Source organism: Streptomyces sp. NPDC048254 (genome assembly GCF_043201895.1).
Classification (GTDB): domain Bacteria; phylum Actinomycetota; class Actinomycetes; order Streptomycetales; family Streptomycetaceae; genus Streptomyces.
In genome coordinates this window covers 1-56596 of sequence record NZ_JBICZJ010000034.1, presented here as the reverse complement: position 1 = coordinate 56596, position 56596 = coordinate 1, and the positions used below count along the sequence as shown (strand labels likewise).

Annotated in this window: 53 protein-coding genes and 5 pseudogenes (1 of these 58 cut by a window edge); 25 read left to right on the top strand and 33 right to left on the bottom strand. The window is 68.3% G+C overall.

The annotated features are described in order from the left end of the window. On the bottom strand, positions 1-472 hold the 5' portion of the coding sequence (locus ACGFZQ_RS49945; protein WP_393846154.1) for an RraA family protein. 164 nt of this gene lie to the left of the window's left edge; the window shows 472 of its 636 coding nt (coding positions 1-472); it begins with the start codon at positions 470-472; the stop codon falls past the left edge of the window. A gap of 460 nt (positions 473-932) precedes the next feature. On the opposite strand from ACGFZQ_RS49945, the gene ACGFZQ_RS49940 reads away from it, so the two are divergent. The 8 genes and pseudogenes from ACGFZQ_RS49940 to ACGFZQ_RS49905 form a co-directional block, all read left to right on the top strand. Next, positions 933-2288: an MFS transporter gene (locus tag ACGFZQ_RS49940; protein ID WP_393846153.1), complete on the top strand. Its 1356-nt coding sequence runs from the start codon at positions 933-935 to the stop codon at positions 2286-2288. A gap of 30 nt (positions 2289-2318) precedes the next feature. Further along, a complete protein-coding gene (locus tag ACGFZQ_RS49935) occupies positions 2319-3131 on the top strand; it encodes a 5-oxoprolinase subunit PxpA (RefSeq protein ID WP_393846152.1) in 813 nt (270 codons plus the stop codon). 23 nt (positions 3132-3154) lie between these two features. Beyond that, complete coding sequence (locus tag ACGFZQ_RS49930; RefSeq protein WP_393846151.1) at positions 3155-3895, top strand: allophanate hydrolase subunit 1; 741 nt, start codon at positions 3155-3157, stop codon at positions 3893-3895. Then, positions 3892-4920 (top strand): biotin-dependent carboxyltransferase family protein, encoded by a 1029-nt coding sequence (locus tag ACGFZQ_RS49925; RefSeq protein WP_393846150.1) that lies wholly within the window; start codon positions 3892-3894, stop codon positions 4918-4920. The genes ACGFZQ_RS49930 and ACGFZQ_RS49925 overlap by 4 nt, the downstream gene beginning before the upstream one ends. A 64-nt stretch (positions 4921-4984) precedes the next feature. Beyond that, a complete protein-coding gene (locus ACGFZQ_RS49920) occupies positions 4985-5782 on the top strand; it encodes an SDR family oxidoreductase (RefSeq protein WP_393846149.1) in 798 nt (265 codons plus the stop codon). 38 nt (positions 5783-5820) lie between these two features. Then, positions 5821-6990: a pyridoxal phosphate-dependent aminotransferase gene (locus ACGFZQ_RS49915; RefSeq protein WP_393846148.1), complete on the top strand. Its 1170-nt coding sequence runs from the start codon at positions 5821-5823 to the stop codon at positions 6988-6990. 32 nt (positions 6991-7022) lie between these two features. Next, complete coding sequence (locus tag ACGFZQ_RS49910) at positions 7023-7610, top strand: TetR/AcrR family transcriptional regulator (RefSeq protein ID WP_393846147.1); 588 nt, start codon at positions 7023-7025, stop codon at positions 7608-7610. A 101-nt stretch (positions 7611-7711) separates the two neighbouring features. Continuing rightward, positions 7712-7863, top strand: a pseudogene (locus ACGFZQ_RS49905) (site-specific integrase); the annotation flags it as partial. A gap of 570 nt (positions 7864-8433) precedes the next feature. Here the strand turns inward: ACGFZQ_RS49905 and ACGFZQ_RS49900 are convergent. From ACGFZQ_RS49900 to ACGFZQ_RS49890, 3 genes are all read right to left on the bottom strand, one after another. After that, entirely contained in the window at positions 8434-8952 is a 519-nt protein-coding gene (locus ACGFZQ_RS49900) for an NUDIX domain-containing protein (protein ID WP_393846146.1), read from the bottom strand. A gap of 21 nt (positions 8953-8973) precedes the next feature. Continuing rightward, positions 8974-10239: an IS256 family transposase gene (locus tag ACGFZQ_RS49895; RefSeq protein WP_393846145.1), complete on the bottom strand. Its 1266-nt coding sequence runs from the start codon at positions 10237-10239 to the stop codon at positions 8974-8976. A 1060-nt stretch (positions 10240-11299) separates the two neighbouring features. After that, a complete protein-coding gene (locus tag ACGFZQ_RS49890; RefSeq protein ID WP_393846144.1) occupies positions 11300-11641 on the bottom strand; it encodes a transposase in 342 nt (113 codons plus the stop codon). 1094 nt (positions 11642-12735) lie between these two features. On the opposite strand from ACGFZQ_RS49890, the gene ACGFZQ_RS49885 reads away from it, so the two are divergent. The 4 genes from ACGFZQ_RS49885 to ACGFZQ_RS49870 all read left to right on the top strand — a co-directional run bounded on the left by ACGFZQ_RS49885 (position 12736) and on the right by ACGFZQ_RS49870 (position 17464). Next, positions 12736-12972: a hypothetical protein gene (locus ACGFZQ_RS49885; RefSeq protein ID WP_393846143.1), complete on the top strand. Its 237-nt coding sequence runs from the start codon at positions 12736-12738 to the stop codon at positions 12970-12972. 105 nt (positions 12973-13077) lie between these two features. Then, positions 13078-14256, top strand: a complete 1179-nt coding sequence (locus ACGFZQ_RS49880; RefSeq protein ID WP_393846142.1) for a tyrosine-type recombinase/integrase — start codon at positions 13078-13080, stop codon at positions 14254-14256. After that, positions 14253-16880: a tyrosine-type recombinase/integrase gene (locus ACGFZQ_RS49875; protein ID WP_393846141.1), complete on the top strand. Its 2628-nt coding sequence runs from the start codon at positions 14253-14255 to the stop codon at positions 16878-16880. Before ACGFZQ_RS49880 ends, ACGFZQ_RS49875 begins: the two co-directional genes overlap by 4 nt. Then, positions 16877-17464, top strand: coding sequence for a DUF6262 family protein (locus tag ACGFZQ_RS49870; protein WP_393846140.1), 588 nt, complete (start codon positions 16877-16879; stop codon positions 17462-17464). Before ACGFZQ_RS49875 ends, ACGFZQ_RS49870 begins: the two co-directional genes overlap by 4 nt. Positions 17465-17543: 79 nt before the next feature. Here the strand turns inward: ACGFZQ_RS49870 and ACGFZQ_RS49865 are convergent, their stop codons facing one another. Then, positions 17544-18434 (bottom strand): LysR family transcriptional regulator, encoded by an 891-nt coding sequence (locus ACGFZQ_RS49865; protein WP_393846139.1) that lies wholly within the window; start codon positions 18432-18434, stop codon positions 17544-17546. A gap of 98 nt (positions 18435-18532) precedes the next feature. Here ACGFZQ_RS49865 and ACGFZQ_RS49860 point away from each other — a divergent pair, with 98 nt between their 5' ends. Both ACGFZQ_RS49860 and ACGFZQ_RS49855 read left to right on the top strand, forming a co-directional pair. After that, the gene (locus ACGFZQ_RS49860; protein ID WP_393846138.1) at positions 18533-18898 is read left to right on the top strand and encodes a YybH family protein; all 366 of its coding nucleotides are present in this window, start codon (positions 18533-18535) and stop codon (positions 18896-18898) included. Positions 18899-19043: 145 nt separating this feature from the next. Beyond that, positions 19044-19718, top strand: a pseudogene (locus ACGFZQ_RS49855) (DUF5655 domain-containing protein); the annotation flags it as partial. An 805-nt stretch (positions 19719-20523) separates the two neighbouring features. Here the strand turns inward: ACGFZQ_RS49855 and ACGFZQ_RS49850 are convergent. From ACGFZQ_RS49850 to ACGFZQ_RS49790, 13 genes are all read right to left on the bottom strand, one after another. Then, positions 20524-21066: a hypothetical protein gene (locus ACGFZQ_RS49850; RefSeq protein ID WP_393846137.1), complete on the bottom strand. Its 543-nt coding sequence runs from the start codon at positions 21064-21066 to the stop codon at positions 20524-20526. A gap of 703 nt (positions 21067-21769) precedes the next feature. Next, positions 21770-22483, bottom strand: coding sequence for a hypothetical protein (locus tag ACGFZQ_RS49845; RefSeq protein WP_393846136.1), 714 nt, complete (start codon positions 22481-22483; stop codon positions 21770-21772). A 20-nt stretch (positions 22484-22503) separates the two neighbouring features. After that, a complete protein-coding gene (locus ACGFZQ_RS49840; protein ID WP_393846135.1) occupies positions 22504-23124 on the bottom strand; it encodes a hypothetical protein in 621 nt (206 codons plus the stop codon). Between the two features lie 64 nt (positions 23125-23188). After that, positions 23189-23359, bottom strand: coding sequence for a hypothetical protein (locus ACGFZQ_RS49835; protein WP_393846134.1), 171 nt, complete (start codon positions 23357-23359; stop codon positions 23189-23191). A 108-nt stretch (positions 23360-23467) separates the two neighbouring features. Continuing rightward, positions 23468-24031: a hypothetical protein gene (locus ACGFZQ_RS49830; RefSeq protein ID WP_393846133.1), complete on the bottom strand. Its 564-nt coding sequence runs from the start codon at positions 24029-24031 to the stop codon at positions 23468-23470. Beyond that, positions 24021-25553 carry a VirB4 family type IV secretion system protein gene (locus ACGFZQ_RS49825; protein WP_393846132.1) on the bottom strand — a complete coding sequence of 511 codons (1533 nt, stop codon included), beginning with the start codon at positions 25551-25553 and terminating at the stop codon, positions 24021-24023. The genes ACGFZQ_RS49830 and ACGFZQ_RS49825 overlap by 11 nt, the downstream gene beginning before the upstream one ends. A 28-nt stretch (positions 25554-25581) precedes the next feature. Next, a complete protein-coding gene (locus tag ACGFZQ_RS49820; protein WP_393846131.1) occupies positions 25582-26046 on the bottom strand; it encodes a DUF6238 family protein in 465 nt (154 codons plus the stop codon). A 100-nt stretch (positions 26047-26146) separates the two neighbouring features. Next, positions 26147-27616, bottom strand: a complete 1470-nt coding sequence (locus ACGFZQ_RS49815) for an SCO6880 family protein (RefSeq protein WP_393846130.1) — start codon at positions 27614-27616, stop codon at positions 26147-26149. An 81-nt stretch (positions 27617-27697) separates the two neighbouring features. Then, positions 27698-29074, bottom strand: coding sequence for an ATP-binding protein (locus ACGFZQ_RS49810; RefSeq protein ID WP_393846129.1), 1377 nt, complete (start codon positions 29072-29074; stop codon positions 27698-27700). Between the two features lie 35 nt (positions 29075-29109). Continuing rightward, positions 29110-29808 (bottom strand): hypothetical protein, encoded by a 699-nt coding sequence (locus ACGFZQ_RS49805; RefSeq protein ID WP_393846128.1) that lies wholly within the window; start codon positions 29806-29808, stop codon positions 29110-29112. After that, the gene (locus ACGFZQ_RS49800; protein WP_393846127.1) at positions 29808-30122 is read right to left on the bottom strand and encodes a DUF6112 family protein; all 315 of its coding nucleotides are present in this window, start codon (positions 30120-30122) and stop codon (positions 29808-29810) included. The genes ACGFZQ_RS49805 and ACGFZQ_RS49800 overlap by 1 nt, the downstream gene beginning before the upstream one ends. Before the next feature lie 168 nt (positions 30123-30290). After that, positions 30291-30647, bottom strand: a complete 357-nt coding sequence (locus ACGFZQ_RS49795; RefSeq protein WP_393846126.1) for a hypothetical protein — start codon at positions 30645-30647, stop codon at positions 30291-30293. 69 nt (positions 30648-30716) lie between these two features. After that, positions 30717-31850, bottom strand: a complete 1134-nt coding sequence (locus ACGFZQ_RS49790) for a C40 family peptidase (protein WP_393846125.1) — start codon at positions 31848-31850, stop codon at positions 30717-30719. A gap of 517 nt (positions 31851-32367) precedes the next feature. Here ACGFZQ_RS49790 and ACGFZQ_RS49785 point away from each other — a divergent pair. From ACGFZQ_RS49785 to ACGFZQ_RS49755, 7 genes and pseudogenes are all read left to right on the top strand, one after another. After that, a complete protein-coding gene (locus ACGFZQ_RS49785; RefSeq protein WP_393846124.1) occupies positions 32368-33123 on the top strand; it encodes a DNA-methyltransferase in 756 nt (251 codons plus the stop codon). A 249-nt stretch (positions 33124-33372) separates the two neighbouring features. After that, on the top strand, positions 33373-33924 hold the full coding sequence (locus ACGFZQ_RS49780; RefSeq protein WP_365350723.1) for a DUF4913 domain-containing protein: 552 nt from the start codon (positions 33373-33375) through the stop codon (positions 33922-33924). Further along, on the top strand, positions 33921-34406 hold the full coding sequence (locus ACGFZQ_RS49775; protein ID WP_393846123.1) for a type II toxin-antitoxin system RelE/ParE family toxin: 486 nt from the start codon (positions 33921-33923) through the stop codon (positions 34404-34406). Before ACGFZQ_RS49780 ends, ACGFZQ_RS49775 begins: the two co-directional genes overlap by 4 nt. Positions 34407-34425: 19 nt before the next feature. After that, complete coding sequence (locus ACGFZQ_RS49770; RefSeq protein WP_393846122.1) at positions 34426-35334, top strand: hypothetical protein; 909 nt, start codon at positions 34426-34428, stop codon at positions 35332-35334. 563 nt (positions 35335-35897) lie between these two features. Beyond that, positions 35898-36557: a tyrosine-type recombinase/integrase gene (locus tag ACGFZQ_RS49765; RefSeq protein ID WP_393846121.1), complete on the top strand. Its 660-nt coding sequence runs from the start codon at positions 35898-35900 to the stop codon at positions 36555-36557. Further along, entirely contained in the window at positions 36550-38031 is a 1482-nt protein-coding gene (locus ACGFZQ_RS49760) for a hypothetical protein (protein WP_393846120.1), read from the top strand. The genes ACGFZQ_RS49765 and ACGFZQ_RS49760 overlap by 8 nt, the downstream gene beginning before the upstream one ends. A 2-nt stretch (positions 38032-38033) precedes the next feature. Continuing rightward, a pseudogene (locus ACGFZQ_RS49755) lies at positions 38034-38573 on the top strand (tyrosine-type recombinase/integrase); the annotation flags it as partial. A 344-nt stretch (positions 38574-38917) separates the two neighbouring features. On the opposite strand, the pseudogene ACGFZQ_RS49750 reads toward ACGFZQ_RS49755, so the two are convergent. The 4 genes and pseudogenes from ACGFZQ_RS49750 to ACGFZQ_RS49735 form a co-directional block, all read right to left on the bottom strand. Beyond that, positions 38918-40076, bottom strand: a pseudogene (locus tag ACGFZQ_RS49750) (epoxide hydrolase family protein). Continuing rightward, positions 40073-40495, bottom strand: coding sequence for a hypothetical protein (locus ACGFZQ_RS49745; RefSeq protein ID WP_393846119.1), 423 nt, complete (start codon positions 40493-40495; stop codon positions 40073-40075). Before ACGFZQ_RS49745 ends, ACGFZQ_RS49750 begins: the two are co-directional and overlap by 4 nt. A gap of 66 nt (positions 40496-40561) precedes the next feature. After that, positions 40562-42961 (bottom strand): tyrosine-type recombinase/integrase, encoded by a 2400-nt coding sequence (locus tag ACGFZQ_RS49740; RefSeq protein ID WP_393846118.1) that lies wholly within the window; start codon positions 42959-42961, stop codon positions 40562-40564. Then, on the bottom strand, positions 42958-44214 hold the full coding sequence (locus ACGFZQ_RS49735; protein WP_393846117.1) for a tyrosine-type recombinase/integrase: 1257 nt from the start codon (positions 44212-44214) through the stop codon (positions 42958-42960). The genes ACGFZQ_RS49740 and ACGFZQ_RS49735 overlap by 4 nt, the downstream gene beginning before the upstream one ends. Before the next feature lie 163 nt (positions 44215-44377). On the opposite strand from ACGFZQ_RS49735, the gene ACGFZQ_RS49730 reads away from it, so the two are divergent. Next, a complete protein-coding gene (locus tag ACGFZQ_RS49730) occupies positions 44378-44599 on the top strand; it encodes a recombinase (protein WP_393846116.1) in 222 nt (73 codons plus the stop codon). A 199-nt stretch (positions 44600-44798) separates the two neighbouring features. Here ACGFZQ_RS49730 and ACGFZQ_RS49725 read toward each other — a convergent pair. From ACGFZQ_RS49725 to ACGFZQ_RS49715, 3 genes and pseudogenes are all read right to left on the bottom strand, one after another. Continuing rightward, a pseudogene (locus tag ACGFZQ_RS49725) lies at positions 44799-44990 on the bottom strand (transposase family protein); the annotation flags it as partial. Between the two features lie 133 nt (positions 44991-45123). Beyond that, positions 45124-45471, bottom strand: a complete 348-nt coding sequence (locus ACGFZQ_RS49720) for a transposase family protein (protein WP_393846115.1) — start codon at positions 45469-45471, stop codon at positions 45124-45126. 325 nt (positions 45472-45796) lie between these two features. After that, complete coding sequence (locus ACGFZQ_RS49715) at positions 45797-46975, bottom strand: MFS transporter (RefSeq protein ID WP_393846114.1); 1179 nt, start codon at positions 46973-46975, stop codon at positions 45797-45799. 71 nt (positions 46976-47046) lie between these two features. Here ACGFZQ_RS49715 and ACGFZQ_RS49710 point away from each other — a divergent pair, with 71 nt between their 5' ends. After that, the gene (locus ACGFZQ_RS49710) at positions 47047-48594 is read left to right on the top strand and encodes a PucR family transcriptional regulator (protein ID WP_393846113.1); all 1548 of its coding nucleotides are present in this window, start codon (positions 47047-47049) and stop codon (positions 48592-48594) included. Between the two features lie 13 nt (positions 48595-48607). Here the strand turns inward: ACGFZQ_RS49710 and ACGFZQ_RS49705 are convergent, their stop codons facing one another. The 8 genes from ACGFZQ_RS49705 to ACGFZQ_RS49670 all read right to left on the bottom strand — a co-directional run bounded on the left by ACGFZQ_RS49705 (position 48608) and on the right by ACGFZQ_RS49670 (position 55173). Further along, positions 48608-49201 (bottom strand): flavin reductase family protein, encoded by a 594-nt coding sequence (locus ACGFZQ_RS49705; RefSeq protein WP_393846112.1) that lies wholly within the window; start codon positions 49199-49201, stop codon positions 48608-48610. Positions 49202-49342: 141 nt separating this feature from the next. Beyond that, positions 49343-50128, bottom strand: a complete 786-nt coding sequence (locus ACGFZQ_RS49700) for a maleate cis-trans isomerase (RefSeq protein ID WP_393846111.1) — start codon at positions 50126-50128, stop codon at positions 49343-49345. A 5-nt stretch (positions 50129-50133) separates the two neighbouring features. Beyond that, on the bottom strand, positions 50134-50835 hold the full coding sequence (locus ACGFZQ_RS49695) for a transglutaminase family protein (protein ID WP_393846110.1): 702 nt from the start codon (positions 50833-50835) through the stop codon (positions 50134-50136). A gap of 13 nt (positions 50836-50848) precedes the next feature. Then, the gene (locus ACGFZQ_RS49690; protein ID WP_393846109.1) at positions 50849-51988 is read right to left on the bottom strand and encodes an acyl-CoA dehydrogenase family protein; all 1140 of its coding nucleotides are present in this window, start codon (positions 51986-51988) and stop codon (positions 50849-50851) included. 102 nt (positions 51989-52090) lie between these two features. Next, positions 52091-52468, bottom strand: coding sequence for an ectoine synthase (locus ACGFZQ_RS49685; protein ID WP_393846108.1), 378 nt, complete (start codon positions 52466-52468; stop codon positions 52091-52093). Next, a complete protein-coding gene (locus ACGFZQ_RS49680) occupies positions 52465-52725 on the bottom strand; it encodes an acyl carrier protein (protein WP_393846107.1) in 261 nt (86 codons plus the stop codon). The genes ACGFZQ_RS49685 and ACGFZQ_RS49680 overlap by 4 nt, the downstream gene beginning before the upstream one ends. Next, a complete protein-coding gene (locus tag ACGFZQ_RS49675; protein ID WP_393846106.1) occupies positions 52712-54238 on the bottom strand; it encodes an AMP-binding protein in 1527 nt (508 codons plus the stop codon). The genes ACGFZQ_RS49680 and ACGFZQ_RS49675 overlap by 14 nt, the downstream gene beginning before the upstream one ends. A 62-nt stretch (positions 54239-54300) precedes the next feature. Beyond that, positions 54301-55173: a polysaccharide deacetylase gene (locus ACGFZQ_RS49670; RefSeq protein WP_393846105.1), complete on the bottom strand. Its 873-nt coding sequence runs from the start codon at positions 55171-55173 to the stop codon at positions 54301-54303. A 563-nt stretch (positions 55174-55736) separates the two neighbouring features. Between ACGFZQ_RS49670 and ACGFZQ_RS49665 the strand changes: the two genes are divergently transcribed. Both ACGFZQ_RS49665 and ACGFZQ_RS49660 read left to right on the top strand, forming a co-directional pair. Further along, positions 55737-56090 (top strand): hypothetical protein, encoded by a 354-nt coding sequence (locus tag ACGFZQ_RS49665; RefSeq protein WP_393846104.1) that lies wholly within the window; start codon positions 55737-55739, stop codon positions 56088-56090. Between the two features lie 51 nt (positions 56091-56141). Next, on the top strand, positions 56142-56516 hold the full coding sequence (locus tag ACGFZQ_RS49660; RefSeq protein ID WP_393846165.1) for an MFS transporter: 375 nt from the start codon (positions 56142-56144) through the stop codon (positions 56514-56516). The last annotated feature ends 80 nt before the right edge of the window (positions 56517-56596 follow it).

The window sequence follows — 56596 nt, the reverse complement described above, 5'->3', positions numbered from 1 at the left end:
CGCCGATGGCGACCGCTTCACCGATCGTCCCCGGCCCGTTCTTGAAGGGACCGGCGGGCGTGAGTCCGCGGGCGAAGACGGGTATGCCGAGCTTCTCGATGATCGCGCGGTCACGCACGTAGCCGTCGACGACCGCACCCGCGGCGCCGAAGACCGCGAACCGCTGGGCGAGGTTGTCACCGATGATGGCGCGGCCGTCGTAGCCGAGGGCGTTGATGACGAGGATGTCGCCGGGGCGGATGTGGTCGAGCGCGGCGATCACGGCCTTGTTGTCGCCCGCGACGGTGAAGACGGGGAGCGCGGTGCCGACGGCCCTGGCCCCGTTCCAGATCGGTGCGATGCCCCCGTCGACGATGTTCAGACGGTCGAGGGCGTCGCCGAGGTTGGCGACCGAGTGCTCGCGGAACTGTTCGAGCAGTTGCGCGTCGACGCGCTCCCAGGTGTCGTGCACGCGCACGTTGTCGTGGGCCATCAAGCTCTCCTTCTGGTGGTTCGGGGGAGAAGCGGGGGTGGGCTGCCCATCGGGTGGGAAAATGCGAAAACTTTCGCGCTTTGCGAAGGTTAGCCTGCATCCATCCGCGCCGTGAGACAAGAGTCGGCGGGTGCCGTGGCGCCCTCTGTCCGCACCAGACCCTGGTGATCGCACGGGAAGCGCGCTGGAAGCACATGTTTAACGTGGGGGCAACTTCAAGCCTTGACCGACCTGGAGTGCGAATCTATTCTCATTCGAGATTCAAGTCTCAACTTGTCCCCGGCGTTGTTCAGCGGCTCCCACGGCAGACCACCACCGGGCGGGTTCGCGGGCCGGCCGCCGCAGGTGTCCGGCTCGGCCGGACCCATCGGCACATGGGGCGACCACCCGCAGCGACCACCTTCAGCGCACGACTGTTAGGACACCGTTCCCCGGAGTCCGCGACACCGAAAGTGAACGCATGACAATGTCAGATGGGCTCGACACCACGACAGACCCGCTCGACATGACTCCGGTCGATGTCGTCACCGCGAACGGCAAGGTCGTCCGCAAAGCCACCGTCGCCGGCGCGATCGGCTCCTTCGTCGAGTGGTACGACTACGGCATCTACGGCCTGCTCGCCACCTATCTCGCGATCAACATCATGGGCGAAGGGGGAGCCGGAGGCGTCTTCCTCACCAACGTCGGCTTCCTGGTCAGCTTCGCCGCCCGGCCGTTCGGCAGCTTCATCTGCGGCTACCTCGGTGACCGGCTCGGGCGCAAGAAGCTCCTGGCCGCCCTTCTGGTGCTCATCTCCGGCGCCACGGCGGCGATCGGCCTCATCCCCTCCCACGCCGCCATCGGCGTCGCCGCACCCGTCCTCCTGGTCGCGCTGCGCGTGCTCCAGGGCTTCTCGGCCGGCGGTGAGGTCGCGGGCGCCATGTCCTTCGTCGGCGAGTACGCCCCGGACGCCCGCCGCAACTTCACGATGAGCTTCATAGCGGTCGGCTCGTTCGTCGCCCTCATGTTCGGCAGCGCGTTCTCCGCCGTCCTCATCACGGCCCTCGGTGACGACGCGATGACCTCCTGGGCCTGGCGGGTCCCGTTCCTGCTCGCCGTCCCGCTCGGCTACGTCGGCTTCTACATCCGCAGCCAACTGGAGGAGACCCCGCACTTCACGGCGCTCCGCGAGCAGAACACCGTCGCGCGCAACCCGCTGAAGGAGAGCCTGACCTCGCCGCGGCATCTGAAGGCGATCGCCCTCACGATCTTCCTTCCCGCGCTCAACGGACCGGGCTACTACCTGCTGTTCGTCTACATGCCGACCTACCTGAAGACCTCACTGGGGACGCACAACTTCTCGATGCTGCGGGCGCTGACCGTCACGGCGTTCAGTCTGGTCGCCATCGTGATCTGTATCCCCCTCATGGCGAGGCTGTCGGACCGGATCGGCCGCAAACCCGTGCTCGCCCTCTCCGCCGTCGCGATGGCCGTGGTCTCCTATCCGATGTTCCTGCTCATCACCACCGGCCGGTTCGGGCTCGCGTGTATCGGTACGGTGGTTCTGGCGATCGCGTTCTCCGGTCACGCCGCGGTGATCCACACCGCGCTCGCCGAGATGTTCCCGACCAGCGTGCGCTACTCCGCCTACAGCGTCGGGTTCAGCATCTCGACGATCATCTTCGGCGGCAGTGCCCCCCTGCTGATGACCGAGCTGATCGACTCGACCGGATCCAACCTGATCCCGGCCTTCTTCTCGATCATCACGGCCGTGATCACCCTGGTCTCCATCGCGTTCCTGCGCGAGACCAAGGGCCGCCCCCTCGCAGCCAGCTGAACCGCACCAACCCCACCCCCGGGAGACACCATGGGAATCAACTCGGTAGCCGTCGTCGCCGACCTCGGAGAGAGCTTCGGCAACTACACGATCGGCGACGACGGGGCGCTCCTCGGCCTCGTCACCGCGTCGAACATCGCCTGCGGCTTCCACGCCGGTGACCCGCGCATCATGGACCGGACCGTCGCTGACTGCGTCGCTCGCGGCATCGAACTCGGCGCGCACCCCGGATACCCCGACCTCGTGGGGTTCGGCCGCCGGCTCATCGAGGCGTCGGAGGAGGAGATCCGCACCGACGTCCTCTATCAGCTCGGGGCGCTCGACGCCTTCGCGCGCGTGCACGGCGGCACGATCAGCCATGTGGCGCCCCACGGCCGCATGGGCTCGATCGCCCAGACCGACGCCAAGCACGCCCGCGCCATAACGGACGCGATCGCCGCGTACAACACCGACTACGTCGTCATCTGTCAGCGCGGCCTGCTCGCCGAGGAATCGCGCAAGCGCGGACTCGAGGTCGGTTACGTGTTCCTGGCCGACCGTGGATACGGCGACGACGGCATGCCCGTCGCGCGCTCGCACGAAGGCGGCCTCATCTACGACCCCGAGCTCATCGGCCGGCGCTCCGTCCAGGTCGTACAGGAGGGCACGGTGCGCTCCGTCAACGGCAACGTGGTGCCTCTCGGCCATGACGCCGACGTGCTCCTCCTGCACGGTGACCACCCCACCGTCCTGGCGAACGGCACCGCTCTGCGTTCCGCACTCGACGCGGCGGACGTCCGTGTCACGGGCCTGCGGGAGGTCCTGGCGGCGAAGGCGAAGGCGGAGCCGGCGCTCGCCCGTTGAGGCGACGAGCGGCGATCCAGACGATGAACACAGCGCAGTTCGTCACCATCACCGTCGAGCCCTTCGGGGACTCGGCGGTGATGGTGACCATTCCCCATCCCGACCAGGCGGTCCGCAGAACCGGGATCGTCGCCTTCCGCGACCGGTTCCTCGCGCACCGCCCCCACGGCGTGCTCGATGTCGTCTCGGGTCTGGAGTCCCTGCTCATCGAGTTCGACCCGCTCCGGACCGCGCTCCAGCATGTGGAGTACGCGGCGCGACTGCTGGCGCGGGAGGCGGCATCAGCACCGGCCCACGATCCGGGCCGGCCACGCGCGGCGCGCGAGTTCGCCGTCCCGGTCGTCTTCGACGACGAGAGCGGCCCCGATCTGGCGTCCGTCGCCGAGGAAGTGGGCCTGGCCCCTGCCGAAGTGGTCGCGGCGATCGCGGAGTCCACCTTCACGATCGCTCTGCTGGGCGCGGCGATGGCCCCGATGATGGACGGCCTCAGGGTGCCCAGACCGGTGCGCCGGCGCGCGGAGCCGCGTACGGACGTCGCCCCCGGGGCGGTCATGATCGCCGGCACCAACGCGATCATCCAGCCGTTCCCCGGCCCGACCGGCTGGCGGGTGGTGGGGTGCACGCCGCACACCATCGTCGACATCTCCCGCCCGGACCCCGTCTCGTTCGCCACCGGCGACCTCGTGCGGTTCGTCCCCGTCACGCGGGACGAGGCGGCGGCGCTGGATGCCAGCTTTCTGCTGCCGGTGGGGGTGCCCGCATGAAGACGGTGATGAAGACAGCGATGAAGAAGGTGACGCTCGACATCACCTCGACCGGGTGGATCACGACGTTCCAGGACCTCGGCCGCAGCGACACGGAACGGCGTGGTGTCCCCACCGGCGGTGCGGCGGACCAGCACTCCGCCGCCGTCGCGAACATCCTCGTGGGCAACCCCCGCGGCGCGACGCTGATCGAGAACCTCGGCGGCGAACTCGCGCTCGTCCCCGACGCCGACGTCCTGCTCGCCGTGACCGGCGCGCCCGCCGACGTCACCGTCGGCGGCTCACCGGCCGCCACCTGGTCGCCGCTCCTGGTGTCGGCGGGCCATGAGGTCCGGGTCCGGGCCGACATGGACCGGGGAACCCGCACCTATCTGGCTGTGAACGGCGCGTTCGCCGCCGAGACCCTCCTCGGCAGCGCGGCCCCGGACGCCCGGATGGGGTTCGGGCAGGTGATCGCCCCCGGGGCGAGGGTGTTGCTGGAGACGGAGTTCCGGGGCTTCCGGCGCGGGTTCTTCGACCCGCCGTTGTTCAGGCTTCCCGTCCCCGTCGCGGACTTCGGGGAGGGCCCCTGGGTCGTCGACGTCGTCGAGAGTCATGGGATCCACTCGATCCCCGGCATTCGGGAGCTGATCGAGGAGGCGACGTACGTCGTCACCGCCCGCTCCAACCACGTCGGGCTGCGGCTCGACGGGCCGGTGCTCCACCCGGAGACCGACACCGAGATCGTCTCGCACGGGGTTCCCGTCGGTGCGCTGCAGATTCCGCACGCGGACGAGCTCATCGTGCTCGGCAGGTACCGCAGCCTGACGGCGGGGTATCCGATCGTCGGGGTCGCCTCGCGGGCGTCCCTCCCGCTGCTCGGGCAGGCCGGACCGGGGCGGCAGCTGCGGTTCCGGTGGATCGACCGGGAGAGCTCGCTCCGCCTGATCGCTCGCCGCGAGGCGGAGATGCGCGGACTCGAACACGCGGTCGCGGGGGCGTTCGGCACACTCGGCTTCGTGGCGCCCTTGTCCCACGCTAGTTGAGAATATATTCTCATTTGGTGTTCGGGTATCAGATCAATCGCTCAGGGGGACAGGTGGAGGAACGGTGACGACGTTGGCCGGCAGGACCGCGCTCATCACAGGAGCCGGCAGCGGGATGGGACGCGAGACCGCACGGCTGCTCGCCCGGGACGGCGCCGCCGTCGTGCTCCTCGGCCGCAGGCAGAAGGCACTCGACGACGTCGAGGCGGCGGTCCGCGCCGACGGCGGAACCGCCCTCGCCCTCGCGGCGGACATCACCCGCCCGGACGATGTGACGCGGGTCCTCGACCGGGTGCACGCCGAACTCGGCCCGGTCGACATCCTGATCAACAACGCGGGAAGCGCGTCGTCGGTGCTCAACCCGCAGTGGCTGCCGCACGACGAGTGGCGCCAGGTCCTCGACGTGAACCTCACGGCGGTCTTCCAGCTCACCCAGGCCGTCCTGCCCGACATGCTCGACCGGGGCACCGGGACGATCGTCACCGTCTCGTCGCTCGCCGCCGTCAACCCCAACCTGCTCGGCGGCGCCGCCTACGGCGCGGCCAAGGCCGGGGTGCGCAACTTCATGACCTTCCTGCACAACACATTCCGCAACCAGGGCCTGCGGGCGATCACCGTCCTGCCCGGCGAGGCGGACACCCCCATCCTCGACAACCGGGCGCGGCCCCCGGCGCCCGAGGAACGCGCCGGAATGGTGCAACCCGAGGACGTGGCCGAGGCCATCCGCCTCGCCGTCACCCTTCCCCAGCGGGTCGTCCTCCAGGAGATCGTCGTCGCCCCGACCCGGCAGCGCGACACCTCCGCCGACCTCGAGATCAGCCGCTGGGCGGGCGCACCCGCCGACGCCGTACCGCAGGCCTGACCACCCCGCTTCCAGCACCTCGCTTCCAGGAGGAGCGCATGCCGCCCACCGTCACCACGCACCAGCCCCGGTTCGCCACCGCCGAAGCCGTCGCCCGGATCGCCGCGGCCTCCCGCCGGACACAGCAACCGCAGTCCCGAGGCGACCTCGTCTCCCTCGCGATGGGCGAGCCCGACTTCGACACGCCCCAGCAGGTCACCGAGGCGGCCGACGCGTCGCTGCGCGCCGGACGTACCCACTACTCACCGCTGCTCGGCGAACCGGCGCTGCGCGAGGCACTCGCCGAGAAGCTCACCGGCGTCGCAGGGACACCCGTTTCCGCCGCCGACGTCCTGATCACCCAGGGCGGAACCGCAGGCCTCGCCGCCTCGATCCTCGCCATCGTCGACCCCGGCGACAAGGTGGTCATCCCGGACCCCACCTACTCCCTCTACGCCGACCTGGTCAGCATGGCCGGAGGCATCGTCGTCCCCGTCCCGGTCGCCGCCGACCTGCACTGGGACCTCGACCGGCTGGCCGACGCCCTCGTCGGCGCGAAGCTCTTCGTCTTCTGCAACCCGAGCAACCCGACCGGGATCGTGCACAGCCGCGCCGAACTCGACGCGCTCGCGGACCTGCTCGACGGCACGTCCACGATTCTCATCTCCGACGAGGCGTACGCCGACCTCGACTACACCGGCCGCCCCTTCACCTCGGCGATCTCGCTCGACGGACTGCGCGACCGTACGGTCTACTGCCAGACCTTCTCCAAGAGTTACGCGATGACCGGCTGGCGCGTGGGCTACCTCTGGGGCCCAACACCCCTCATCCAGGCGTCCGCACGCATCCACAACACGTTCAACGGCTCCGTCAACACGGTCGTCCAGGACGCCGCGCTCGTAGCCGTCCAGACCTGCGACGACGACATAGCCCGGATGCGTGCAGCGTACGAGCGGCGTGGCGAGATCATGCGTACGGAACTCGCCGCGATCCCCGGCCTCACCCTCAGCGCGCCGGAAGGAGCCTTCTACCAGTTCCCGCGCTACGACCTGGACCTGCCCGCCGTGGACGTCGTCGCGGCACTGCGCGCACAGGGCGTCGCCGTCCGGCCGGGAAGCGAGTTCGGCGCCCAGGGCGAGGGGCATCTCAGGCTGTCGTACGCTGCCGGCGCGGAAGCCATCACCGAGGGCGTCCGCCGAATGGCTCTCGGCCTCGCGGCCCTTCGATGAGCAACGTCCGCACACAACGGGGGAGTCGACCCATGCGCAGTGACACGGAGCGCAACCGCAGGCACCTCATCAAGGCCGCCGCGCTCTTGTTCGAGAACTCGCCCACGCCCGTGAGCCTGGCCGAGATCGCCAGGCACGCCGAGGTGTCCACCGCGACGGCATACCGGCACTTCTCCTCCGTCGAGGAGATCCTGCACGCCTTCCGGGCCCAAGTCGGCTCCGAACTACGCGACTTCAGCGCACGGCAGACCACCCGGGGCATGGCGAGGCTCGACGCGGTCTCCCGCTACTGGGTGTCGCTCGTCCTCGAACACGGCGGCGCGATGGCACAGATGCGCTCGCACCGCGGATACATCGAGCGCCTGCGCGAGAACACCGGCTACCTCGCCCCGCAGGCCGAGGCACTCAGCGAGCCACTGCGGCAGACCACCGAGGATCTCGGCCTCGGCGACCTCGGCGACGAAGCCCTGTTTCTGTGGAACCTCCTGTTCGACCCTCGCGACATCCTCGATCTCATCAAGAGCGGACGCACCGAGGACGAGGCCGCCACCCGCCTGGTGGCCGCGCTGCGCGGCGCCCTCGTCGGGTGGTCCGCAGCGGAGCTGCAAAGGCGTGAGTGAGCAACTGTTGCCCATCCGACCTTGAGAGATGCGCATCGGACGGGAGCCCGAACGGGTTCGTGGCGGGCTGCTCCGGGTATCCGGACGGGGCCTCCTGAGCAGTCTTCGTCGGCGAGAAGGGCACTCGCTTCCGCAGCACCTCCTTCGGCCGGAAGTGGCGTCAGGCCCGCGCGGTCTCGGCCTCCCGGACGGCTTCCGCTTCCACGGCCTTCGTCACACCGGACACACCCTCTCGCCCCGTTCGGGCGCCACCCGGATGGCCGCCGGGACGACGGCGGCCATCGCGTCGGTCGAGCAGGTCCGCCTCAGGCGGGGACGCTCACTCGTTGCCGCTCCGCCTCCAGTAGCCCGTCTCGGTCGCGATCAGGGAGGATCAGACCAGCGGGCTCGCGCTGCGGCACTGGGTGAGCGCGAACGCGAGAGGAGCGTGACCGCACCCCGTGCCGCCGGTGCCGAGTACCGCTCCACGGCCTCCAGCCGTCCGGTGTGGCGCTCCGCGTCCACGGCGTGCACCGGCCTGAGAGCCTGCCCGGCGCAGGATGGCGACGATCCGGTCGACTTGCGCCTGTGACAGAGGAGGCGCGCCCTGGGCCTTGGCGGCTCCCGCCTTCCGGAGGTCCTCGAGTACGACCGGAGAGGCCGGGTGGCGCGGCCATCGTGTTCGCGAGGCGCTCTGATTGTCGGCGTGCTCTACGCTCACGGTCGTGCGTGCCGAGTGTCGAACTGACCGTGGTACATCGCTGCTGTTCTCGGCTGTCGAGGAATAGTCAAGACCTGTGGATCACGATCTTTTAGTGCGTTTGTCGCATGGGTGATCTGGTGGTCAGAGGTCGTGGATGTTGGGGCGGGAGATGGCGGCTTCGGCGAACAGTCGGCGGTAGAAGGGGCCAAGGCCGTTGGGGATGGTCAGGAACTGGAACGCCTCCTCCGCCGGCAGGAGACGGCGGTGGGCCATCTCGAAGCGTGGGACCCACGGAGCCAGACGCACCTCGGCTCGCCACATCGACCGGATCAGCACCAGCCCTTCCTGCGGACCTCGCACGCAGACGCCACGGCTGAACCCGAGGAGCCGGCAATCGAGCACCTCGGCGCAGGCTTCCTCACGGACCTCGCGGCGCATCGTGTCGACCCACTGCTCCTGTCGCTCGGGGCGACCGGCGGGCAGGCCCCACCGCTGTCTGTCTTCGCTGACCACGACAATCCGATCGCCGGCGACGCACACCGCCTCCGCGCCGTGTGGCGTACCCGACGGCGGGTCAGGAGGGGGATACCACGCAACGTGCCATTCCTGGCTGTTGATGGATGCGGTGAAGCCGACGCCATTCCCGGCGATGTCGTTCATGGTTTCGCTCCAGCAAGAGGATCAAGCGGCTGTGGGGACGGGACCTTCGCCGGGGCGTTCGACGAGGTGGCCGCGTTCGAAGCGGGCTCCGGCGCGGACGAGGGCGACGAGGTGGGGTGCGTTCACTGCTCGCCAGCGGGCCTGGGCGGACTCGACGAGCTTGAAGACCATCGCCAGTGCGGCGGCCGCGCTGCCGGCGCCCTTGGTGACCTTCGTGCGCAGGCGGACCGTGGCGAAGGTCGACTCGATGGGGTTCGTGGTCCGCAGGTGGATCCAGTGCTCGGCGGGGAAGTCGAAGAACGCCAGCAGCTCTGCTTCGTCGTCCGTGATCCGCTTCACGACCTTGGGGTACTTCGCCCCGTACTGCTTGGCGAACGTGGCGACGGCCTTGACCGCGTGGTCCTTGTCCTCGGCGTTGTAGATCTCCTGGATCGCGCGCTTGGCGGCGGGCTGGGCCGACTTCGGCAGGGCGTCCAGGGCATTCGCGGTTTTGTGAACCCAGCACCGCTGATGACGGGTTTCGGGGAAGACCTCTGCCAGGGCCTTCCAGAAGCCCAGGGCTCCGTCGCCGACCGCCAGGACGGGGGCGCGCATCCCGCGCCGGGCGGCGTCCCGCAGTAGGTTCGCCCACGACTCGGTGGACTCGCGGTAGCCGTCGGCCATTGCGATCAGTTCCTTGGTGCCGTCCGCGCGCACGCCCATCAGCACCAACACGCACGACTTCGCCTCGGCCAGACGGATGCGCAGGTGGATGCCGTCGGCCCATACGTAGGCGTAGTCCGTGGCCGACAGATCCCGTTCGCCGAACGCCTGGTGGTCGGCCTGCCACTGCGCGGTCAGCCGTGTCACGGTGGCCGACGACAGCCCGGCGTTCGAGCCGAGGAACTGCTCCAGCGCGGGCACGAAGTCACCCGAGGACAGGCCGTGAAGATAGAGCAGGGGCAGCACCTCGCTGATCTTCGGCGACTTCCGGCACCAGGGCGGCAGGATCGCCGAGGAGAACCGCTTGCGCTCGCCCGTCTGCTCGTCGATGCGTTTGTCGTTGACCCGTGGGGCCTTGACCTCGACCGCTCCCGCGGCGGTGGTGACCGACCTCGCCTGGTGGTGGCCGTTGCGGACCACTAGGCGGCGCCCGGATCCGTCCCGTTGATCGGCCAACTCGGCTATGTAGGTGTTGACTTCGGCCTCCAGCGCGGCGGCGAGCATCCGCCGGGCGCCCTCGCGGACGATCTCGTCGATCAGGGAGCCGTTCGGCGTGGTGCCATCTTCGTTGACTACGCTGAGCACGGGCGTGCCTTCCCGACCGACGGTGCAACGCCGGCCTACTCGATACCAGTCGATCGATCACTCGGGAAGGTACGCCCTTCGCGCACCAACCCAAGCCCGATCCACAGGTACTGAGCATTGCTCTCGGCTGTGTCGCCTGCTGCAGCTGATGAACCCGACAGTTGCCTCCTTCCTCAGGTACGAGCCGCTCTCGACTCGTCAGCCGAACGCGTCGGTTTCGCTCAGGACGAGTGGTCTTCGCCTGCGCTGCCATGTCCACCCATGACCGACGAAGCCGGTGCCGAGCGCGGAAGCTCGGCTCGGATCCCGGGTCGATCGCAACGTCGGATTTCAGGGGAGGTGGCGATCTCAAGTACCGCAACCGAAGCATGTGAACTGAGGTGCTTCACCACTGTGGGTTAATGCCTGTTTGTATCCCTCGGCACGCCTCTGACCAGTCGTTTTGTGTGGTTGGTCGAGAGTGAGGTCAAACGGTGACGGTGAATAGGGTCAAGAACGGCAATCGAAGCAGGTCTCAGTACGTGCTTCGCCAACTTGTCGGTTCTTGACCTGATCGGCTCGGATGCCAGAGGATCCGGTCGCTGACCCGCTGCTACCGGCGGTCACAGTCTCGCACAAGCGCCCCGTCAGGCTTCGGCCTGGCGGGGCGCTTGCTGTTTCATGCTGATCGAGTAGTGGCCGGTACGTGTCCCGCCGACGCTGATCCGCCCTTTGCCCTGAGCTGCCTGGGGCAGGGCTCACCGTCACACGAGGGGCTAGAAGTTGACTGGCTCCGACGGAGCGTTTGATGGCGTCGCAGGAAGCCTGCGAGATCGTGAAGAGTCCATGCTCCTCCTCGTCCTGCCTTCAGGGCTGCCGTGCGGCCCGTCCGTCAGGCCTGTCCAGCGCCCGGCGCGGGATGGCTCCATGTAGTCCCGCTGCGCTGGTCTCCAGCCCGCGCGGCGGGACCAGAGGCCGCGTTCTCCTGTGGGCCTCGTAGTCTCCCGGCGGTCGCCGGGCGGTGGTGGAGGGGTGTGTCGGTGCAACGGGGATCCGCACCGCTCGCGTCGGCAGACGCGGATCACCCCTCTGCCGGGTTCCTGATCTCCAGCTCCGTGCTCGCGGCCCTGCCCAACGTCGACAGGCGGCGTGGGTCCATGACCTTCGCCGCCATCAGGGTCTGGAAGGTGCCGGCCAGGGCCCACTGCCGGAAGCGGTGGTGGACCGTCTGCCAGGCGCCGTACCGGTCGGGCATGTTCCGCCAGGAACCGTCGGTGCCGAAGCGCCACATGACCTCGTCGAACTGCTTGCGAACTCTACGAACTGCTCGGCGCTGACCGGTGTCGCGGGCGCGGCGCTGTTCGGAACGGCGGCCATCGTCGGCATCACCCTCAACTCTGGCCAGAGCGGAACGTCCAACCATTAGGCATCGCATCCCAGCGCCACCACCCCGACGCCCGAGCGGACGCCGACACCCACACCCACCACCTCCGCGGCTGCGGCGCCGAATCCTTCACCCACCGATGCGGCGCCCGCCGGGCCGGCGAAGAAGACAGCGGAGAAGAAGCCCGCAAAGAAGGGCCCTCGGTAGTTCCGAGAACACACGCCAAGCCGTCCATGACCGCGGTCGATCTTCCCCGCTTGGCCGCCCCAGAGGTCGGCTCGTACTGGGCCCTGGTGGGGGAGCCCTGTGCGCCGCAGCCTGGTGGGCGGTGAGAATGCACGGACGGTGGTGGCACAGGTCCTTGAGAGAAACGGGCGTGGTGTGTCCTGACGGCAGACACTCGGACACTGTGTGGCTTGAAGAACCGGGATGAGCTTGGCCGACGGGATTCCGACGACATAAACACTGTTTGTCGGGCATACGGCTATTTCGGACCAACATGGTCCCAAGTGCCATGCATGCCGCGGAGTCGGCGGTTCGTGCCTCCGGGCACAAAAGAGCAACGACCCACCAGACCGCTTACGCTTCCGTGTGGCGTCAGCCGCATTCAGGCAGGTCGGAAGCGGTTCTGGGCGCGAAGATTACGTTTCTTTCCAGATCCGTGCCAGAGTCGGAACTTTGTCGTCAGTATGGCTGCCGAGCGCCTCGCGAAGTGGCTTTGACCTGCGGAAATCCATCAACAGAGAGGGCTGGCCAGGTCGTTCGGGGCGCTACGGGGTCGAAAACGAGCAACGGTCAAAAGACCGTGTGCCTTTTGGCGTGAACGCAAAAACTCCCGACCTGTATTTCTGCGGGTCAGGAGCCTTTCCCGGAGTGCCCCGGCAGGATTCGAACCTGCGCACACGGCTCCGGAGACAGTTCCCAGACGTTTTCGCAGGTCAGCGGGCAATCTGATGGAATGTCAGCCGCGCCGTCCCGCGTATGTCCCGCGATCTAGAAATGTCCTATTCTGACCTGCTTGCCTCGATTGTATTGTCCCGGGGATCCTCTGGACCAGCCTGCGGAGTACCCGGAAATAAATTCGACAGCCCCTGCTGTTGAGTGTCGGGCACACTGGCTGCACGGGAGGGGCGGTGCCGGACCTGAAGCTATACAACACGAAAGGCGGCGTGACGGAGGTCGCGCCGCGTCTTGCTGATGCCGAGGCCGATGTGCAGAGCATCGTCGAGGGCAACATGGAGAAGCTGCTCGGGGTCCGGTTCCTGGCCAGCGAGTACAGCACTGGCCCGGTCCACGGCGGCCGAATCGACTCTCTGGGCCTCGATGAGAACGGGGCACCGGTGGTCGTGGAGTTTACCGACCGCAGGTAGTCCTGCCCGTGATGTCCGTCTGGGACTGTGACCAGCACGTCCCAGGCTTGTTTACCGACCGTGTCCGGGACGTCTGTCATGTTCTGGAGTCGGTACGGAGGACGAGTGGCACGGCACGTGGTGATCGGGGACTTGCGGGTCCAGCAGATCGAGCGGAAGGACGGGCGGCGGTCGTGGACGATCGTGTGGCCCGAGGGGACGGTCCATGCAGAGGCGGACCGGTTCCTGCGTCTCCATGATGGTTCGGGCACACAGAGGACGTACGCCTATCTACTGGTGGACCATCTGCGGTGGCTGGAGCGGGAGTGCCTGGCCTTCGCCGCAGTCCAACTGCGGGACCTGGAACGGTACATGGGCATGGTCGGCGCCGAGGTCCGCTTACCGCTCGGCGAGCCCTGGCGGGTCGGCAAGCGTCCCTACGGCCGCTCCGCGTTGTCGACCGCGGCGGCTTGTCTGAAGGGCTTCTACCTGCAGCAGTCCTCCCTGGGCATCAACGGCGAACTCGGCAAGAAGCTCGACATGTCGCGGCTGCCGTCGCGGGTGGACCGGCGCCGTTCGTTCCTCGGGCACGTGAAGTCGTCGCTGCCCACCAACCCACTGGCGCCGAAGGGGCCGTACCGCCGACACCCGAAAATGCTCCCGGACGGCGCTCGGGAGAGGCTGCTGGAGACGGTGAACGCCGCCCGGGACCGGCTGGTTGTCACCTGGCTCGCCGACGGCGGGCTTCGCATCGGCGAGCTCTGCGGGCTGCACCTGATCGACCTGCACCTGCGCGAGAACGCGGCCTGCGGCGAGTGCCGCGCCCCTCACCTGCACGTCTGCCACCGGCCCGGTAATGCGAACCGGGCCGAGGCCAAGACCAAGCACCCCTGGCGGGTCGAACACGGCATCGTTACCGGCGGGTTGATCAAGCGGGTCAGCCCGGCGATGGTGCACACCTACTTCGAGTACGTCACCACCGAGTACCCGGACGGGGCTGGGCACGGCATGCTCCTGGTCCAGCTGCACGGCGCCGATACGGGACAGCCGTGGGCGCCGGTCGGGGCCCGGCGGATGCTCGGCCGGGCCGGGAAGCGCGCCGGACTCGGGGTCGTGAAACCTCACGCCTTCCGGCACTCGTTCACGTCCGCGGTTCTCGACGCCGCCGACGGCAACCCGTTGATCGCCCGGGACGCCGGCGGCTGGGCCTCGGCCGCGATGGTGGATGAGGTCTACGGACACGTCGACGTCCACGACCCGGTCTTCGACGCCGCCCTGCGCACGGTCTGGGGTGAGACGAAGTGACGGCGCCGTCGCTGCTGCCGCCGCAGGATGCCCGCAGGCTGCGGGACCGGCTGGAGGTGCTCACCGCGCTGATCAATGGGCCCGAGTTCGACCCGGCGCTGCGCGGCGGGGTGCTGAAGATCCCTCCGCTGCACCCGGTCTATCCGTGGAGCTGCACGGTCGTCGACTGCGCGCGGCCCCGCTGGCGGCGCTACGCGATGTGCTCGGTGCATGCCGAGCAGTGGCAGGAGGCGGAGGCGCGCGGCGTGAGCCGGGCTCAGTTCCTTGGGAGCGCGCAGCCGCTGCTGGCCACTGAGACGCCAGAGGCGATGATGTGCCGGATCTGCCCGCAGCGTCCGGCGTTCAGCCTGCAGCTGGTGCTCTGCTTCCGGCATCGCAACCGGTGGCTGAGCCACCTCAAGCGGCATCCCGGCGCGAGCGGGCGTGAGGTGGAGTTCGAGCGGTGGCTGGCCGACCAGCCGTCGCTGCCGGGCTATGGGGAGTGCCGCGCGGATGTGTGCGACGAACTGGCCGCCTCGCCGCTGGGGCTGTGTGGCGCGCACGAGCGCGGCTACATCCGGGCCGGGCGCCCGGGCGGGGCGAAGCTGCCGAAGAACTTCTTCGCCACCTACGAGCGCCGTGATCGCCCTGTCCCAGTGACCTGCGAGGACGAGGTCGCCTTCCGCGCCTGGTGCCGCGCACAGCTGCCGGTGCATCGCACCGGAACGGTCAACCTGCGCGGGCTGCGGCCCCTGCTGCGGGCGGAGCTGCAGTGGGGCATGTATGTCCACGGCCTGCAGCCCGTTGCCGTGTGGCACCTGACGTGGGTGCAGTCCCTCGCGGACGAGTGCCAGCGCCGCGACGTGGAATCCCTGGCCGGCCTGGATGCATCCGTCTTCCGCCGCGCCTACCACCAGCGCATGGTCCAGGAGATGCAACAGGCCCTGCGGAAGGTCTACTTCACCCCCTCCGACACCCGGGACGCCGGCTACATCGAGACCGAGCACTTCGGGGTGCGCTTCCCGCACCGCTCCAGCTACGTCGACCTGACCTGCATCTCCCAGCGGTGGCTGCGCGACCTCTTGTGGGACCACATCGCCGACGTGCTGCGCTCACCCACCTGCCCGCGCAGCGCCCAGCCGGTGGACTTCGTACGCCGCGCCGGCGCCGAACTGTCCGCGTTTCTCGAGGCCGAGGCGCCCGGCGGAGGCCACGACCCCACGGCGCTGCACGGCGAGCACATTCACCGCTTCGTCGCGGACCTGCGCAACCGCGAACGCCTCGGCCTGGCCTTCCGCGGCCAGGCCCGCATGGACGGCAAAAAGGCGAAGGTCACCGAGAACTCGCGTCGGCTGGTGTTCAACTACGGCAGGGCCCTGCTGCGCGGCGCGCTGGACCGCGGCAGCGCCGAGAGAATCGGCCTGGACCGCGCCTTCATCGCCGCCATGCCGGTCGGCGGCCCAGGCACGCCCCGCAGCCGCAACCCCTTCCCCGACGAAGTCGCCCGGGCGCTTGCGGACGAGGCCAACCTGCAACAGCTCGCCGGCGGCTACGACCCGCACGACCGCGGCCTGAGGGACATGTGGGAGACCATCATCGTCACCGGTCGGCGCGCCAGCGAGGTCATCCAGCTCCGCCTGGACTGCGTCGGCCGCTACGGCGGGCTGCCCCTGCTCTGGCACGACCAGACCAAGGTCGGCAACCTGAACGCGGCCGTCCGCATCCCCGACCCGCTTCTGGACCGGCTCGAAGAACGCCGCCGCAAGACCCTGTCCCGGTTTGCCGACCGGCACGCCGGCCGCCCACCCACTCCCGCCGAGCGCGCTCACTTGGCGCTGTTCCCCACCGACATCCTCAACCCCGACGGCCGCCGCGCCCTGTCCTACACGTGGTTCCACACAGGATTCCGCAGCTGGCTCGCCGACCTCGACCTCGGCGGTCACTACGTTGCCCACCAGGCCCGGCACACGCTGGCCACCCGGCTGCTGCGGCACGGCGCGACCCTGACCCACATCCGCCGCTACCTCGGCCAGGTCTCCGACCGCATGGCCGAGCACTACGTCCACCTGACCAACGCCGACCTGGACAACGTCCTCCAGCACGTCTGGGTCAGCGGGCCCGGCACCGCCCACCCCGGCGAACTCCTCACCAGCGACACCAACCCGCTCACCCGCGAACAGGCCCAGGCCCTCGCCATCGACCTCGCCCGCCGCAGCACCCCCGCCGAGGGCGGCTTCTGCACATTCCAGCCCGTCGTCGACGGCGGCGCCTGCCCCTTCAGCCTCGACTGCCACAACTGCGACAAGTTCGTTCTGTCCGGCGCCGACCTCCTCTACTGGCGGCGCAAACGCGAACAGTGGCGGCTGCTGGCCGAGGGCGCCCCCGACGACGCCACCGCCGAGTACCTCCACCGCTACTTCGAACCCACCGCCCGCGCCATCGACGGCCTGGAGAAGGCCCTGGCCGGCCTCGGTCTCCTCGACGACGCCCTCGCCCTGGACTTGCGCAAACCCCAGGACTACTTCCACCGCGTGTGGTCGACCGCTTTCCGCGCCCTCGACCTCGCCGACGCGGGCAGCGACGAGCCGGACGAGTACAGCGATACGTGCACAACCGACGACGACCCCGAAGAGGAAGCCGCATGAACACCGCTACCGTTCCCGAATGCCGCACCGCGGCGGCCCTGGCCGCCCGCCGACGCAAGTCCGAAGCCGCCCTTGAGCGCGTCCACCAGGCCATCACCCGGATCCGACGCGAGAAAGCCCAGATCAGTGTCGCCGCCGTCGCCCGCCGAGCGGACGTCTCACGCACCTTCCTCTACGACAACGCCGAGGCCAGGTCCGCGGTCGCCGCAGCGACGGCTCAGGCTGGTGAACGCCAATCCCGCATGCTTGCTGAGCAGGACGACGAGCGCGAGGCGACCTGGCGCGAACGAGCGCTGAACGCCGAGGACGCACTCAAGGCCGCCCACACCGAGATCCTCGCCCAACGCACCCGGATCGGCGAACTCCTCGGGCAGATACGTGACTTGGAAGCTGAATGGAACCAGGAAGCCGTCCAGCGGATCACCACCGAGAACACCACCCTCAAGCAGCGAGTCCGCCAGCTCACCGCCGACAACCGCACCCTCGACGAGCGGCTGAAGGCTGCCCGCTCCAACCTCCGCTTCCAAGATCGCCGCGTCGCCGACCTCGAAGCCCGTGTCGCAGACCCGGGATCAACAATGTGATCCTCTCCCGCTGACCACTCCCCAGCGCGTCTCGGCGCGGCACAAGTAAACCCAAATCGGATCTTGAAGGGTTTGCCTGCTACCCAGGGCCGGGCTTGGTGAATGCTTGTCGGCTGTGCACGAGCAACTCACGCACCGCAGGGCTGTGCGTGCTCTTCCAGATCAGGGACAGCAGGGCGGGTGTTTCCACGTCGTCGATGGTGCGGGCGATGATTCGGTCGCGATAGCTCGCGGCCATCGAGTCGCTGAGGATGGCGACGCCGAGTCCGCGAACGGCGAGGTCGGCAATGGCATCCGCGGCGCTGGCTTGCAACGCGATCGCGGGTTGGAGGCTCTGTGCGGCGCAAGCACGGTCGAATACTGAGCGCAGGCCGGTGCCGGGTGGCATGCATACGATCGGATAGGTGACCAGTTCGCGCAGAGTGACCCGCCGCTGTTTCGCCAAAGGGTGCCCGGCCGGCACCGCTGCGACGAGCCGCTCACTGATGATCGTCAGCGCCTCCAGCCCGTCGGGGGTGGCAGCTGCGGTCCCGATAAGAGCCAGGTCGACGGTGCCGGCGCGCACCCCCTCGACGAGGCGGTCGGAATTGTCCTCCAACAGTGAGATCGCCACCCCGGGATGCGCCCGGTGGAACACGGAGAGTGCGTCAAACAGCGGCGTGAGAGTGCAGCCGATGACCATCCCAACCGTGAGCTGCCCCCGGATCAGGTCGGTGACATCACCCACCGCCTGGCCAACCGCCCCAGCCGCGGCGAGCGCTGCGCGGGCGTGTTCGAGCGCAGCCTTTCCCGCGACAGTAAGGGTGGCAGTGCGCGCCGACCGGTCAAACAGCTCGGTACCGAGTTCACGTTCCAACTGGCGGATCTGAGCACTGACGCCGGACTGGCTGATGTGCACCCGCTCGGCCGCCCGGGTGAAGTTCTGTTCTTCAGCGACCGCAACGAAGTATTCCAGCTGTCTCAGCTCCATGACTGGAAATTCTAGCTTCCAGTAGACCCATCTGTTGGACTTCTGGCCAGTGGCCAACCACGCTAGGAAGCACCACAGCCCGACGTCAGGAGGAACCCATGCCGGAATACGAGAAGGCCATGCGACCCGAAGACATCACCCGCTTGTTCGTCGAACGATCCAACGCAGGTGACGCGGCCGGGATCGCCGCACTCTACGAAGAGGATGCAGTGATGGCCTACCCGCCCGGCGACCAGACGGTGGGCCGGGAAGCGATCCGTGCACTATGGGAGAAGGCGCTGGCCAACCGCCCCCGCTTCGAGCCGGAACAACCACTGCCGACGCTGGTCAGCGGCGACATCGCCCTCACCTCGACCCCACCGAAGGACGGGGCCGGCGCCCGGGCGCAGGTCGTCCGGCGCCAGCCTGACGGAAGCTGGATGCGCCTGCTCGACCAGCCCGAGTTCGTCCCACCGACCTACTAAAACCCGTCCACCGTCCCGATCGACGGGCCATCCCATGGGAAGTCCCCGGCGAGTTACAGCAACGGCCCCAACTCCCCGTCGCGGACATGTATTCTACGAGTCGTCGCAGTTCAGAGCCGGTTCACGAGCTCCTGCGGTCGGTAAAATTGAGTTCAAGCGTGGCACCGACGCCGGCGTGATCCATCAGGGCCTCTACTACATGGCGTGGCTGATGGACCACAAGGCAGAGTTCCAGCACCTGGTCCGCGACCGGCTCGGGGTCACGACCGCAGCCCAGGTGCTGTGGAGTGCGCCCAGGCTGATCTGCGTTGCCGGCGACTTCACCCGCTACGACGTGCACGCCGTACGCGAGCACCGGCGCAGCATCGACCTGGTCCGCTACCGATTCTTCGGCGAGGACCTCCTTGGTCTTGAGACCGTAGCTTCTGTCACCGGGCGGCTGCCGGCCGCGAAGCGGGTTCGCCGGCGCGCGGCCGGGCTGCCGCCTTCCTGCGGGCAGAGCGGGACGCTGGCAGAGCTGGCGGAGGGGGTCGACGAGGTCTTGCTCGGCCTCGGGGACGGCGTCAGCTGGGTGCAGCGCAAGCAATACCGCGCGTATCAGCGCCTGCGGAACTTCGCCTGCGTCTGCCCGCCGCAGAAGACCAAGCTCCTCGTCTACCTCAAGGCCGATCCGAGGGATGTTGACCTCGTTCCCGGCTTCACTCGGGATGTGACGGGGCTCGGCCACCACGGAACGGGCGACCTGGAGCTGCAGCTGCGCACCCCGAGGGATATGGAGCGCGCCCAGGAGCTGTTCCGTGCGAGCTACGCGGCAGCCTAGAAGGTTGACGGTCACCTTGCATGAGCTTTTCGCGCTCGGGTTGCGGTCGTCTTGGCGGTGCCTTTCGACTGCCTTGATCTGCCGGGCGGTCGCCTCCGAAGAGGTGAAGACCTTCCTTCCGCTCAGCTCGCCGCCCGTGGCGAAGTTGTCGCCGACGGCTGTACGCAAGGTGGTGACCGGCGTGACGACGTCCTTGCTGGAGGTGGCGTCCAGGGCGGTGGCGTAGCCGTCGGCGTCGAGGGAGACCTTCGGGAGCTTCTTCGGGTCGTCGAGGTCGATCGCGGCGACCATCTCCCACCGCTTCGTTGTGGCCTGCTGGGCAAGGACCATCACCCGGACGTACTGCTTCTTCTTGCCGCTGCGGGTGACGGCGGCGAACCACCGCTGCTGGCCGGCGCGGAAACGGGGGATGTAGACGTCGGTGGCGGCGAGGTCGTAGGACCACGGCTTGTACGGCTCGCGGTCGGCCTGGGGCAGACCCTCGTTTTCCTTGTAGTCGGCCACCGACATCGCGTAGAGCGGCCCGTCCTCGACCGTGTCCAGGAGTGCCCGGTCGCGGTGTTTGTTCGCCTCGTTGTTGATCTTCGAGTAGTGGGCGATCTGGGCCAGGGCCTCCTTCTTCGTCAAAGCCGGCAGGGCAGTCGGGGAGGGCGAAGCGCTGGGGGCGGTCTTGACCGTGGTGCTGGCGTTGCTGCTGGTGGTGCAGGCGGTGGCGGTGAGAGCGGCCGTGATGGTGGCGGCGAGCACGGCCGTGGTGCGGCGGGCGAGGGTGTGCTGGGGGATGCGGTGCTCCGGGTGCGTACGGTCAGTGGGTTCGGGTGGGGACCGCGGATGCCGCAGGCGCAGGTGGCGCGGCAGGGGGCGGGGGCCGGGTGTCGGCGGCGGTCCGCAGGTGCTTCGCGGCGTCGGCGAGATGCGTTCGGGTTTGCGCGATGCGGTCGGCGAGATGCCGGTGGCCGGTGGTCACCGCACGGGCCCGGCCGGGTGTCGGCGCTTGGTGGCTGAGGTCGGCGAGAGTGCCGAGCAGGTGGACGGCGGCACCGAGCGAGGCGAGCGCGGCACCGGCAGGCTCGGCCGCGCGGGCGAGTCCGCCGGCGAGGCGGCGCTGGGCGGCCGTGACCTGGTGGGGGTAGCGGTCGGCAGCCCGGTGGCGCACGGCGTGCTGGCCGGCCAGGTAGCCCAGCAGACGGGCCAGGTGGCGGACTTCGTCGTCCAGGAGGTCACTGAGCACCGGGTCTGCGCGGATCTGGTCGGGCAGCGGGAGCTGGTCGGCGATGGAGTTGAGCCGGTCGGCCACGTCGTGCAGCAGCATCCGCTCGTCGAGGTCGCTGGCGGCTTCAGCAGGCATCAGAGGGCTACCGCCGGGCCGCGGACGGTGTGCCCGCTGCCTGCCCGGCGGTCTCGATCAGCAAGGTCGTGCGGGTCGGCAGCACGGGCTTCGCCAAGGTCATCGGCTGGGGCCGCCGGGCGCAGCCGGGAGCGGGGGCGGGGGCGGCCCCGGCAGCGTTCCGCGGACTGTGCGGGCGCGTTGCGTGAGCGGGTCGGGATCCGGTGGCGGGTCGTAGTGCGCCCGGAGGATCTTCAGGTCGGCTTCGGCTGCCATCGCGAGGGCGGAGGAGATACGGCTGGCCGCGTCGCGCAGCAGCTTCGGCGGTGACCCGGTCTCCGCGCCGCGGTTCTGGTTCTTCCAGCGGGCGGCCAGGGCCAGGTGGTCGATGACCTCTGCGAGGAACGGCTCGACCGTGTCCAGCAGTGCGTTGAGGACGGTGCTGAACTCGGCCGGCGTGTCGGCGGCGTCCAGTGCCTCCCGGTACGGGCTCAGGTCCGGGACGGGGAGCGGCGCGGCTGTCAGTGAATGTCGGGCGCGGAAGGCTTCTGCGTCGCGATTGGCCCATCGGTGCAGGTCGTCTGTGGTGGCCGAGCCGGTCTGGTGGGCTCGGATCTGCTCCGCGGTGCGCCCGACGTTGTCGTACAGCTCGAAATCGGGGTGCTGCAGGGGTAACTCCGGAGAATCGGAAGGGGCGTTGTGGTCGCTTCGGGCGGGGCTGTCGTCACGAGCGGTGGTGCCTGCGGGGCGATGCCCGGGAGGGAGGCGCGAGTGCTTTCACGGCGCCGCTCACCGGCTGGCGAGCTCCGTGTGCGGTGCGTGGGGGCGAGGGTCTCGGCATTCTCGGCGGTGGGGTTTCGGGGACACCGCCGAGGAGGGAGGGACGGTCGCCGAGGTCGCGGAGCCAGCTCAGGAGCTTGGCCAGGTTCTTGCCGGGCCCGTAGGCGAGGTAGGTTCCGTCGGCGGTGTCACAGCCGAACCACTCGGCGATCCCGAGTCGGATCCGGGAGTTGACGCGGCCCATGTGCACGCTCTTGCCGAGTCCCTTCGCCTCCCGTGCCAACCGCTCGGCGACCGGGCCGAGTTTCCACTCGGTCGATCCGGCCAGGAAGAGGACGTCGAAGGCATCCCACGGCAGCAGACCGGGCGCATCGTATCCGTCCTGTGCCGCGTAGGCCGCCGGAACGCCCAGTTCGCGGATGCGGGCCAGCCAGGGCAGGGACTCGATCAGGGTGCCGGCTGCGTCGAACGGCTCATCCGGGGCGAGCGCCCACAGACACCGGTCAGGCCCGTACCGCTCGACGGTGCGGCTCAGCCATGCGAACCATGCCTCGGTGCCCGGCCAGTAGCGGCCTTTGCCGTCGCTGCCGAACTTCGAGTTGTCACACGCGTACAGGGCGCCCTCGGGGATGCGGCTGCCTTGCGCGGGAGTGGTCATACAGCCGATGCGTCCGGCGCTCATCGCAGCCCGGATGTCAGGCCCCGAGGGAGTGCCGAGATACAGCACCGCCAACCTCCCGCGTGGACGGAGCGCGGGTCCGCCGGCCTGTGGGAACCCGTGGGTGAGAGGGAGGGGGAGGGATGGTGCTCTGCGGACGTGTCCGGGTTCGGGTCACCGGCTCTTCGGGCGGCCCGGCCGGGTGCGAGGTGTGACCGGTTCGGGGAAGTGGCTGGACTCCCAGGAGTTGGCGGGCGAGGCGGGGTGGGGCAGCAGCCCGAGCCGGCCGAGGCGGTGGTCGATAGCCTCGACCAAAGCTGGGCGCTCCCGCCGTGGCGGGCCTCGGGCCGCTGCGAGGCACCGGGGTCGTCGGAGGGGGCCGAGTCGTAGAGGACCTCGAAGAGGCTCTGGTAGTCGGGGTGTTCGCGGGTCACGATCCAGCCCTCGGGGTCGCCGGGCGGGCGTTCGGAGGGCGGCTCCTGCGGCGGGCTGATGATCAGGTGGCTGTCGTCGGGGAGGGCCACGCGCACGATGTAGGCGCTGAGGCCGAACTCGATGTCGCACTCCAGCCCGCGCTCTCGCAGCGGCGTGGTGATGTGCGCGTGGCGGCGCCACAGTTCCTGCCACCAGGGGGTGTCCACGTTGCGATGGTCGGGAAACGGCGCGAGCGGAGCCGCGCGGCGGGCGTCTGGAGTGCTCTGCTGGTCAGCGGCCACGGTTCCGCCTGCGGGAGGCCGGCGGGCGGTGGGGCGGGGGTATCCGGCGAGCGGGGTCGGCTTGCGGCTTCGGCACCGGACTGAAATCGAGTGCGTACTCGTCGCAGACGGCGATCAGGCCATGCTCCATCTGGGCTTCGCGTTCGGCGATCTGCGCCATGAGGTCGTCGTGTTCGGCCTGGCAATGCTGGTAGTCGGCCCAGTCGGCGTCGCTGAAGTGGGCGGGGCGGTTCAGAGGACTCCTTGAAGGGGCGGGGGTTGGCGCGGGTCAGCGGTGGCGACCGCCCGGTTTGGGCGGCACCGGGCTCTGGCGGGGGGAGGGCGTGTGGAAGAAGCGGTGGAGGTCGAGGTGGTCGGTGAGTTCCTGGACTGCGTCACCGAGCGACTCCGACGCGCGCCGCAGACAGGAACGCGCCGTCGCGTGTTCGATGACCATGCGGTTGTCCCGGAAGTATCTGTCGTTCTCGCTGTGCAACCGGGGCAGTGAGAACGCGGTCTGCGCAGTCTCGGCGAAGTGCGGTACGGCCTGGCTCGACAGGGTGACCGCCGACGCCAGATGGGCGAGGACGGCGCTGCCGGCACGGTTCTGGCTGGAGGTGGTCCGGGCGAAGTCGGCAGTCAGCTGGACGACATCACGGGCGAGAGCCTGTGCGTCGGTGACGTGCTGGAGTAGCGCGGTGAAGGACGGCGAGGCCGGGACATGACCGGTGTCGTCCAGCAACTCCCACTGCTCGAACGCGCCGGAAAGTTTGCCCCTGGCGGCGTTGAGCGCGTCGATGAGGTGGAGGGTGGTGGCGCGCGGGATCAGTTCACGCTGGATATCAGGTTTCATGATCTTTTACGGTCTTTATGTTCATTCGAGCGTCGGTGTCGAAGAGCGCCAGCTCGTGACTGTGCAGAAGGTGCTGCACGATGAAAGATCGTCCGGCGACTTTCCACAGGCCGCGCCCTCGGTTGAGGTGGGCGATGGCGTCCATCTCGACGGAGGTCAGGCCGAGCAGGGAGGCCGCGGCGTGGAGTTGGTCGGTCTCCTGGCGGTAGACGATGCGGGTGGAGCAGTCGGCGAGAAGTCCCTCGGCCAGGGCGCGGCCCTGTGATCCGGCGTCGCCGGCGGTGAGCAGGTCGGACAGCCGGTGGATCACCATGAGGTTGGCGATGCCGAGGCCGCGGCTGAGTTTCCACTGGGCCTGCATCCGCTGGAGCAGTCCGACGTGCCGCATCAGCCGCCATGCCTCGTCGTACACGATCCAGCGCCGGCCGCCGTTCGGATCGGAGAGGGCGGATTCCATCCAGGCGCTCGCGCAGGTCATCGCGAGGACGAGGGCGGTGTCGTCGCCGCTGCCGCCGAGGCGGGACAGGTCGATGGTGAGCATCGGCGCGGTCGGGTCGAAGGCGACGGTGGAGGGGGCGTCGAACATGCCGGCCAGGTCGCCGTGGACCAGCCGCCGCATCGCGTGGGCCAGGTCTTGGGCGGCGTCGCCGAGTTGACCCGACATCATCTCGGCAGCCTCGTCGAGCGCCAGCGGGTTGTTGAGGGTGGCGGCGACGTCGCCGAGGAGCGGGGTGCGGCCGGTGGCCACGGCGTGGGTGACGACGGCGTCGAGGGCGACGTCCAGGGCGGTGTGCTCCATGGGCATCAGGTCCCGGCCAAGGATGGTGCGGGCCAGGGAGCCGAGCAGGAGCAGGCGTCGTTTGCGGATCTCGCCGACCCAGTCCGCCTCCGGCACGCTCGCCGGGCGTGGTGCCGCGTCCAGGGGGTTCAGGCGTCCGGGCAGTCCGGGACCGAGGGCGACGGACCGGCCGCCGAGGGCCTGTGCGACCGGTGTCCACTCGCCTTTCGGGTCGCACGGTACGTAGACGCGGTATCCGAAGGCGACCGAGCGCAGCGCGAAGGACTTGGCCAGGGCGCTCTTGCCCTGACCGATCACGCCGGCGAGCAGCAGGTTGGGGTTGGTGAGCCCCTCGACCTTGCCGTACAGCGCGAACGGGTCGAAGACGAACGATGCTTCGGCGTGGACGTCGCGGCCGATGTAGATGCCCTCGGCGCCGAGTCCGCCTTCGGCGAGGAAGGGATAGGCGCCGGCTGCGATCGCGGTGGTCATGCGGTGGGCGGGGAGCCTCAGCCGGTTCCCGCGGGCGGAGGCGGGCCCGGGGCGTCCGTTCGGCGGGTGGAGCGGGGAGGGCATCCGGTGCTCGGCGACGGTGCCCTCGATCTGGTGGGTGCTGGCTTCGGCGCGGGCTTTGGCGGTGGCCTCGGCGAGCTGGCGACGGGCGGCCTTGCGGCTGGCGCGGTCGGCGCCGTGCGGGGTGAACAAGGCAGTGGCGGAGGCGCGGCGGGCGGGCCGGTGGCTCAACGGAGGCCCTCGATTCTGCGGGTGGTGCTTATCGCGCGCAGGCCGTGGTGTGCGGGCGCAGGTCGGTGGGGGTGGTCTTGCGGCGCAGGACGTGCCCGGCGGCGAGGTGGCGCTGGCAGATCGTCAGCACGGGTGGTCCCTCGGGCAGCCGTTCTGGATGGCACGCGCTGGCCTCGGCTTCTTCCGCTGCGGTGTCGGCGGGCAGCAGGTGGAAGGCGGAGTGGACCTCGCTGGTGGCCTGCCAGAGGCGGGTGTGCGCGGTCGCCAGGTGACGGCTGGCGGCGGGGTACGGCGGGCGGGCGGTTTCGGCGAGGTGGTCCAGGAGGTGGAGCAGGGCGGTGAGGTGGGCGTGGAGCACGTCCAAGTGCAGACGGTCCGCGCGCCGGGGCGGGGCCGCGTCCGGCGCGGCAAGGGACCGCGTGTGGTGGCGGACTCCGGCGCTCGCGGCGCGGAGGTAGGGGTGCGCGTCGTCGGGGCGCAGGGGAGAGGTCAAAGGTGGTGGTCCTTCCTGCCGGTAGGCAGGGCAGTGAGGGGCGTCCCGTCGCGGGTGAACCGGAGTGCCGCCGGTCAGGACGCGCGCGGGCGCGGCGGGTTCACAGGGCGGTGCGGGCCAGCGGGAGCGCGGCAAGCGCGAAAGCGTCCGGCTGCTGGTAGTTGAGGCGACGCAGGTCGACGCCGGAGGTGACGGCGTGGGTCTCGATCTGCGCGCAGGCGGCGTCCAGGAGGGCGTCGGTCTCGGCGGTCACGGTGACCAGGCCGGTCAGCGCCACGTCCGCGTGCCCGGCGATGAGCTGGCGTTCGCGGGTTTTGACGTCGGCGTATTCGACGGAGTCTTCCTCGCTGTCGACCTGCCCCCGGCGGGCCCTCTCGTTGGCATCGGCGATGATCGCCGCCTTCTGCCGCTGGACGTCCCGCAACGCGGATTCGAGCCCCTGCGGCACGTAAATGAGGGAGAGGCTGCGGCGCACGCCGGCCGTGAACATGATCCCGTGCAGGAACCCGGCCCCCATCTCGGTCCTCGGCCAGTTCTCCACCCAGTAGGTGGCGTGCCGTGCGCTGTCGGTGGCGAGGCGGTCGTACTCCTCGAACTGGACGACGGGCCCGGCAGCGGCGGGGTCGGCCTCGGCGCGGCCGGTCTCGGACCAGTGCTGGAGCGCGGCGAGGGCTTTGGGGTCGTAGGCGGTACGGATGACGGCGGCGATCTCCCGCGCACTCAGCCAACCGGTGACCTGGAGCCCGGCGTTGCGGGCGGCCTGGGCGATGGAGGCGGTGGTCTGCTCCAGGACGGTGAACGCCCCGGGCAGCCCGCCCCCGGCCTGCGAGATCAGGCGCCGGGCGGCCTTGAGGTCGAGGGAGATGGCGAGGTAGGTCTCGTGCGGGGCGGCGGCGGGGCCGGCCGAGGCGACCAGCTCGGAGTAGATCTGTCCCGCGACCGGGGCCTGGGGCTGCCCGTTCTGTGTCCAGTGCCGGGTGAGGGTGTCGCCGCTGTCGGGGACGGTGCGCTCCAGCACCTGCACGGTGGCGATGTGCCCGGTACGGGCGATGCCCGCGAGCGCGCGCCCCCAGGCCGTGACGTTGTGGTTCTGCGTGGCGGGGTCGAGGAGAGCGAAGGCACGGCTGGTGACGCGGGCGACGGCGGTCAGCGTCTGTCGGTGTGGGTCGTGGACGGCCGCGGCGCCGTTGGCGGAATCGCCGGGGGTGACCACCTTCAGGGACGCGGCGGTACCGGGCAGGTGGAGGACGCCGTCCTGCCGGGGCCGGGTGACGGGCCGGGCGAGCCAGAGGGTCTGGCCGGTGCGGCGGCGGTGTGCGTACCGGGCGACGATCGGCGCCCAGTCGATCAGCGAGCGGCCGTGCCGGCGGATCGCGACGAGCGCACCGGCCGTGGCCCACACAGGGGCCAGGGCGACGGCGCCGAGCAGTCCGGTGGAGATCACCGTCATCAGCAGCAGCGCCAGCATGCACGTGACGAGAGCGAGTTGGGGCCAGGAGAGGCCGAGGAGGATGCCGCGGCGAGACCGGTGCGGGAACTTCACCGTGACCGGGGCGAGGAGATCAGTCAAGGAGCGGATCCTGGAAGCGCGGGTGGAACCCGGGGGCGGGAGCGAGCGTGCGCACCCCGCCCCCGGGAGTCGGTCAGAGAATCAGAGGCCGGTCGGAGGCGGCAACGAGGGGCCGCTCCCGCCGCTTGACGAGGCGCTCGGCGTTCCGGAGGACGGCGGTGCGCCCTGCGGCGGCGGGGTCGTGGTCGGCGGAGTTGACTGCCATCCGCTGCTCGGCACAGACGCGGCACTCGTGGCGAATCCGCCGGGTCCCGGGCTGCCTCCCACTCGGCCGCTGGTGGCGTCGGACACGCTGGCCGGCGCGGGCTGGACGGCCTTGTCCAGGACGGACTTGACCGCGTCGCCGCCGGGCGAGGCACCCGTTCCGCCGCTCTGCGATCCCTCCTTGCCCTCGCCGCCTCCGCCGGTCGGGTTGGCGGCGATGTCGCCGGGGAATCCTCCGCCAGCGTCTGGGCCCTGCGGTGCGGCACCCGCGCCGGCGGCGGCGCCACCGGTCCCGGCGGTCGCCGCCGCGGCGGCGGCCTTGCGGGCGGCCTTCTCCGCATGCGCCCTGGCGATCTGGGCTCCGGCACCGCCGGCACGGTGGATGGACTCCCCGTCGGTGCCGTCGGCCGCCCAGTGCACGAACTTGAAGACCGCGTACGGGCACAGCAGCACCAGAACCATGATCACGATGCCGGACATGACGTCGGCGAGGGCGGCGATGCCGTCCTTGGCCTCGGTCTTGCCCATGGCGGCGATACCGAGCACGAAGATCACGGTCATCAGCAGCTTCGAGACGACCAGGGTGGCGGTGGCTTCGATCCAGCCCTTGCGCCAGCGCCGGGCGACTTCCCAGCCGCCGCCGGCGGACGCGAACACGGCGAGGGTGACCATGACGAGGATGCCGACCTTGCGGACCATCATCACGCACCAGTAGAGGATGGCGCCGATGGCGGCGCCGAGCCCGGCGACGACCGGGACGAGCCAGCCGAGTCCGGACAGCGATGCGATCTGGTTGACCTCCACGATGCGGCGCACGGCCGACTCGATGTCCAGGTGCGCGGTCTTGAACAGGCCGTCGCTGACGGCGTCGACGACTTCGACGGCGACCGTGGTCAAGGAGATGGCGCAGAAGGCGAACAGGACCCCGCTCGCCGTGCCGGTGAACGCCTGGGTGAGGGCTTGTCCGTCACGTCGGACGGCGGCCCGCACGAGCTGTGCGCAGAAGGTCGCGACCAGCAGGACCAGGCCCAGCGGCAGCAGCGTCTCGTAGTTGTCGACGAACCACGTCGCGTTGAGGTCCACCTTCGTGGTGGTGTCGACCGCTTCGGCTGCCAGATCGGCTGCGGCGGCGGCCAGTTCGCCGGCGGACTTCGCCATCCAGTCACCGATGGCCTTGCCGGGATCCGAGGCGAAATCCACCGCGTCGCCGACGTCGCACAGCTTGTCGGCCAGGGGGTAGTCACAGAAACCCACGGGGAGTTACTCCTCCTTTCGTTCTCGGACGCGGGTCACTGGGTGACGCTCGGTGCGAGGGCGGCCAGGGTGCAGTCGTGGTTCGGGCGGCATTGGATGGCGAGGGTCACGGCCCGTTCCTCGGCCCCGCTGCCGCCCTTCTTCCAGGCGATCTGCTGTGTGCCGTTGACGGTGACGACGTAGATGTACGCCTCGGTGATTGCGGACGGGTCGTCGGCCAGCGCCTGCTTGAACGCGGAGGGGTAGTGGCCCTCGGTGACGTGGGCGGTGGCGTGCTGGTCCTGGTCGGCCATCCGCGACCACAGCACCGGATCGGGAACCTGCCCGGCAACGGAGGCCCAGTCGGCGTACTTGGTCTCCGTGGTCATCCAGGCGCGCATGCCGGCGAGCTGTTGGTCGCGGCTGGTTGCGCGGGTGTCGTAGGACCACAGCATCTGCGCTGCCGCCTTGGCGTAGGCGACCGGATCGGCGATCTGCGGCGGATTCGGGACCGACCCGGACCCGGACGACGGCTTCGGGACGGCCTCGTCGGCGGAGGACGCACTACTGCCGGCCGGGGCCGGCACGGCGGTGCCCGCAGCTTGGCGGCCGTTTCCGCTGCCGCTCACCACGGCGACGATCCCGGCGAGGGCGAGCAGAACGGCGACGGCGCAGGCGACGATCGCGATGCGCCGGTTGACCGACCAGCTCGCACAGTACGAAGACAGGGAAAAGGAGGGGAGCCGGTTTCGCATCAGTGGACCTGCGACCCCAAGCCGGAGAAGAAGGCGATGATCCCGTTCGCGGCACCCAGACCGAGGGCGGCGCCGGCGGCCACGACCGCGCCCTTCTTGCCGTTGGCCTCGGCCTGGTGACCACCGGTGTGGTGTCCCCAGGCCCACACGCCGAGGGAGACCGCGAGGGCGCCGACCACGGCGACGATCGCGAACAGGTTGATGGAGTTGACCACGTTCTTCAGCACGGAGAGGCCGGGGAGACCGCCCCCCGAGGGCGTGATGCCTGGGTCGTAGGCGAGCTGGATGACGCGGTCTGCGAGAGGGACGGACATAGGTGTGGCAGGGACTCCTTGCGTACGAAGGCCGGGCGGGGGCCGACGGGAGACGGGGGAGGCGTGAAGCGGTTGCCGCGCGCGGGAACTAGGGCGCCGTCCGGGCCGGGGACTGCCCTGCCGGCGGCAGGGCAGTGGGTCACGCTCCGGGGCGGTGGCCGGGGTGCTCTACTTCGGGATCGACGGCTTCGGCGCGGGGTTGGTCTGGTAGGGGTTCGCGCAGTTGTAGATCATGTAGCCGCGGATCTTCTTGCCGTCGGACTTCCGGGTGACGGTGCCGCGGGTGTACCAGGTCTTCTCGGCCTTCTTGTAGGCGAACTGGTCGTAGAGGACCTTGTCGTGTCGGTAGCCGATGCCCACGACCGTGGATGTCTTCGACGGGGCCTTGCGGATCTTGACCGCGCTGCAGCTGATGGTGGTCTTACCGGTGTCGTACGCCTGTGCCGTGGTGGCGGTGACCAGGCCGCCGGCGGCGACGGCCAGGCCCAGAGAGGCTGCTGCGAGGGCGCGGTGGCGGGTTATCAAGGATGCTCCGTACTGTCGGGGGGGTCTCGCTCAGAGATGGTGTGTCGTGGCGGTCTCGCCCGGCCGGTGTCAGAGGACGCGGCGGGCGGCGAGGATCGTCCAGTCCTTGATCGGAGTGATCCGGACCGGTTTGGTGGTGCGCGGTGCCTCGATCACGAGGCCCTCACCCATGTACATGCCGACGTGCTCGGGCCGGCTTGCGGTGCCGCGGCTGAAGATCAGGTCACCGGGCTCAAGGCGGGCGGGGGAGACCGCCTTGCCCTCGTTCACCTGCGTGTACGTGGTGCGGGTGAGGGGGACGCCGGCGTGGGCGTACGCCTGTTGCATCAGGCTGGAGCAGTCGCAGCGGCCCATGGGGTCGGGGCCGTGCGCGTTGGTGCAGGATCCGCCCCATTGGTAGAGCGTGCCGAGCTGCTGCATCGCCCAGATGATGGCCTTGCGCGCCTTGGGGTCGGTGTCTGCGGGGATCTTGTAGCCCTTGGGGACGCTTCCCTCGGGGATACGGCCGAACCCGGAACCGTCCTCGCTCGCAGTGCAGCCGCTCGTGTCGGACGCGGTTTGCTGGGTTTGGTCCGCGTCCTTGCCGTCGGTGGCGTTGCCGCCGCCGGGGAAGGTCTTGGCGATAGCGGCCTGCAGTGCGGTGGCCAGGTTTTCCCACTGCGCGTACGCGTTCGGCAGTGCGGACTTCTGCACTGCTTGGGCGGCCTGGGTGACGGTCATCTGCTGCCAGCCGTCCACCTTGAGCAAGTGCTGGTAGAACTGCGCGGAGGCGTAGACCGGATCGCGGATCTGCTGGGCGCTGCCCCAGCCCTGGGATGGGCGCTGCTGGAAGAGGCCGAGGGAGTCGCGGTCCCCGTAGTTGAGGTTGCGCAGCCGGCTCTCCTGCATCGCCGTGGCGAGCGCGATGATCTGGCCCTTCGTGGGGACGTCGAGCGAGAGGCCGGTGGCCACGATTGTCGCCGCGTTGGGGATCTGCTCGGCGGGCAGGTCCAGGCCCTCGACGTGCACGTCCTTGCCGGAGGCACCGTCGAGGATCTTGGCGACCCGCTCGGCGACCTGGTCGCTGTCGATGTCGCTCAGGCAGCTGCTGAGGGAGCCGCTGCTCTGCACGGCGTCGGCGGCGGAGGCCAGCATCATGCCGGCGCCGGCGATCAGGATCGGGGAGAGGAAGACGACGCCGATGCCGGCGGCGAGCGCCTTCAACCCGTGTGGACCGCTCGCCGGTCAGCGGGTTCGGGTATGGGCGGGTAGCGGGACGTCATGAACGTGTCCTTGGGGTTGCGGTGTCCGGCGTACCGCGTGCGCGAGGCGTCTCGGAAGGGCGCGGCAGCCGGGGTGGGCGATCAAAGGCGGGCCGGTGCGCGGTGAGTTGCCGCTCGCTGCGCGTGGCCGGGCCGTGAGCTAGGTGTGCCAGGGCAGGGGGTACCTCCGCGAGGTGTGGCAGAGGGTGAGCCAGCGGCGGTGTGCGCCGGGCGGTTCAAAAACAGTAGGCGAGGATCGGCGGTTGACCAAAAAGTCGGCGTGAGGTGCCGGAATCCGGCACCTCAGGAACGCACTTCTTGGCCGTCGGCGGATTCGCCTCTACAGTTTTTGGACTCCCCCCTCGCCTTCCTCGGTCCGTGGCCCTGGGCTTCTGCATGCCCACTTCCGGCCCGCGAGGACTCCCGTGCGAGACGGGTAGTTCCCTCTGCGATTCCGTACCCGAAATTGGGGTTCCTCTTTGCCTTTTTCCCTGCACCAGGGCGATGCCCTGGCCGTTCTCTCCGGCCTTCCGGACGGTTGTGTCGACTCCGTCATCACCGACCCGCCGTACAACTCCGGCGGCCGGACGGCGAAGGAGCGCACCACCCGCTCCGCGAAGCAGAAGTACACCTCCGCCGACTCCAAGAACGACCTCGCCGACTTCACCGGCGAGAACATGGACCAGAGGTCCTACGCGTTCTGGCTGACGCAGATCATGACCGAAGCCCACCGTCTCACCAAGACCGGCGGTACGGCGCTGCTGTTCACCGACTGGCGCCAGCTCCCGACGACGACGGACGCGATTCAGGCTGCCGGGTGGTTGTGGCGCGGGGTTCTGGCCTGGCACAAGCCGCAGGCCAGGCCGCAGAAGGGCCGGTTCACCCAGAACTGTGAGTTCATCGTCTGGGCCAGCAAGGGGCCGATCGACGGCTCCCGCAACCCGGTCTATCTGCCCGGCATGTACTCGGCATCGCAGCCCTCGGGCGCGCAGCGCAGGCACATCACGCAGAAGCCCGTCGAGGTGATGCGCGAGCTGGTCAAGATCAGCCCCGAGGGCGGCACAATCCTCGACTTCTGTGCCGGCTCCGGCTCCACGGGCGTGGCCGCACTGCTGGAAGGCCGGGACTTCATCGGCGTGGAGAAGACCGAGCACTACGCGTCGATCGCTGCCGAGCGGCTCACCGAGACGCTCCGCTCAACTCTCACGCGGGACGACATGGTTCTCACCGTCTGAGCCGCGTCCTTGCCCGCCGCCCAGGCGGCCCGTCCCCACGCGTAGCCGTCGGCGTGATACCGCCGGCGCACCGTGCAATCCGCTGGCGGCGCCGCGTGAGGGGCCCCGCATTTCCCTCATTCCGCGTCTTGTAGGAGGCCGAACTTCTCGATGCCCGAATCCGTAAAACCCGCCGATGGTGGAGAGTTGGAGCCGATTCGTATTTCGGATCCGCAGCTGGAGGGAATCGAGGCGAGCGTGCGGCGGCTCATGGAGCAGTCGGCGCAACAGGCCCAGCAGCTCGACCATCTCGCGTCCGACCCGTCACCGAGCGGGTCGCCGTTCGCCGCGTTCGGCATGCCGGGACTCGGCGGCCCGCCGACCGCCGCTCCACCGGAGCCCCGCCCGATCCTGGAACTGGACGGCGAGGAACGCGAGGACGAACTCGACGCCCTGTCCGACTGGGTCGACGACTTCTTCCTCCCGGTCTACGGGGCGGAGGTCACCACCGCGGCGCCCTGGTGCCTGCAGTGGCAGGAGCACGACGACGTCGTGGCCTGGCTGCATGCCCTGTGGCTCGCCTACCAGCAGCACAAGGACCCCGAAGCCGGGCTGGCCGGCATGTTCGTGTGGCACCGGGACTTCCTCACTCACGCCGTCGCGGCGATCCGCGCGCCGGGCGGCCCGCTGTCGGCCTGCATGACCTCACCCGACCGGCCCGCGCACCGACTCCTGCCCGGCCCGCAGCCGTCCGTGCGCATGGAGAGGGCCACCGCTGAGGAGGCCGCCGGGACGCCCGAGTCGTACGAGCTGGCGACATGACCGCGGGAGCGGGACAGCCCGCCTTCGGATTGAGCTTCGATCCCCGGGCGCTGACCGATCTCCTCCAGGCACCCAGCGATATCCGCGACCTCACCCTCGCCTACCTGCAGGAAGTCGTGAACGCTCAACGCTTCGGGCTGCGTCTCGACGGTGACCTGGAGGGCTTCAGGAAACTGTTCGTGGACTCGCGCAAGGACTGGCGCGTCGTCTACACCGTCCGCCCGGCGCCCGCGGGATCCCCCCTCCACAAGGAGATCCACGTCGTCGCGATCCGGCCGCGCGCGGGCAACGACGTCTACGACGAGGTCGGCCGCCGCCTGGGGATGACCCGCCGGCCGCTGAGCGCCCGCACCCACGCGGCACGCTCCCGCTCCCCGCAGCTGACCACCCGCACTCCTGCGCCCCGGCCCGCCCCGCCGCCCATCGCGGCACCGGGTCTGCCCCGTCCCGCACCCAACCCCGCGCACCATCCCACCCGCTGAACGCAACGGAACGTCGCCTATGCCCCCTGAACCCGCACTGCCCGCAGCTCGGCGAACGGTCTCCCCGCTCGACCACCACATCGAAGCCGTCACCGGCCACGACATCGACACTCTGTGGGACTTCCGCGACCGTGGCGTCCTCGACGATCCCCACGCCCATCTGGTCGCCCGGCACCGCGAGTTGGCCACGGCCCAGACCGGCGTCACCTTCTACCTGCGCCTCCTCAACCGCCTCTCCAGCGGCGAGTTCGACGTCGATGACGCCCTGTTCACACGCATCGACCGTACAGCGGAACAGCTGGAAGAGGCCGCCGACGCGCGGGACGCCGCCGCCCTGGAACCCATCGAAGCCGCAGCAGCGCCCGACGCGAAGCAGCTCTCGACGGACGACCAGGCGGCGCTGCTCGCCACCGCCGGCGGAGCCAAGCTCTACGAACACCTGCTCACCGGCCGGATGAGCGTCTCGACAGCCTCCGGCACCCGCATCCCGCACGCCAAGCTGCTCCGGCTGGAGGACACCGGTCTGGTCGTCCGGGACACGGGCCACCCCGTGCACGCCGGCCAGCCGGCCAGCCGGCCAGCCGGTCACGCTCACCGACGCCGGACGAGCCGCGCTGTTCGCCGCTCGCCGGATCCCCGCGACGCGGTCCCCGAAGGTCCCAGCTCCCCCCAGCACATCGCCGTCGGCTCCGGCGCAACGGCGTTGATCTTCACCGAAGGCCCTTATTGTCTCCCGCCGAACCGGCGTCGTTCCGGAAGACCATTCCCCAGGTCGACTTCGATCTGGACGACCTCGACGCCGACGAGGAGAAGTACCTCGACTTCTACCGCAACGTCGGCGTCCGCGAGGACATGCTCGTCCCCCTCGCCCAACACCACGACGGGCCGCACAGCTGCTGTGTTAACTGCACCTTCTCTGGCTCGTTGAGCGGGGTGAACTGAACACCAGGGAGCAGAGTTGCAGGATCTACATCGTGAGCTGATCGAGGGGCGGGCCAGTGTGCCCCGTGTCGGCTCTGTCGTCGAGCTGGAGACCGTGCATCCCCGATATGCAGTCCTCGATGCCTCCGGCGGCGTCGTCGAACCCGTCGCGGCTTATCTCCGCGAGCTCGCACTCGACGACAATCGGCCGTTGACCAGCCGAAGCTACGCGTACGACATGTTGCGTTGGTACAGGCTGCTGTGGTTCCTCGGAGTGGACTGGGAGCGGGCCACCGAGGCCGAAGTCTCCGCGCTGGTGGGCTGGCTGCGTACCGCTGAGAACCCGCAGCGAGGCCGGAGGAGCCCCGACGCTCCGCCGCCGGGCTCGGTGAACCTGCGGACCGGCAAGCGCTACCTCAAGGCCGGTTACGCGCCCGCTACGATCAACCACAACCTCACCGTGGTCAGCAGCTTCTACGCTTTCCACCAGCACCACAACCGTGGTCCGCTGGTGAATCCAGTGCCGGAATCGCGGGCGCAACGCCAGGCCCTGGCCCACCGCGCGCCGCCATGCCAGTGTTCCGACGGGCCCGTCTGCGGCAGCGCGTCCGGCAGACCGACCCGCGCGCGATCCCGGACGCGATGTGGGATGAGCTCTTCGATGCGATGGCACACACCCGGGACCGGGCGGCGATCTTGCTCTACGTCTCCAGTGGCTCTCGGGCCGGTGAGCTCCTGGGCGTCACACCCGGCGACATCGACTGGCCCGGTCAGCACATCTACGTGGTGACCAAGGGCACCGACGACCGTGAACCGGTCCCGGCCAGTCCGCAGGCCCTGGTCGTCCTGGCGGCCTACCTCGACCAGGCGGGTCTGCCGGCGGCCCACGAGCCGGTTTTCCGCACCCTCCGCGGAGCCGACAAGCCGCTGAGCTACTGGGCGATGAGGCGCGTTTTGCAGCGGGCAAACGAGAAACTCAAGACGAACTGGACTCTGCATGACCTGCGGCATACCGCCGCGAACCGGATGGCCAATGACCCTAACCTCACCCTCGCTCAAGTGCGGGTGATCATGCGGCACACCGACCTGGCGACCACCGGCCGCTACCTCAACGCCCGCGTCGAGGACCTCTTCGATGCCCTGCAGCAGCACTACAACCAGCCCCGCGTCGAGCGGAGCTTCGCACCGGGATACGACCCCGCCGAGGTCGAGGCGGTGTTCGGTGGATAGCCGCACCACGTTCGACACCTACACGGCCCGCAATCGTCGGCAGACCTTCCGCGAGGTGCCCTGCCCTCCATCGACCCCGTTCACCAGCGCCGCCCTCAAAGCGGCACCGGCCCCACGGCCGGAGAATCCGCCGGCCCCGTTCGGGGACCTCTCGCAGGCGGAGGTCGTCGATTTGTGCGGCATGGCCCTGGACATCCTGCCGGGCCAGAGCGGGTCATCAGCCGAGCAGCGCAGGGCTGGCATCCGGATGTTGTTCCATCACCTGGCAACCCTGCCGGGGACCACGTGGCAGGAACGGTGGGAAGCCAGTGGCTTCAACGACGTGAACGCTCCGTCGGTCACCGTCCTGGGGCGGCCCGAGGTCCGCTACCACAGCAGCTGCCTGGCTTCTGCGCTCAAGATGGCATTTGCCCTGCGGATCATCCAGCCGTCCGTGCCCGGGTTCAGGGCCAACACGTTCACCGACTACGCCGAGCCGTTCCGGATCATTCAGAACGACCCGCGGCTGGACGAGTTCTTCGCGATGGTCGATGCCCAGTCGCACCTGCACCTGGTGCACCGCCGGCGGGCTAAGTTCGACCTCACCTGCGCGCTCACCACGCAGGGCATCGCGCTGGAGCACCTGACGCCGTCCGCCCTGCTGCACTACGCGTTGGAGAACAAGCGGCTTGGCCTGACTCCCGGCGCCACCAACAACACCACCCGATTCGCGGCTCTGGCCGCCTGGGAGATCCTGCATCGGATGGGGCACTTCCCGCCCGGGACCGCCCCGACGCTGCGGACCTTCATCTACAACGGCCAGTCCACCGTCGAGGAACTCGTCGACCGCTATCGCATCAGGAACGCCGGCGTCCGCCAGCTACTGATCGACTACCTCATCCGGCGACGCGCGGACAGCGACTACATCACCATTGAAGCGCTCTCCCGTAATCTGGCTAGCCTGTTCTGGGCGACCGTCGAGCGCATCAACCCCAGCCAGCAGGATCTCGCGCTCAGTTCAGAGGTCTACGACCAATGGCGAGCCGAGCTCCAGTACCAGCAGCGAGACCGCACCAAGCTCCGCAAGGGCGCCGCCAGCATCCTGTTGGCCGTCCGTGGCCTGTACGTCGACCTGCACAGCTGGGCCATCACCGAACCCGAGCGGTGGGCACAGTGGGTGGCCCCCTGCCCGATCATGCCGCGCGATCTCAAGGGTTTCGGGAAACGGAGCCGGGAGATCAACCGGCGGATGGCCAACAGGACCCGAGTCCGCCAGCCGCTGCTGCCCGTGCTCGTTCAGCATGTCGAGGCGCGCTACGAGCATCTGGCCAGCCTGCTCGAAGCCGCGACACCGGTCCCCTTGGGTTCCCCTTCGTGCACCAGGGACGCAGCTACAGCCGTACCGACTCCCGGGATGACCGGCGCCGGGCAGCCGTCCTCTCCGACCCGTCTGTTCGGGTCATCGACCACGTCACCGGCGAGACCATTCACGTGACCATGGCCGAGGACGCGGCGTTCTGGGAGTGGGCGGCCGTCGAGGTCCTGCGGCACAGCGGCATTCGTGTCGAGGAGCTCTGCGAGCTGACCCACCTCAGCATCCGCCAATATCAGCGGGCCAACGGCGAGGTCATCGCGCTCCTGGTGATCGCCCCGTCCAAGAGCGATCGCGAGCGTGTCATTCCCATGTCCGCCGAGCTTTTCCACGCCGTCGCCCAGATCGTCCGCCGCCAGACGCGCAGTACACGGACCATTCCGCTGGTCAGCCGCTACGACCCCCACGAGAAGACCTGGTCAGAGCCCATGCCGTTCCTGCTGCAACGCCAGCTCGGCACCGTCCGGGGGGTCATGGCCGCCGGCACCGTCCTCAACATGCTCACCCGCACTTGCGCGGAGATCAGCGAGAGCAACCCGGCGTTCGCCACGTTCACCCCGCACGACTTCCGCAGGCTCTTCGCCACCGACATTGTTAATGGCGGTCTGCCCATCCACATCGGAGCCGCGTTGCTCGGACACCTGAATCTGCAGACCACGCAGGGTTACGTCGCGGTGTTCGGCGACGACATCGTCAAGCACTACCAGGAGTTCCTAAACCACCGCAGATCGCTCCGGCCCGAGGAGGAGTACGACGACATGACCCCCGACCAGTGGGAGGAGTTCGAGGAACACTTCGACAAGCGCAAGGTCGAACTCGGCAACTGCGCTCGCCCCTACGGATCGCCTTGCCATCATGAACACGCCTGCTTAACCGAACTGATCTTGGTCGGTACTGCTGGGGCGCAAGGCTCACCGGAAGTTACTGGAAAGAATCTTGCTGCGGCCGTGTTTTCGGGCGTGTCGTCGCCGGCGAGGGGTGTCGGAAGAAGCATGCATGGGTCGGGCCGTCAGCGGAACGGTTGGAAGAAGGCGCGGATGTCGTCGGTGAACAGGTCGGGTTCTTCCATCGCGGCGAAGTGGCCGCCGCGGTCGAACTCGGACCAGCGGACGATGTTGTGGTGTCGTTCGGCGAGTTGACGGACGGGGCGGGCCAGGTCGGCCGCGAAGACTGCCACGCCTGTCGGTGTTTCGAGCGGCTCAGTGCGTGGTGGCCGGGAGGGGTGGAAGGCTTCCCAGTAGTGGCGGGCGGATGATCCTGCGGTGGCGGTGAGCCAGTAGAGCATGACGTTGGTCAGGAGCCGGTCGCGGGTGACAGCGTCCTCGGGAACGTCGATGCAGTCGGTCCACTCCTTGAACTTCTCAACGATCCAGGCGAGCTGGCCGACCGGGGAGTCGGTGAGTGCGTAGGCCAGGGTCTGTGGCCGGGTGCCCTGGATCTTCGCGTAGCCCGACATCTCGGGCTCCGCCCTGGTCAGCAGGTCAAGCCGCGCTTGGTCGTCGTCGGTGAGTTCGGCTGCTTCGGCCGGGTCGCTGGGGCGTCAGTAGGGTGTTGAGGTGGATAGCGACGACATGGTCGGTGTCGATGGCGGCCAGTTCCCGGGTGATCGCGTGTCCCCAGTCGCCGCCTTGTGCGCCGTAGCGGTGGTAGCCCAGGCGCTGCATCAACTCGGCCCATGCCTTGGCGACGCGGTGTACGTCCCAGCCGCCGTCGTGGGTCGGCCCGGACAGCCCGTATCCCGGCATGGTGGGAATGACCAGGTGGAAGGCATCGGCCGGGTCGCCGCCGTGGGAGCGGGGGTCGGCCAGGGGACCGATGACGTCGAGGAACTCCACGATGGATCCGGGCCAGCCGTGGGTGATCAACAGCGGCAGCGCATCCTTCTTCGCGGAGCGGATGTGCAGGAAATGGATGTTGGTGTTGTCGATCTCGGTTGTGAACTGGGGTAACCGGTTCAGATGTGCCTCGTGCTCGCGCCAGTTGTAGGAGGTGCGCCAGTATTCGGCCAGCTCTTTGAGGTAGGCCAGCGGAACTCCTTGGGACCAGCCGACATCGGGCAACTCGTCCGGCCACCTGGTGGCGGCCAGACGAGCGGCCAGGTCGTCCAGGTCCGTCTGCGGGATGTCCAGGGTGAAGGAGCGGACCGCGGCATCTGCGTGCTCGGTCATTCGGTGTCCTCTCCTTCGGGCTGGCCGGCGAGTGCGCGCGCGGCTGCGGTGTCGGTTTCGTCCCAGCCCCAGTGGCCGTCACGCTGCGGCTCGGCTTGTTCATCGATCCAGCGGCTGTGCGCCTCCCACGCGGCCTGCTTGCTGGTTCCCAGGGCTGCACCAATCTGCGACCACGACGCACCGGCCCCGCGGGCGGAGCGCACGGACAACTGGCGCCCGTAGCCCGCCTTCCGCGCGATGACTTCACCCAGCGCGAGAAGCTCCAATGCCTCGCCGCGTGTCAGAGGCTCTGCGCCGGCGTCGGGCGGAGAATCCTCATCGACCGGTGACGCCAAGGCGTCGCGGGCCCGCAGCGCGTCATAGCGTGCCACCGCGGTCAGCAGCGTGAACTGGCGCTCAAGCTCATCGGGAGTAGACATGGCACCGAGTATTTCGTCAGGCCATCCTGACGTCAAGGTGGCTTGACGTAGGTGCTGGTCTTGGCGTCAGCTGCCTGGTGTGCGCCGACCGACGGATGGGTGGAAGTCGGGCATGCCGAGGCTGGTGGTGGTGTGTTTGGCGGTCATCTCACGCATCGAGGAGAGCTTGTCTTCGGCGGCGGCCAAGCTTGTCTCGATGGCGGCGACCTCGCCGAGCCATCCTTGTTCTTTTGCTTCCTTCAGGCGGTCGAGGAGGTTGTCGTGGATCTCTTCGGGACGAGGCATCTGATCTGGATCCGGCCGAAGTTGGGGGCATCTGACACAGGCGTGTTCATGGACACAGGGGCTGCCGTAGTCGCGGGTGCAGATGCCGAGCGCGACCTTCCGGAGCTCGAAGTGGCCGAGGAATTCCTGCCATTCATCTGGAGTGAGGCTGCGGTACTCCTCGCCGGGGCGCTCGGCTCTGCGACGTGCGATGAAGGCCCGGTGGTGGGCGATGACATCGTCGGAATAGATCGCCGCATAACCCATTGTGGTGTCGAGAACCTGATGGCCGCAGATCACGGCGGCGATGTGAGGAGGCAGCCCGGTGCGGATGGCATCGGTGATGAACAGCCTGCGGAAGTCGTGCGGCGTGAACGTCAGCGGCTGGTTGCTGACATCGGTGAGCGTGGCCGTAGCGAGTGCCCGGATCAGGGAGGTGCGGACGAAGCTGCGGGTGAGGGCATGATGCTCGGTCCCGTGGCGGCGCTGGAACAGGAACGGTAGGGGCGGGCTCCAGACCTGTTCGAAGACGTCGTAGGCGGACACGAGAGGCAGCGCCGCGTGCCCGGCGCGAACCCGGAAGATGACGGCGGTGAGGACTTCCCCGAGTTCCGGGGAGACCAGCAGCAGTCGTTCACGATCGGTCTTCGACGGGGCGATCTGGAGCATGGGCACGACTTCGCCGGTGGTCGGCAAGGTGTAGGCGACGAAGCTGTGGTGGGTGAGTTCGAGCAGTTCCTCGATACGGATGCCGGTGTGGCGGAGCACTTCGACGATGGCCCAGGCCCAGAAGGCGACGTCCTCCTCGTGGGTGAGGTCGCGCCGCTTGCCGGTGGCCAGGTCGCGGACGAAGACCCGGCCGGACTCGCCCGTGCGGCAGCGCGAGAACTCCGATCCGGTCGCGGTGAACAGCGCGTCGACGGGAGCGCTCTTGGCCAGGCTTAAGCGCTCTTCGGCGGCTTTGCGGTTGCGCTCGACCGCCCGCACCAGGGCGGGCAAGGCCGGCAGTTGGGTCCTGGTGCGCTGGTCCATCGCGGCTTTGCGGCGTAGTCGAACCTTCTTCTGGGAGCACTCGTTCGCCTTGATCGGGCAGGGAGCGACCCACGGTCCCCACCGTGCCGGGTCGTCCGCCGCCCAGCGCGCGATGTCCTGGTAGAAGGCGCGGACGAAGACGAGTTCGTGACGGTAGCCCGCGCGAGGCCGCGATCCTCCGCCAGGGGTCTGAACGTGCTGGAGCCGTTCCTTCCATGCCTTCGCGACCTCGGCGGGCAGCCGCAGCGATTCGATGCCCGGGTGGTGGATCTCCAGGTCGCTCCAGAACCGCTTGCAGAGGGTTCCGGCGATGGAGCGTACGGAGTTGTGGTCCAGGTCCGCCGAGCGTTCGGTGAAGTAGTCGACCAGCAGGTCGCGTACCGGCGTGCAGATGATGCCGTAGCCGTCGATGATCTGCTCGATACTTCGCTTGCCGGGCAGCACTGCGGCGCGGAGTCTAGGTGGCGCGTCGGAGGGGAGCACGCCGCTCTCGGCCAGGAGGGCGTAGAACAGTGGCCTGCCCGCGCTGCCGCGGTAATGATGCTGTTCCAGTGCGGCCACAAGCTCAAGGCAGTCGCCCACGGTGATCTCCTCGACGCGACCACCCTTGTGGAGCGCGATCCAGGTGATCCTGTTCAGAGCATCGGTCCGGATGAGGCCGGCGGGGCGAAGGGCCTCAAGGCGGGCAAAGCCGCCCGGGTCGATCGCGGCCCTCGCCTCGGCCAGCATCTTCGCTTGTCGCTGAGCCAGCAGCCAGCGGTAGGAGGGGCGGATGACCTGGCCGCAGACCATCAGCAGCACCCCGGTACTCAAGTCCCCACGGTGGTAGCCGGCCGCATGCGGCGCAAGTGCCAGCTCGGTCCAGTCCCGGCCGGCGTCATCGGCGCCGCTGGCCAGCCATCGGTCCTGCCAAGTGGCCCCCGGCTGCTGTTCGAGCCAGTCCAGGAGGCGATTCAGCCCACGCCGTCGGATGGTGTCCCGTGGGCGGCCCTGGGCCGGTGCGGTGAACAGCTCCAGGAGCCTCGCGGTGACCTCCGCCCGATTGAGCGTGGTCTGCGACCACTCCTGTGCCGCAGGCCGAGCAGGCCATGCCTCCGGACGGTTCTGATTCGGTGGTTGAGCGCGCTCTGCCGCTGACTTCGCGTCCGCGCTCTCCGTTGCGATGCTCACCTGTTGCCTCCGCCAGGGGCCGACGGGCCGAGGAGCGCTTCAAGCACTTCAGGCCGATAGCCGGGGGCGGGCGGCGCCGGCGGCTTCTCCCGTTCCGCGCGCTGACGCGCGTGATGGGCAAGGATCTGGGCGACGACCTCGTCCTGCGCGGGCGAGAGGTAAAGCTCAGTTGTGGTGATGTGAGCGTGACCGAGGACCCACTGGACGTCCGTGAGGGTCAGGTGCGGATCGCGGATCATCCTCTTGGCCGCGGAATGCCGCAGGTCATGCAGGGTCCAGTTCGAACCGAGCACGGCATTGGCCCGGTTGAAGACCATCCGGGCCGCGTCGTACTCCAGCTGGCGAAACGGACGTCGAAGCGTCCACCACAGCGGTTCGTCCGGCCCGGCAGGTACCAGCTCGCGCATCTGGTGCTGATAGAGCTTCAGCCAGACGAACGCGTCTGCCGAGGCCGGCAGGTGCTGAAGTGCCCGGCTGCCTTTACGGACCACGCCGATGAGCTGGTCTTCCGGAACGGCCAGGCTCCGGGTCGAACTGAGCAACTCGGAGGCCCGGGCGCCGGTCGAGATATAGAACGCAACCAGTGCGCGGTCCCGGTGCGACGCGAGCCCGGCAAACAATTCGTTGAACGCCTGGTCGGGGATGCTGCGTGGAATCCGGCGGGGCTCGCGCGGCTGGTATTCCGCCCGCCGGGATGGCCGACGGAACGGCTGCATCGGGTTGTGGTGCGCGTTGACGTGTTCGTCTTCGGCTGTCCTGGCCTTGGGGAACGGGTTGACCAGCGGGAGACCGTGCATCTCGCGGTGGTACTCGTAGAACGACCGGACGACCGCCCGCGCGTGCCGTCTGGTCCGGTCGGCGTAGTTCTCGCCGGGCGTCTGCTTGCCCGTGATCGGGTTGGCCGACCCCGGCCTCGGCGCGTCAGGCCGGCGTTGCCTCGGCGGTTTCTTCACGGTCTTCAGCCACAGGGCGAAGTCCCTGGCCTCCGTTCGTCCCGCACGGTCCCACGCAACGTGGATTGCAGCCAAGAACCTGAACCAGGAGAGCAGTTCATAGGCATACGAGCGCAGAGAAGCGGGGCTGTCGTCATCGGCGAGCATGTGATGGAGGAACTCGGTGACCGCGTCGACTTCGACGCCATCGCTTCCGATCAGCCGGTACGGAAGCAGCGGGTCGCCGGTCTCTTCGACTCGTCCCGTCCTCAGTACCTCCAGCGCCGCAATATCTCGTACCACCGCCGTGTGTTCTGCCATCTCTACCTCCACGAGCCGTCGTTGGCACGTGATCACAGCAGATTTGGGAGCACGAACGGGCGAGCCTCGGGACCGCTGGTCGGCACTGACCGTCACCGTCCGTCTCGCAGGCGGACCGACGGACCAACGAGGCTAGTTCGGTCAACGGGGCATCCGATGCCCGATGCTGCAGGTCAACCCGAAGATGTTGCCCAGGCTCGCGGAGATCGAGAAGGACCTGATCCTCCGCCGCAAACGAGCCGAGCAGGAGCAGTGGCTCGGCGAGATCGAGGGCATCGACCTGACCCTGACCTTCGTCCGAGCCAAGCAAGCCGACGCGGCCCGCCTCACGCGCCGAACACCCGTCGCCCTGGGCATCCCAGCCGTCCCTTCCTCGAACAGATGACGACCTGCTGAAGCGATACGGCTGACCGGCCCTGGATCACTCGTATGGCACCGCATCGAGGCATGCGCATTGGCCGCCGTGGTGCTCGGTCACGCATTGGACAGGGTGCATCGTGAAGTTGCAGGTCACGGGTCTGGTGTGCGTGGGGTTCGCGACGCCAGGCTGGCGGCAGGCGGATGACTTCGGTGAAGATCGTCGGTCATCGGGAGACTTCGCGGTTCGTCAGGACCAGCAGGGCCCTCACCAGGGCGGTTGCCCAGGCGGGGTCGGTGCGGACCTTGCCGAGGACCCGCCAGTTCTTGAGATGGGCGAAGCCGTGCTCGACCGGTGACCGGACGGCGGCCAGTGCTTTGTTGGACAGTTTCTGCGCTCGGGTCAGGGGTCGGTTGCGGTTGCGGAAGGCCGTCGCAAAGCTCCAGGAGATCGCCCAGCGGTATCCGCGGATGTTCGCGCACTGGCCGGACACGACACAGGCTGCACTGGCCTGGTGACCAGGAGGACAAGAGCGGAGTGACGAGAGATTGTCACGCTCCGATCTGTGAGAGCCGAGGGGTGGGATTCCCCTCGGCTACTCGACTGATCACCGTCGGGTCGGCGTCCGGGCCGCTGTCGTCGAGGCCGACGAAGCCCAGGTCGGCGATGGCGCCGAGTCCGGCCACCCGCAGTTTCGCGGTGAGCTGGTCGTGGCGGCAGGCGGTGATCTCCGAGGATCGTCCGGGGCTGGCCGCCGAGACCCACAGCAGGCGGCCCCGGTCGTCGGTGAGGGCGATGACGAGCAGGCCATGGCACTTGTGTTTGCTGGAGTAGTTCTTCCGGTTCGTCGTGCCGGTGCGCCGCCGGGTCCGTATCAGGGTGCCGTCCAGCAGCACCACCTCGCCACCCGTTCGGGCGATCTTCTTCAGCGCGCGGTCCAGGCGCGAGGCGCGGGCGGCGAGCAGGCCGACGGTCTCTGCGGTCGGCCCGCGGCCCCACGTACGGCAGTTCCCGGGGCCGATGGGATGGGTGGCCTCATCCGGGTGGGGAAAGCTATACGCAAGCTTGAACTGCCTCTGAGCGTAGCTGAGACGACGTTACGGGCAGGGTGACAGATGTGGTGAGGGAGAATGCCCTGGGCACGCACGTGAGCGTCAAAGCGCCTGTTCCGTCTCGCGGGTCCGGCTGTGCCCTCACATCAGTCCGGTCTGTGAGAGGCGAGTATCAGTCTGACGACCCGGGTGCGTCTACAAGTGCTTCGCTGCGGCGGACGGCTGTGATGGAGACTGCGAGGAGGACGGCTGTACCCAAGAACAGGGGCGCGTGGCCTGTTGCGCTGAGCACCAGCCCTCCTGCGACGGCCCCTACGCCAGTGCCTGCGTCGAAGGCCAGGTTCCATGCCACACTGCCGAGCTCGACCCCGGCATGTTGCGAGGCGCGGAGCATCACGACAAGGGTCGCGTTCTGGATCACGCCGAATCCTGCGCCGAAGAGGGACGCTCCTGCGATCACCACGGCAGGGGCGTGCGGAAACGCCGAGCCGCACATTCCGGCAGCGGCCACGGCGATGGCCGGCACGAGGAGGACGGGGCCGCCGAGGCGGTCGACCAGCCCTCCTGAGAACATCCGGGTCACCGTGCAGGTGACCTGGACGACGAGCAGTGCTGCGGGCGCGGTCCAGGCCGGTGCGCTCTGCAGGGCCGACGGCAGGAACGTGAAGACCACGCCGTATGCGGTGGTGCTCGCTGCTTCGATGAGGAACGGAAGCGCCAGCGGGCGCACTGCACTGCGCAGGCGGACAGGCCGTCGCCCGGTCGCGGAGTGTACCGGCGCCGCCCCGAAGGCGGCGACGAGCACTCCCGCTGCTGCGAGCGCGCCAGCGATGAACACCAGCGTGTAACCGCTTCGGTGAACCATCCACAGGCCCAAAGGGGAGCCGATGATTCCGGCGGCGCCTACGACGGCTCCGTACAGTCCCAGACCACGTCCCCACCGTGAGGTCGGTGTGAGGTCTGCGACGGCCGCGACGCCGATGACGACGACGATGCCGAACCCGCAGCCCCGCAGCAGGGACAGTGCCAGGAGCAGGGACAGGGTGTCCGACATGTTCATGGCCAGGCAGGGAAGTCCGAGCAGGACTCCTCCGAGGGCCAGGGTGGCAGACCTGCCCCACGTCCTTTGCAGGCGGGGTACCAGGGGCTGTACGGCCACGGTCGTAGTCATCAGCGCACCGGTGGTCAGGCCGGCGCCGCTGGGGCCCGCCCCGCCGCGGAGTGCGTATTCCGGTACGACCGACAGCAGCAGATAGAAGCTGGTGAACCCTCCGAAGGCGCCCAGGAGGGCGATGGGAAGTGCCCACCGCGAGGCGGTTGGAGAGGGGGCGGGAGCCGGGTGAGTCTTCAAGATCTGTTCTTCCGTCGTCAGGAACCAAGAGTCGAAACGATCCGAGATCAGGCGACAAGCAAAGGGTACTCATGCTGACATTGCGCGAGTTAATCGGAAATTCTCAGTTACGTATTGAGGTGGTGGCAGCGGGGGAGGGACTCGACAAAGAGATCCGCTGGACGCACGTGACGGAGCTTGCCGATCCCCGCCTGTATCTGAATGCCGGGGAGCTGGTCATCACCAACGGCTTGTGGTTGGAGGAGTGCTCCTCGGAGGAATACGTCAGGCAACTGCGCGAGGGCGGCGCGGTCGCTCTTGCGTTCGGGCTGAGGCACAGCGTGGCCGATGTGCCTGCGGATCTGACGGCGGCCTGCACCGACCATTGCCTGCCTCTCCTTGTGGTACCGGCCGATGTTCCCTTCACCGCCATCACCCAGTACATGGCCGACACGCACGCGGAGATCAAAAGTGCCCGCTTGCTTGAGAGCATCGAGCGGCGTGACGCGCTCATCTCCGCGGCGTCGGGAAGCGGCGGTCTTCGGCATCTGCTGACCGTCTTCAGCGCGGGCAGACATGCTCCGGTCGCTTTGGCGAACCGACTCGGAAGGCTGCTGGAGGTGGCATTCCCGGGACTGGGTCCTGCGGACGCGGAGTTGCTGTCGCAGGTCGCCCGTGACGCGGGACAGCAGTCGGAAGTCACCCTCTCCGACGGCACGGTTGTTTCCGCGCTGGGCGTCAGCAGTCGCGGCGAGCCGGAGTTCACGCTGCTGTACGGGCGCCCCTTCGCAGAGATCACCTCCATGGAGTGGGGGGAGATCAACCAGTTGACGCGCTTCGTCTCCATCAGCCTCTCCCGTCAGAAGGCCGTTGCCACCATGCGGCATCAGTTCGCCGGCGAGGTCATCGACATGGCTCTGGCGGGACCGCACCGCGCGGAGGAACTCGCTGCGCGGCTGAAATCCTTTGAGCTGAACCCGGCAGCAGACTTCGGTGTGCTCGCTCTGAGCCTGCGCAACTCTGGAACAGCGAGCCATGGGATCGGCGAGTGGGTGCGGCAGTTCTTCACCGACCGGGGTATTGCCGCGATCGTGCCCGGTGCCTGGCAGGAACACCTTGTCGTTGCTGACATGGGCAGCGACGCGGAGGAGTTTCCCCGCCTGGCCAGGAAGCTGTTCGACGAGCTGCGGGCTCGGCCGCGCATCGCCGGCCCTGCCATCGGGGTCGCCAGAGTCGTCCAGGGTCATCAGGCGTTGCGGACAGGATTGCTGCAGGCGCGGGATGCCTGCCGACGTGCCCGCAGGCGCCGCAACGGGGGCGTGGTGGTGTTCGACGGGATCCAGTCGCACGAGTTGCTGATTTCCATGCTCGACCCCGGCACCCGAGAGGAATTCACCGAGTCCGTGCTGAGTCCGGTCACCGCATACGACCATGAGAACAACTCCGATCTACTGCGAAGCCTTCGGATTTTCTTCGCCCATGACGGGCGGCTGAGTGCTGCGGCCTCGGAGCTGCACGTGCATGTGAACACCTTGCGTCATCGGCTGGAGCGGCTGGAGGAGTTGCTGGGACGCGACCTGTCCAGGATCGAGGACCGCACCGACCTGTTCCTCGCCCTGCGCATGGCCGACGCCCTGTGAGGCCCGGCCGCTGTCATGCACGGATGCTCAGCAAGTTCTCGATCAAGGCGAAGGCCCGTCCGAGCCGACCGACCGGCTGAAAGGCGGCGGGATCGATGTTGCCCTCACGGTCCATGACGGTGTCGGCGAAGTGGCAGCGTTCGACGCGGCCGATCACAACGGTGTCGCTGCCCGGCTGCAGGATGTGGACGAGCCGGCATTCCAGGCTGATCGGAGCTTCCGCCACCCTGTCGGCACGGACGATGTCCGCCGCCAGCGGGGTGACGCCGGCGACGGTGAACTCATCCACGTCTCGTGGATATTCGTTGCTGGTGGCGACCATGGCTTCGGTCAGGGCGCCCGACAAGACATTCACAACGTAATCACCGGTGGTTCTCAGATTGCGCAGCGTGTCTTTCTCCCCGCCCCCCTCCTTCTGCTCCAGAGTCAAGGAGAGCATGGGCGGAGTGGTGGACACGACAGTGCAGTAGCTGAACGGGGCCAGATTCCGCGTCCCGTCGAGCGCGATGGTGGACGTCCAGGCGATGGGACGGGGAACGATGCTTCCCAGCAGCATCGTCCGCCGTGCCTCCACGGTCATGTCTGCCGGGTTCACACTGACGGTCATGGCATTCCTCCAGAGTTGCTCCCGGCCGTGCTGCCCGCCTGGTGTGCCCATCGTCCCGCTGCCAGCGGTCCACCCTCAATGTGGGATCATCCAGCGTTCGGCCGGATGACTGGATGTTTGCCCACGGATGATGCCCGCTCTCTATGACGTCACTGCAAACAGACGCCCGTAGCCGCTGACACGAACAGGGGCCTTCGCCATACGCAGAGTGCGCCACAGCAGTACCTGGTTGGCGGTCAGGACAGCGATGCCGTGCGCGTCTTCCAGAGCGTCGATGATGCCGACAGCGCGCATACCGTTGCCGGCGATGAAGACAGCATCCGGCCGGCTGGGCATGACATGGTCGCTGATCCAGGCGAACAGTCCCTCCGGCGTGATACGGGACTGGGAGCTGGGCAGGCCGCAGGGAGCGTGGTGCACTACATCGAAGCCTTGGTCCACGAAGTACTTTAGGCCCAGCGTGTCAAGGTCGCTGTCGAACCAGGGCGGATTGACCAGCGCCAGCCTTCGCGCGCCCAGGGCCCGTAGGCCCATGACGGCGGAGGCACACGTGGAGGCGAGTGGTATGCCGCGTGTGTACGTCTCCACACGTTCGATGAACGCCGCTTCACCGTCAGCGCCGAGTTTGTAGGCCGAACTGGTGAAGCCGCAGCCGATGGCGTCGATGGGGGCAGCGGCCAGCATTTCGGCGGCCTGGTCCGCGAACGGGGGATCGGTGAACGACCGGACCGGGCCGTGGGGGATCGTGGGATCCATCAGGCCGCCGGCGCGCATGGCCGCGAAATGCATGCGAGCGGCGTGCAGGCCGACACCGGACGGCAGCATGGCGCCTATCTCGGATTCGGGCCCGACATCGGCATGGGGGGCGATGACACCGATGCGGGCGACGGGCTGCCAGCCGTCGTCTCGCCAGTGAGGAGAGGACATGGCGGCTACTGCCTCTTTTCAGATGTCCGGGTACGGCCGGAAACGGCCGGGGCTTCGTCCAACAGGGAGCCTGAACCGGGCGTTTCGTCACCGGCAAACATGCCCGGATGCTTCTGGCGCAGCAAGGCAAGAAGCCAGTCGTAGGGAAGGTCGTCGAACTCTCCGTACTCGCGGAGGACCTCCATGGTCTGGCCGGCGCGGTTGAAAGGGTGGTGATAGCTGTCCCGGTCCGGTTCGAATTCCAGGGTGTCCATGCCATAGAGAGTGCATAGTGCCTTGTTGAACACTGGAGTGGTCTTGATCCAGCGGCCGCCCAGGTAGATGGCGTTGAAGAGATGGATGAAGACGTCGCCGCCCACCATGCGGCGCATCCGTTCGGAGGCCAGATGGTTGCGCACCTGAGTGACGACGATCCTGCTGGGGATACCGACGGCACGCGTCACAGCCGCGTACAGCACGGACTTCTGGACGCAGAAACCCTGCCCGGCCTCGATTACGGCGCTGGCGCGCAGGCCGGCCGGGCTCATGTCGGCGCCGTAGACCTCGTAGAAGATGCCGTCCCGGACGGCGTAGTAGAGGGCTCTGGCCCTCTCGTGGGGGTCGGAGCCCGTCCCAGCTGTCACGCTGGCGACATACTCCTGCAGGGAGGGGGTTTCGTAGTCGAGGAATGCCGTCGGGCGGAGCCAAGGGGGCATGGTGGAGGACATGGCAGTGCTCCGTTCACAGTCCGAGCATGGTCGCGATCCGGTTCTTCTGGATGTCGCTGGTGCCGGAGTAGATCAGGCCGGGCACGGCATCGCGCAGCTGCTGCTCGATGCCGTATTCGCTGGTGTAGCCGTATCCGCCATGGATCTGCAGCGCTGCACTCGCGCTGTGCATGTTGGCGGTACTCGCCAGGAGTTTTCCGATGGCCACGTCGGTGGTGGTGTCCCGGCCGAGCTGGACCTTGCGGGCTGTCTCGTACAGCCATAGCCGTGCCGTCTCCAGCCGGACCTTCATATCGACGATCCGGTGCGAGACAGCCTGATGGCTGCTGATGGGACCGCCGGCCTGCCGCCGCGTGCGGGCATACTCGATGGTGCGTTCCAGGCGGTGCTGCATCTCACCGACGTTGATGATGAAGGAGCAGAGGATCTCCCGCTTCATGACGTAGTCGAAGATCCAGAATCCCGAACCGGGCCGGCCGATGACGTTGCTCGCCGGTATGCGGCAGTCTTCGAAGTGCAACTCGCAGAAGGGAGAGGTCCGCAGGCCCATTTTGCTGATCTTGCGCCCAATGGTGAGACCGCGTGTGTCGCGTTCCACGAGGATGGCGGTGATCGCGCCGACGCTGGGAGTGGCGCCGGTTCGTGCGTAGACGGTGATCAGGTCGGCCACTGGGCCGTTGGTGACGAAGGTCTTGCTGCCGTTGAGTACGTAGGAATCGCCGTCCTGGCGGGCCGTGGTCCTCATGTTGAGGGCGTCGGAGCCACTTTCGGGCTCTGTGATGGCATGGGCGGTGATGGCTTCGCCCGAAGCGATGCGTGGCAGGTAACGCCTCTTCAGTTCCTCGTGCCCAAACCGCTGCAGCGGAACGCCGGCAGCCACGATCTGGGTGGAGGCCGAAAAGCTCAGCCCGGCGTCCCGGCAGCCGTATCCGAGCCCCTCCAGTACGAACATCGTGGTCAGCAAGTCCTGACCGAGACCACCGTACGGCTCCTCGACCGGCAAGCCGAACAAGCCGGCGCCGGCGAGCAGCTTCCACTGCTCGGCCGGGAAAGTCTCCAGCTGGTCGCGCGAGGCGTGGCCATCGCTGAGCGTGTCACCGAGACCCTCGATCAGGGCTCGTAGCTCTTCCTGGTCTTTGGTCCAAGGGGTCATGCATACGTCCTTCGGTGCCGGTGCCAGCGTTGAGTGGCGCTTTAAAGGGGGCCCGGGTTCCCCGCACGGTGCACAGGGCGGGGAACCCGGCGCACGAATCGTTCAGTACGCGGAAAAGCCGCTGTCGGTAAGCGAGTGGCGCTCGTCCCCGTGAATCGGCGGGTTGAAGACGCTGATCAGACGCATGTCTGTGCCCGGGTCGGCGATCAGGTAGTGCGGGTCGTGGTCGTTGAGGGCATACATCACGCCCGGCCTGAGCTTGGCGCTGGTGCTTCCGTCGGCGCTCAAGACCTCACCGCTGCCGGAGATGCAGTAGCAGGCTTCGAGGTGGTTGCGGTATTCAAGTGCGGACTTGGTGCCGGCACGCACCAGTGTTTCGGCGAAGGCGAAGCCCATCCCGTCCGAGGCGAGGAGGAGCCGGTGGCTCAGACCGTTGCCCCAGTTGACGGTGGTGGAGTCTTCCTTGGTGCGGATGATCATGAGTGCCTTCCCGCGGACTTCTCGCGTTCGATGAGGGCTGTCATGGAGGAGATGGTGCGGAAGTCGTCGAGCGTCACGTCGGCGTTGCTCAGTGCGATGTCGTAGCGCTGGTCGAGCCAGGCCATCAGACGCAGGACTCCGAGGCTGTCGATGACACCGTTGTGCAGCACGTCGAGATCGTCGGTGATCTGTTCCAACGGAACGTCGGGCGCGTAGACGGTGCGAAGGTGCGTCCTCAGCTCGTCACAAAGGGACATGGGGTGCCTCTTCCTTGACTTGGGCACGGATGGCTTGCCGGTCGGCCTTGCCTGTGGGCGTGCTCGGCAGCGGGTGATCGGTGATGTCGAACTGCTTCGGGATCGCAGTGCGTGCCAACCGGTCCGCGCAGTGCTGCCGCAACTGGAGGCTGTTGAGGTCGGTGCCCTGGCCGCGGCGGACTGTGGCGTGGAGCTGGTGTCCGGCCAGATCGTCGGGTATCGCTACGACCACGGCGTCCGTGACATCGGGGTGGCGCAGAAGTACCTGTTCGATCTCCTGCAGGTTGGTCCTTACCCCGCGGACCTTAACGTGGAAGGCGTTACGCCCTTCGAGGACGACTGTGCCGTCGCGGAGGCGGCGCACGACATCCCCGGTCCGGTAGTAAGGAGTCGTGCTGTCGCCGCTGTGGCCAGTTGCAGCGGCCGCAACCGAACCGACGTACACAAAGCGCCCAGCGTCGTGCGCCGGGTCGAGGTACCCGGATGCCTGGAACGGTGTGCGTACGAGCAGTTCGCCGCTGCCCTCCGCCGCGATCGCAGCATCGCCATGGTCCAGGACCAGCGCGTCCACTCCGGGAAGGGGCCGCCCGATGGGCAGCGGCAACCCGCTCGTGAGGTCCGTCTGGCTGACCAGGTGGTGGAAACTGTCGTTCGTTTCCGTGCACCCGTAGACGTTGTGCAAACTGGCCCCAGGGAACGCTTCTGCGACCTGGGCCGCCAATCGCGGCGCAATGACATCGCCGGTGAAGATCAGATGCCGGGGAGCCTCCGGGAACGGCGCCCCGACCGCCGCGGTGATCAGCCGGTACAGCAAGGGCACGCCCTGAATGACGTCAGCGCGCTCGGCGACGCTGGCCAAGTACCGGCCGTCCGTCGCACGATCCGGATCCACCAGCAGGACGGTCGCACCGGCGTTCAGCACCGCCCACACCTCCAGAAGCGCCAGATCGAAATTCAGCGGCGCGTAGTTGAGCACCCGGGTATCGGGTCGGATGGCGAAAGTTCTTGTCGCCCACCGGGTGAAACGGTCGACCGCTTCGTGGCGGATCGGAACGGCCTTGGGGGAGCCAGTGGTTCCAGAAGTCATCAACACCAGCGATGCGCCACACACACGCGACTGGTCCGACGACGACATGCTCCTGCTGGCAGCATGCGGAACGGACTCAACGACCAGCTCGCCGGCCGACCGCCCAGCCCACACCACATCGTTGCCACCGGCATCCTGGGCCAAGCCCAGCAATGCCTGCCGACCCAGATCAGACGACAGCACCAGCGTCGTCATACCCTGGGCATGGGCGGCAAGGAGGAGGGCGATGGTCTGCGGTGTCCTGACCGCCGGAACGCACACCAAACCGCTGGCCGACAGCCGCTTGCGCAAGGCCGCTCTTGCCGCTGTCACCAGCAGAAGGAGTTCCCCGTAACTCGTGGCCTCTCCTCGCCATTCCAAGGCTGTTCGCTCAGGAGCACGCACCGCATGCTCAAAGAAACGAGACAACACGTTCGGAGACGGCATGAGAAAATCCCCTGTCGGGATAGTCAGACGCTGACTTCGCGAAGTAGTTCAGGAGCAGACGCTCAGGAGGCCGGGAAAAGCCCCGGCTCCGTGTCAGGCTTCCTCAGCGGTCGAGATGCGAGTACCTCGTCTCCGCGTGCACGTTCTGCAACCTGACGACAGGACAGAAAATCGACGTCACCGCAGGACTTGCCGTATTCGATGAGGGAACGGAGGGCTTCGACCCGGCCTGGACGACCCGTGAGGAAGGGATGGCTGGTCAACATGAAAAGGCACTGGTGACGGCGCATGGCGTCCAACTCGTGCTTCCACATGGACAGTACGTTGAGCGGGTTCTCCATCACCGTGCCAATCTGCGGAGCCGGCAAGAACGCATACTGCTCCCAGTCGTCCAGCGACCAGTGCGGGGGCAGCTCCACGATCTCGCCCTTGTCGGTGGGCACGCGATACGGCCGGTCGTCGTTCATCATCGACGAGTCGTACAACAGCCCATACTCCGCGACCAGCGAGGCTGTCCGCCAGCTGGCCTCCCACAGACCCGCACGGTGGCCGTAGACCGGAACCCCGATGTCCTTGAACACCTCCAGCGCCCGCTCGAAGTCGCGGCGCTCCTCATCGGCTGTCATCGATGACGCCGGGACGTGACTGTACGAGTGATGCGCGATCTCGTGCCCCGCCTCAGCGACCGTCTCCACCAACCCCGGCCGGCGCTCGGCGACCCACCCCGGAAAATAGAACGTGGCGGGAACTTCCAGCTCTTCGAGAATGGCGAGGATACGAGGAACACCGACATCGGGGCCGAAAGCCTGGTGAGTCATCGCCATCGCGTGATCAGCATATCCCTCCCCCATCGAAAGGACGCCGGTTTCCGCGTCGACGTCGAATGTGAGTGTCACGACGGAGTGCTTTCCTTCACTTAACCAGCTCTGCGTCATGCCGATGAACCTAGGTGGCAGTCGACGGCTCACACAATGGATGCACCTACATCCCTGTAGGATGCACGTTGTGCATCCTGACAGTGGAGGCTCTCGCTGCCTCTCTGCAATCCCTGGTAGCAGCCGTATGAGTTGTTGGCTGTGAAACCTGAATCAGGCACCCTCTACTCGCAGGAGAAAGTGCCGTCCACCCGGTTTGGTCGTGCAGACTGTACATGCGGAGAAGCTGAGAGGAGACGATCAGGGAGCTCTTTCCAACACCGCCCACGGCTGCTGACGTTGATGACCCCGGCTGAGACGAGCGGCGGTGCCAAGAGGGCATAGACCCCGTACCCGCCTTGGCCATTCAGTGAGACCCATGCTTCGTGAAATGCGCAGGTGAGGTGGGCTGCTGTGCGGGCGAGCTGCTGTGCTCGCGCTGGCCGGTGGCGGTTGTCTATGGTGAAGCTCGTCTGCCCCTGTCGGCTGAGGCGGTTCGCGGGTTCCGCTGCGCTCGTCTCGGGACCGCTCCTACGATCCGTGACCGGGGCGGTACGCGGTGAGATCGCGGGAGGGCGCAGGGTATGGGAGACCTGGAGCGGATCATCGCTTGCCGGAGTGAAGTGGACGTGCTCGCCGAGGAGTTGGTCAAGCAGCTGCAGGAGGTCCAGGTCGAGCAGGAGGAACTGCTGGTCGCCGAGCGGGTCCTCCGGCTGGCAGGACAGGACCGGGCCGAAGCGGAAATTGCCGTGGTCGCCTCCCTTGCGTCCGCCCGGGCGGCGGGGCAAGCGGTCCTGCTGATCCCGCGCCGCGGCGAGGATGTCGGCGAGGCCGCGCTGCCCGGCGATTACCGCAAGATCCCGGCGATCGCTTCGTTCGCGGTGGGCGCTTCCCTCATGGGAGACCACCGTAGTGTCCGAAGTCTTCTTGACGGTTGATCGCCGTCCTCTGGCAATGGTTCTTGCCGCCAACCTCGTGTCGACCGCAGTCTGCTGAACGCGGCATTCGGGATCTGCGCACTCACGGGGGTGCTGGTCTATGGGATGGTGGGCAGCCGCTTTCGGCGGTGGCCAGTGTTCACGATCGCGTTTCTCATCGGGGGCCTGCCGCGCTTCGTGGGGGCCGCCTTCACCGACAGCTTCGCGCCGCTGGCCGTGATCATGGCAGTTGAGGGTCTCGCCTTCGGAGTGCTCAACCCCATCATGGCCACAGTGACGTATGAGGCGGTGCCGGAGGAGCTGCGCAGCCGGGTGCTGAGCGCGACGACAGCCTCGGTCCAACTGGTTACTCCGCTGGGCGGACTGGCCCCAGGTCTCCTCGTGGATTCGGCCGGTTTGTCTACCACGCTGCTAGGGCCCTTCTGATGGCTCTTGGACGATGTCGCGAAGCCAGATGACGATCGCGGTGACGGTCAGGGTGCCGTTGAAGATGTAGTCGCGCTTGT

Excerpts from the sequence above, each read along its gene's own strand:
- ACGFZQ_RS49940 (WP_393846153.1), top strand. The coding sequence starts at position 933 with ATGACAATGTCAGATGGGCTCGACACCACGACAGACCCGCTCGACATG.
- ACGFZQ_RS49935 (WP_393846152.1), top strand. The coding sequence starts at position 2,319 with ATGGGAATCAACTCGGTAGCCGTCGTCGCCGACCTCGGAGAGAGCTTC.
- ACGFZQ_RS49930 (WP_393846151.1), top strand. The coding sequence starts at position 3,155 with ATGAACACAGCGCAGTTCGTCACCATCACCGTCGAGCCCTTCGGGGAC.
- ACGFZQ_RS49925 (WP_393846150.1), top strand. The coding sequence starts at position 3,892 with ATGAAGACGGTGATGAAGACAGCGATGAAGAAGGTGACGCTCGACATC.
- ACGFZQ_RS49915 (WP_393846148.1), top strand. The coding sequence starts at position 5,821 with ATGCCGCCCACCGTCACCACGCACCAGCCCCGGTTCGCCACCGCCGAA.
- ACGFZQ_RS49910 (WP_393846147.1), top strand. The coding sequence starts at position 7,023 with ATGCGCAGTGACACGGAGCGCAACCGCAGGCACCTCATCAAGGCCGCC.
- ACGFZQ_RS49900 (WP_393846146.1), bottom strand. The coding sequence starts at position 8,952 with ATGAACGACATCGCCGGGAATGGCGTCGGCTTCACCGCATCCATCAAC.
- ACGFZQ_RS49890 (WP_393846144.1), bottom strand. The coding sequence starts at position 11,641 with ATGGTTGGACGTTCCGCTCTGGCCAGAGTTGAGGGTGATGCCGACGAT.
- ACGFZQ_RS49870 (WP_393846140.1), top strand. The coding sequence starts at position 16,877 with ATGAACACCGCTACCGTTCCCGAATGCCGCACCGCGGCGGCCCTGGCC.
- ACGFZQ_RS49865 (WP_393846139.1), bottom strand. The coding sequence starts at position 18,434 with ATGGAGCTGAGACAGCTGGAATACTTCGTTGCGGTCGCTGAAGAACAG.
- ACGFZQ_RS49860 (WP_393846138.1), top strand. The coding sequence starts at position 18,533 with ATGCCGGAATACGAGAAGGCCATGCGACCCGAAGACATCACCCGCTTG.
- ACGFZQ_RS49850 (WP_393846137.1), bottom strand. The coding sequence starts at position 21,066 with ATGCCTGCTGAAGCCGCCAGCGACCTCGACGAGCGGATGCTGCTGCAC.
- ACGFZQ_RS49845 (WP_393846136.1), bottom strand. The coding sequence starts at position 22,483 with ATGACCACTCCCGCGCAAGGCAGCCGCATCCCCGAGGGCGCCCTGTAC.
- ACGFZQ_RS49835 (WP_393846134.1), bottom strand. The coding sequence starts at position 23,359 with ATGGCGCAGATCGCCGAACGCGAAGCCCAGATGGAGCATGGCCTGATC.
- ACGFZQ_RS49830 (WP_393846133.1), bottom strand. The coding sequence starts at position 24,031 with ATGAAACCTGATATCCAGCGTGAACTGATCCCGCGCGCCACCACCCTC.
- ACGFZQ_RS49805 (WP_393846128.1), bottom strand. The coding sequence starts at position 29,808 with ATGCGAAACCGGCTCCCCTCCTTTTCCCTGTCTTCGTACTGTGCGAGC.
- ACGFZQ_RS49800 (WP_393846127.1), bottom strand. The coding sequence starts at position 30,122 with ATGTCCGTCCCTCTCGCAGACCGCGTCATCCAGCTCGCCTACGACCCA.
- ACGFZQ_RS49780 (WP_365350723.1), top strand. The coding sequence starts at position 33,373 with ATGGAGCAGTCGGCGCAACAGGCCCAGCAGCTCGACCATCTCGCGTCC.
- ACGFZQ_RS49775 (WP_393846123.1), top strand. The coding sequence starts at position 33,921 with ATGACCGCGGGAGCGGGACAGCCCGCCTTCGGATTGAGCTTCGATCCC.
- ACGFZQ_RS49770 (WP_393846122.1), top strand. The coding sequence starts at position 34,426 with ATGCCCCCTGAACCCGCACTGCCCGCAGCTCGGCGAACGGTCTCCCCG.
- ACGFZQ_RS49765 (WP_393846121.1), top strand. The coding sequence starts at position 35,898 with ATGCCAGTGTTCCGACGGGCCCGTCTGCGGCAGCGCGTCCGGCAGACC.
- ACGFZQ_RS49745 (WP_393846119.1), bottom strand. The coding sequence starts at position 40,495 with ATGTCTACTCCCGATGAGCTTGAGCGCCAGTTCACGCTGCTGACCGCG.
- ACGFZQ_RS49735 (WP_393846117.1), bottom strand. The coding sequence starts at position 44,214 with ATGGCAGAACACACGGCGGTGGTACGAGATATTGCGGCGCTGGAGGTA.
- ACGFZQ_RS49730 (WP_393846116.1), top strand. The coding sequence starts at position 44,378 with ATGCTGCAGGTCAACCCGAAGATGTTGCCCAGGCTCGCGGAGATCGAG.
- ACGFZQ_RS49710 (WP_393846113.1), top strand. The coding sequence starts at position 47,047 with ATGCTGACATTGCGCGAGTTAATCGGAAATTCTCAGTTACGTATTGAG.
- ACGFZQ_RS49705 (WP_393846112.1), bottom strand. The coding sequence starts at position 49,201 with ATGACCGTCAGTGTGAACCCGGCAGACATGACCGTGGAGGCACGGCGG.
- ACGFZQ_RS49700 (WP_393846111.1), bottom strand. The coding sequence starts at position 50,128 with ATGTCCTCTCCTCACTGGCGAGACGACGGCTGGCAGCCCGTCGCCCGC.
- ACGFZQ_RS49695 (WP_393846110.1), bottom strand. The coding sequence starts at position 50,835 with ATGTCCTCCACCATGCCCCCTTGGCTCCGCCCGACGGCATTCCTCGAC.
- ACGFZQ_RS49690 (WP_393846109.1), bottom strand. The coding sequence starts at position 51,988 with ATGACCCCTTGGACCAAAGACCAGGAAGAGCTACGAGCCCTGATCGAG.
- ACGFZQ_RS49685 (WP_393846108.1), bottom strand. The coding sequence starts at position 52,468 with ATGATCATCCGCACCAAGGAAGACTCCACCACCGTCAACTGGGGCAAC.
- ACGFZQ_RS49680 (WP_393846107.1), bottom strand. The coding sequence starts at position 52,725 with ATGTCCCTTTGTGACGAGCTGAGGACGCACCTTCGCACCGTCTACGCG.
- ACGFZQ_RS49675 (WP_393846106.1), bottom strand. The coding sequence starts at position 54,238 with ATGCCGTCTCCGAACGTGTTGTCTCGTTTCTTTGAGCATGCGGTGCGT.
- ACGFZQ_RS49670 (WP_393846105.1), bottom strand. The coding sequence starts at position 55,173 with ATGACGCAGAGCTGGTTAAGTGAAGGAAAGCACTCCGTCGTGACACTC.
- ACGFZQ_RS49665 (WP_393846104.1), top strand. The coding sequence starts at position 55,737 with ATGGGAGACCTGGAGCGGATCATCGCTTGCCGGAGTGAAGTGGACGTG.